42 protein-coding genes and 1 tRNA gene (1 of these 43 running past the window's edge) are annotated in these 52,751 nt (G+C 46.3%); 13 read left to right on the top strand and 30 right to left on the bottom strand.

Features of this window, described 5'->3' with window-relative positions; translation table 11 throughout:
* Positions 1-541, top strand: partial view of a hypothetical protein gene (locus JK130_RS03710; RefSeq protein ID WP_218352869.1) — the 3' portion only. Its footprint begins 47 nt before the window's first position; only the last 541 of its 588 coding nucleotides appear in the window; the start codon falls outside the window, past its left edge; its stop codon occupies positions 539-541.
* Here JK130_RS03710 and JK130_RS03715 read toward each other — a convergent pair.
* Positions 538-1,863: a spinster family MFS transporter gene (locus JK130_RS03715; protein WP_218352870.1), complete on the bottom strand. Its 1,326-nt coding sequence runs from the start codon at positions 1,861-1,863 to the stop codon at positions 538-540. The genes JK130_RS03710 and JK130_RS03715 overlap by 4 nt on opposite strands.
* Before the next feature lie 175 nt (positions 1,864-2,038).
* On the bottom strand, positions 2,039-2,923 hold the full coding sequence (gene rluF, locus JK130_RS03720; protein WP_218352871.1) for a 23S rRNA pseudouridine(2604) synthase RluF: 885 nt from the start codon (positions 2,921-2,923) through the stop codon (positions 2,039-2,041).
* 591 nt (positions 2,924-3,514) lie between these two features.
* On the opposite strand from rluF, the gene JK130_RS03725 reads away from it, so the two are divergent.
* Positions 3,515-4,054: a DsrE family protein gene (locus JK130_RS03725; protein ID WP_218352872.1), complete on the top strand. Its 540-nt coding sequence runs from the start codon at positions 3,515-3,517 to the stop codon at positions 4,052-4,054.
* A 492-nt stretch (positions 4,055-4,546) separates the two neighbouring features.
* Positions 4,547-6,031, top strand: a complete 1,485-nt coding sequence (locus JK130_RS03730; protein WP_218352873.1) for a bifunctional 2-methylcitrate dehydratase/aconitate hydratase — start codon at positions 4,547-4,549, stop codon at positions 6,029-6,031.
* A gap of 277 nt (positions 6,032-6,308) precedes the next feature.
* Here JK130_RS03730 and JK130_RS03735 read toward each other — a convergent pair whose 3' ends face one another.
* From JK130_RS03735 to JK130_RS03770, 8 genes are all read right to left on the bottom strand, one after another.
* Positions 6,309-7,526, bottom strand: a complete 1,218-nt coding sequence (locus JK130_RS03735) for an alginate export family protein (protein WP_218352874.1) — start codon at positions 7,524-7,526, stop codon at positions 6,309-6,311.
* Positions 7,527-7,906: 380 nt separating this feature from the next.
* Complete coding sequence (cobA, locus tag JK130_RS03740) at positions 7,907-8,821, bottom strand: uroporphyrinogen-III C-methyltransferase (protein WP_218352875.1); 915 nt, start codon at positions 8,819-8,821, stop codon at positions 7,907-7,909.
* The gene (locus tag JK130_RS03745; protein ID WP_218352876.1) at positions 8,784-9,167 is read right to left on the bottom strand and encodes a hypothetical protein; all 384 of its coding nucleotides are present in this window, start codon (positions 9,165-9,167) and stop codon (positions 8,784-8,786) included. The genes cobA and JK130_RS03745 overlap by 38 nt, the downstream gene beginning before the upstream one ends.
* 45 nt (positions 9,168-9,212) lie before the next feature.
* Positions 9,213-9,566, bottom strand: coding sequence for a nitrite reductase small subunit NirD (gene nirD, locus JK130_RS03750; protein WP_218352877.1), 354 nt, complete (start codon positions 9,564-9,566; stop codon positions 9,213-9,215).
* Between the two features lie 11 nt (positions 9,567-9,577).
* Entirely contained in the window at positions 9,578-12,121 is a 2,544-nt protein-coding gene (gene nirB, locus JK130_RS03755; RefSeq protein ID WP_218352878.1) for a nitrite reductase large subunit NirB, read from the bottom strand.
* 370 nt (positions 12,122-12,491) lie between these two features.
* Positions 12,492-12,941, bottom strand: a complete 450-nt coding sequence (cynS, locus tag JK130_RS03760; RefSeq protein WP_218352879.1) for a cyanase — start codon at positions 12,939-12,941, stop codon at positions 12,492-12,494.
* A 33-nt stretch (positions 12,942-12,974) separates the two neighbouring features.
* Positions 12,975-14,696 carry a bifunctional protein-serine/threonine kinase/phosphatase gene (locus tag JK130_RS03765; RefSeq protein WP_218352880.1) on the bottom strand — a complete coding sequence of 574 codons (1,722 nt, stop codon included), beginning with the start codon at positions 14,694-14,696 and terminating at the stop codon, positions 12,975-12,977.
* Positions 14,697-14,743: 47 nt separating this feature from the next.
* Complete coding sequence (locus tag JK130_RS03770) at positions 14,744-15,607, bottom strand: formate/nitrite transporter family protein (RefSeq protein ID WP_218352881.1); 864 nt, start codon at positions 15,605-15,607, stop codon at positions 14,744-14,746.
* A 440-nt stretch (positions 15,608-16,047) separates the two neighbouring features.
* On the opposite strand from JK130_RS03770, the gene JK130_RS03775 reads away from it, so the two are divergent.
* The gene (locus tag JK130_RS03775; RefSeq protein WP_218352882.1) at positions 16,048-17,337 is read left to right on the top strand and encodes a nitrate regulatory protein; all 1,290 of its coding nucleotides are present in this window, start codon (positions 16,048-16,050) and stop codon (positions 17,335-17,337) included.
* A 1,319-nt stretch (positions 17,338-18,656) separates the two neighbouring features.
* Here JK130_RS03775 and JK130_RS03780 read toward each other — a convergent pair.
* The 5 genes from JK130_RS03780 to apbC form a co-directional block, all read right to left on the bottom strand.
* Positions 18,657-18,733, bottom strand: a tRNA-Pro gene (locus JK130_RS03780).
* A gap of 105 nt (positions 18,734-18,838) precedes the next feature.
* Positions 18,839-19,435 (bottom strand): dCTP deaminase, encoded by a 597-nt coding sequence (dcd, locus tag JK130_RS03785; RefSeq protein WP_218352883.1) that lies wholly within the window; start codon positions 19,433-19,435, stop codon positions 18,839-18,841.
* A 78-nt stretch (positions 19,436-19,513) separates the two neighbouring features.
* The gene (locus JK130_RS03790) at positions 19,514-19,729 is read right to left on the bottom strand and encodes a hypothetical protein (protein ID WP_218352884.1); all 216 of its coding nucleotides are present in this window, start codon (positions 19,727-19,729) and stop codon (positions 19,514-19,516) included.
* 87 nt (positions 19,730-19,816) lie between these two features.
* Complete coding sequence (locus tag JK130_RS03795; protein WP_218352885.1) at positions 19,817-19,990, bottom strand: hypothetical protein; 174 nt, start codon at positions 19,988-19,990, stop codon at positions 19,817-19,819.
* Positions 19,991-20,132: 142 nt separating this feature from the next.
* Positions 20,133-21,221 carry an iron-sulfur cluster carrier protein ApbC gene (apbC, locus tag JK130_RS03800; protein WP_218352886.1) on the bottom strand — a complete coding sequence of 363 codons (1,089 nt, stop codon included), beginning with the start codon at positions 21,219-21,221 and terminating at the stop codon, positions 20,133-20,135.
* Positions 21,222-21,329: 108 nt separating this feature from the next.
* On the opposite strand from apbC, the gene metG reads away from it, so the two are divergent.
* Entirely contained in the window at positions 21,330-23,393 is a 2,064-nt protein-coding gene (gene metG, locus JK130_RS03805) for a methionine--tRNA ligase (RefSeq protein WP_218352887.1), read from the top strand.
* A gap of 79 nt (positions 23,394-23,472) precedes the next feature.
* Here metG and JK130_RS03810 read toward each other — a convergent pair whose 3' ends face one another.
* From JK130_RS03810 to JK130_RS03825, 4 genes are all read right to left on the bottom strand, one after another.
* On the bottom strand, positions 23,473-24,894 hold the full coding sequence (locus tag JK130_RS03810) for a PepSY-associated TM helix domain-containing protein (RefSeq protein WP_218352888.1): 1,422 nt from the start codon (positions 24,892-24,894) through the stop codon (positions 23,473-23,475).
* Between the two features lie 15 nt (positions 24,895-24,909).
* Complete coding sequence (locus JK130_RS03815) at positions 24,910-25,461, bottom strand: hypothetical protein (RefSeq protein ID WP_218352889.1); 552 nt, start codon at positions 25,459-25,461, stop codon at positions 24,910-24,912.
* A 12-nt stretch (positions 25,462-25,473) separates the two neighbouring features.
* On the bottom strand, positions 25,474-27,663 hold the full coding sequence (locus JK130_RS03820; protein ID WP_218352890.1) for a TonB-dependent receptor: 2,190 nt from the start codon (positions 27,661-27,663) through the stop codon (positions 25,474-25,476).
* Positions 27,664-27,931: 268 nt separating this feature from the next.
* Entirely contained in the window at positions 27,932-28,675 is a 744-nt protein-coding gene (locus JK130_RS03825; RefSeq protein WP_218352891.1) for a methyltransferase domain-containing protein, read from the bottom strand.
* An 87-nt stretch (positions 28,676-28,762) separates the two neighbouring features.
* Between JK130_RS03825 and gloB the strand changes: the two genes are divergently transcribed.
* The 4 genes from gloB to JK130_RS03845 all read left to right on the top strand — a co-directional run bounded on the left by gloB (position 28,763) and on the right by JK130_RS03845 (position 32,896).
* Positions 28,763-29,560: a hydroxyacylglutathione hydrolase gene (gloB, locus tag JK130_RS03830; RefSeq protein ID WP_218352892.1), complete on the top strand. Its 798-nt coding sequence runs from the start codon at positions 28,763-28,765 to the stop codon at positions 29,558-29,560.
* Between the two features lie 85 nt (positions 29,561-29,645).
* Positions 29,646-31,349, top strand: a complete 1,704-nt coding sequence (locus JK130_RS03835; RefSeq protein ID WP_218352893.1) for a LysM peptidoglycan-binding domain-containing protein — start codon at positions 29,646-29,648, stop codon at positions 31,347-31,349.
* Between the two features lie 6 nt (positions 31,350-31,355).
* The gene (locus tag JK130_RS03840; protein WP_218352894.1) at positions 31,356-32,414 is read left to right on the top strand and encodes an ion transporter; all 1,059 of its coding nucleotides are present in this window, start codon (positions 31,356-31,358) and stop codon (positions 32,412-32,414) included.
* Positions 32,411-32,896, top strand: coding sequence for a methyltransferase family protein (locus JK130_RS03845; protein ID WP_218352895.1), 486 nt, complete (start codon positions 32,411-32,413; stop codon positions 32,894-32,896). The genes JK130_RS03840 and JK130_RS03845 overlap by 4 nt, the downstream gene beginning before the upstream one ends.
* Here JK130_RS03845 and cysS read toward each other — a convergent pair.
* Entirely contained in the window at positions 32,877-34,247 is a 1,371-nt protein-coding gene (cysS, locus tag JK130_RS03850) for a cysteine--tRNA ligase (RefSeq protein ID WP_218352896.1), read from the bottom strand. The genes JK130_RS03845 and cysS overlap by 20 nt on opposite strands.
* A 182-nt stretch (positions 34,248-34,429) precedes the next feature.
* Here cysS and JK130_RS03855 point away from each other — a divergent pair, with 182 nt between their 5' ends.
* On the top strand, positions 34,430-34,921 hold the full coding sequence (locus tag JK130_RS03855) for a peptidylprolyl isomerase (RefSeq protein ID WP_218352897.1): 492 nt from the start codon (positions 34,430-34,432) through the stop codon (positions 34,919-34,921).
* 60 nt (positions 34,922-34,981) lie between these two features.
* Entirely contained in the window at positions 34,982-35,710 is a 729-nt protein-coding gene (lpxH, locus tag JK130_RS03860; protein WP_218352898.1) for a UDP-2,3-diacylglucosamine diphosphatase, read from the top strand.
* On the opposite strand, the gene JK130_RS03865 is transcribed toward lpxH, so the two are convergent.
* Entirely contained in the window at positions 35,711-36,271 is a 561-nt protein-coding gene (locus JK130_RS03865) for a hypothetical protein (protein WP_218352899.1), read from the bottom strand.
* 326 nt (positions 36,272-36,597) lie between these two features.
* Entirely contained in the window at positions 36,598-37,395 is a 798-nt protein-coding gene (miaE, locus tag JK130_RS03870; RefSeq protein ID WP_218352900.1) for a tRNA isopentenyl-2-thiomethyl-A-37 hydroxylase MiaE, read from the bottom strand.
* A 176-nt stretch (positions 37,396-37,571) separates the two neighbouring features.
* On the opposite strand from miaE, the gene JK130_RS03875 reads away from it, so the two are divergent.
* Positions 37,572-38,171 (top strand): Yip1 family protein, encoded by a 600-nt coding sequence (locus tag JK130_RS03875; protein WP_218352901.1) that lies wholly within the window; start codon positions 37,572-37,574, stop codon positions 38,169-38,171.
* A gap of 40 nt (positions 38,172-38,211) precedes the next feature.
* Here the strand turns inward: JK130_RS03875 and purF are convergent, their stop codons facing one another.
* The 7 genes from purF to JK130_RS03910 form a co-directional block, all read right to left on the bottom strand.
* Positions 38,212-39,729, bottom strand: a complete 1,518-nt coding sequence (gene purF / locus JK130_RS03880; protein WP_218352902.1) for an amidophosphoribosyltransferase — start codon at positions 39,727-39,729, stop codon at positions 38,212-38,214.
* A gap of 14 nt (positions 39,730-39,743) precedes the next feature.
* The gene (locus JK130_RS03885; protein ID WP_218352915.1) at positions 39,744-40,232 is read right to left on the bottom strand and encodes a CvpA family protein; all 489 of its coding nucleotides are present in this window, start codon (positions 40,230-40,232) and stop codon (positions 39,744-39,746) included.
* A 144-nt stretch (positions 40,233-40,376) separates the two neighbouring features.
* Complete coding sequence (locus JK130_RS03890) at positions 40,377-40,964, bottom strand: SPOR domain-containing protein (protein ID WP_218352903.1); 588 nt, start codon at positions 40,962-40,964, stop codon at positions 40,377-40,379.
* Positions 40,965-40,979: 15 nt separating this feature from the next.
* Positions 40,980-42,254, bottom strand: a complete 1,275-nt coding sequence (gene folC, locus JK130_RS03895) for a bifunctional tetrahydrofolate synthase/dihydrofolate synthase (RefSeq protein ID WP_218352904.1) — start codon at positions 42,252-42,254, stop codon at positions 40,980-40,982.
* Positions 42,255-43,100 (bottom strand): acetyl-CoA carboxylase, carboxyltransferase subunit beta, encoded by an 846-nt coding sequence (accD, locus tag JK130_RS03900; protein ID WP_218352905.1) that lies wholly within the window; start codon positions 43,098-43,100, stop codon positions 42,255-42,257.
* A gap of 151 nt (positions 43,101-43,251) precedes the next feature.
* Positions 43,252-44,043, bottom strand: coding sequence for a tRNA pseudouridine(38-40) synthase TruA (truA, locus tag JK130_RS03905; protein WP_218352906.1), 792 nt, complete (start codon positions 44,041-44,043; stop codon positions 43,252-43,254).
* An 86-nt stretch (positions 44,044-44,129) separates the two neighbouring features.
* On the bottom strand, positions 44,130-49,853 hold the full coding sequence (locus JK130_RS03910; protein WP_218352907.1) for an outer membrane protein assembly factor BamB family protein: 5,724 nt from the start codon (positions 49,851-49,853) through the stop codon (positions 44,130-44,132).
* A gap of 205 nt (positions 49,854-50,058) precedes the next feature.
* On the opposite strand from JK130_RS03910, the gene JK130_RS03915 reads away from it, so the two are divergent.
* Positions 50,059-50,946, top strand: a complete 888-nt coding sequence (locus tag JK130_RS03915; protein WP_218352908.1) for a patatin-like phospholipase family protein — start codon at positions 50,059-50,061, stop codon at positions 50,944-50,946.
* 12 nt (positions 50,947-50,958) lie between these two features.
* Here JK130_RS03915 and JK130_RS03920 read toward each other — a convergent pair.
* A partial coding sequence (locus tag JK130_RS03920; protein WP_281420596.1) for a FimV/HubP family polar landmark protein occupies positions 50,959-52,751 on the bottom strand: 1,793 nt, incomplete at its 5' end.

Consider the following 52,751-nt stretch of genomic DNA (forward strand, 5'->3'; position numbering starts at 1 on the left):
TTGGGTAAAAATCTGGTTTTTTCCTAACCCAGCTCCCCCGTTTGAATTTGAAATGATGCATAACGCTTCACCTGAAGTGCATGACAACATAGCAGAAAAAACAACATCACGACGGTGGCGGTTTTTGATCACCAGTGGCCAGCGTTTACTGGAGCTTGTGTTTTGCGCGTTGTGGCCGGCTTGGGGATTGTTTTTTATTATTACTGTGCTGTTAAATTTTGTTTTTAATCGCGCCCACCCACGCGCCGAATCTTCCTATCAGCGTATAGGAGAGCCACAAACCATTGCTGCTATCGAACAGAGCCATTACTATTTCGATCCTTTAGAAGGCAGTCCAGCCGAGCCTTTTGGTCATCTGCATACTGCCTGGCTTAACTTTGTTGGCAGTGATAAAACTGCACAACTATGCCCGTATGAAAACATTACCGTAAAGGCCTCGCGCAAAACCACGTATTTTGGCTATGTCCGGGTCGATGCAGACCAACAGGTAAGTGATGTTTTTTATTACGAATACGCCAGCGACGATATAAACGATATTTAACCGGTGCTAAGCTCCCAGTCTTTCACAATTTTGGTACTGGTCCACAAAAAGAACGCGATAGACAAGGCGTACGGCACCACCAGATACATCATTGCCTGACGCAATGCCTCGGTTTCGCCTAAACTGGGTACCAGCGCCTGACTAATAATACCGGTTAATGTCGGTCCGCCACCTAGTGCAATAATATTCAGCACAAAAAAGAACAGCGCCGTAGACATGGCTCTGACATTTGCCGGGGCCAGCGTTTGTGCCATGGCAAAACAGGGCCCCAGATACGAACCACTGGTAAACAATAAAAAGGTCAGTAAACCCACTGACAGCCACAAGCTTTGTACCTGTAATGAAAAATAAAACGCAGGTGTACCTATCATCAAGGCGAACGCTGGCAGCAAAGCATACGCCCGCCTGTTGTGCTGTCCCCACTTATCGGCAATTACCCCGCCTAGCCATACGCCTAATGCATAAGCAGTACCGTTGATTACGCCAAAAACAATCAGAAGCTGGGTAATATCCAGTCCGGCGAAGGCACGTACATAGTAATCGATGATCCAGGTTGAGATGGCATAATTTCCAAAAGAGCCAAACGAAATTCCCAGCGCCATCCCCCACCAGGTAGGAATTTTCAGCAACGCTTTTATCGAGGTCAATACTGAGGGTTGCGGCTGATCCACAGCTATGTTTTTTGTATCAGTGCGTCGGGCAGGCTCTTTTACAGTAAACTTTAACAGTAGCGCAAGAATAACACCGGGCAGCCCCACGCTTATCATTACGGTACGCCAGTCTGCTTTCCCTCCTTGTAAGAAAAATGCCGAGGCGAAAAAAGCGAGCATAATGCCAAATGGGATCCCCAGTGAATAAATAGCCAACGCGCCCGCCCGCTTTTCTTTGGGAAACAAGTCAGAAATAATACTGTGAGAGGGTGGGCTCCCCCCCGCCTCACCTATGCCTACCCCAATTCTGGCCAGCGCCAGTTGTACATAATTTGTAGCCAGCCCAGAAGCTGCGGTAAATCCACTCCACAGGGTTAGCGACACTGCAATAATATTAACCCGGTGATAGCGATCGGCAAGCCAGGCAATAGGAATACCCACCAATGTATATAAAAGCGCAAAATAAATGCCTTTTAACCAGCCTAACTGAGCATCATCAAGGCCTAGATCAGCTTTAATAAAGGGCGACAAAATACCTACAATTTGCCGGTCGATAAAATTAAACGCATAAACCAGAGTTAACACAAACAAAACATAATTACGATAATAGCTGGGGGTGGCAGATGTCTGTTCCGCCACTGCTGATTCTGCCTGAGAGTGTGAATGTGCCATAGCACCGCCTGAGCAAATGAACATCGGATTGCTCAGTTTATGCACGAATTGTTGCCAGCGGCCACTCAATGTTATTTATTTGTTAAAATAACATTGAGTGTTGAACACTAAAAACAGGTATCTGCAGATAGAAACGTTTTTGCTAGCCTAAGCTTGAGGGTTAGCGGCTTAAAGGTTAGCCGCCATGTTTTGTTCGGCCCAACTTAAGCGTACTGCGGGTTTTGTTGCCTGACTTTGCTTTATTATTCGAAGATTTTAAATCAATTCTTTTTTTAGGCTGTTTACTGGGCTGTTTATCAGACTGAGCCCGCATGCTTTGTTGATCGCCAGGGGCTTCTTTAGATGAGTGTTCAACCGACTTTAACAATGTAGCGAGTTCATCTTTTGTCAGTTCGCGCCATGCGCCAGTTTTCAGGCCGCGCAAATTCACATTCATTATACGCACCCTTTCCAGCCTTATTACTTCGTAATCAAAGTGCTGACACATCCGACGAATTTGCCTGTTTAAGCCCTGAACCAGTGTAATACGAAATTCTAAACGGCTTTCTTTTACAACCTTACACTTTTTGGTGACGGTGCCTAAAATCGGCACGCCTGAACGCATTTTGCGAATAAAATCGTCGGTCACCGGCTTGTCGACTTTAACCACATATTCTTTTTCATGATTATTGCCTGCCCGCAGTACTTTATTAACCAAATCGCCATTGTTGGTCAAAAAAATAAGTCCCTGAGAGTCTTTATCCAACCGCCCTATCGGAAAAATACGTTCTTTGTAGCGCACGTGATTTACAATATTAGCGCGTTCTGCACTGTCGGTTGTGCTTACTACCCCTACCGGTTTATTCAACGCTAAAACCACAAACGCCTCTTTATCGGCGGGCTTAATCAGCTTTCCGTTAACTTTAACAATGTCGCCAGTGATCACTTTTGTTCCAACTTCTGCACGCTGGCCGTTTAGCTGAACACACCCTTGCTCGATAAATTTGTCGGCGTCCCGGCGTGAGCAAAAACCACTTTCGCTGATGAATTTATTTAAACGTGTTGAGTTGGAAGGCTGCATAGCATCTCATTTTATTAAAAGCGCGAGCTTAGGTGTGAGTTTTCGCACAACCCGTTCACCGTTTTTGACGTAGAGGTTAATTATCTCTGGCTGTTACACAAATCTCAAGCTGGCTTTTGAATTGAGACTCAATATTGCTTATTAAAATTGCTTATTAATGACCGCAGCTCACAAATACCATTCCCGAACAGCTTATTGGGAAAAGTTTAAAACAACATTACTTACCCAGGTATTAAAAAGCCGCCCACCCGGTTGTGCAACGTCACAGATACCCAACATCACAGGTATAAGTAACCCATGTTCCATTTTCGCACGGTACCAATATCATGCGATAGTTTTTCAGTTCCTAAGCAGCACGATTATCGTAGTTTAACTAACTCAAACGCTATGCTTTACAGTTTGTGGAAGTCACTCTTTTAGTTTTGCACATCATTCAATTTTTGTTCTAACTGTAGGTGTACTAAGTAGAAACAGTATGGCAGTTAAGATAGCCGGCTTACATTCAGGCTTAGTAACCGCTACACGCATTTCTGCGGCGATTTACTGATACAACACCAACAAGACAAATCCACTCTAGTAAAAGGAGAAAACATGAACCGTTTAACATCTGTTTTAGCGATTCTAGGTGCCGCCACTACCCTGTACGCCACGGCACAGGACGCAGCATTTAAAGCGGGCCCGGTATTTGAACAGTATGGCAAACATGCGCAAGTTTCTGGTGTAGAAATTTCACCTGAGCAAACCTTCAAAGTTGCTTTTGATGTTGAAAAAGGAGCTAAAGACGGTGAACTAAATCAAAGCTTTAATAAGCTTGCGCGGTTTATCAATATGCATGTAGCAAATGGCGCTAAACTTGAAAATATTGATCTTGCGCTGGTTGTACATGGCACGGCAACATTAGATGTCATGAACAATAACAGTTATAAAGAACGTACGGGCGAATCTAGCGCGAACGTAAAGCTGCTTGAAGCTTTACAAAAAAACGGAGTGCGGGTAATCGTATGCGGTCAGTCTTCAGCTAAACATAATGTAACAAAAGACATGCTGGTTGAAGGTGTGGAAATGGATTTATCGGCAATGACGGCACATGCCCGGCTGAGCCAGCAAGGCTATAGTGTAAATCCTTTCTAAACGCGCTTTAACGGGCATCTTTGAATGTATTTTTGATTATATTCGAGGTAAAGCGCATTCGTCAGCTTAAGATTATAACAAAGCGATTAACGCCGTTCTTTTTGTTACCCTGGTCAATACGCCTTTGTTACTGTAGGCCAAGCCTGGTCAGGCTTGGCCTAAACTACGGCTGCCGTCATTAGCTGCAAAAGACACAGCGCTGCGCACTTTGTCTTTTCGCTAATTTTCACGACCCGATTTTATTTTAAAAGCCCTCTTTCCCAAAATTACCTTATAAAAGCGTTTCTTTTAGGTAGCCCGCCAGTTTGCCAAACCGATATAAAACACCTGCAAATTTGGCAGCTTAGTGGTCACCGTATACTGTCAAAGTTTACGATGCGCATTTACCTGTTTGCGTTAATCGGCTCATCCAAACCCGCTTAGCGGCGTACACATAATAAGCATCGTTTTTACTCAAACATACTGTGGTTTTCACCTTTAAAAGGAGAAAAAATGACCTCTCACGCTGAAATGAATGAACGCCCTGATTACGACCAGGTAATTCAGGATATTACCGATTATGTTATGCGCGACGATATTGCTTCATCAGAAGCAATAGAAACGGCGCGTTACTGCCTGATGGACTCTCTGGGGTGCGGATTGCTGGCACTGCGCTTTCCTGAATGTACGAAGCATCTTGGCCCGTTAGCCGCAGGAACGGTTGTTCCAAACGGGGCGCGCGTGCCTGGTACTCAGCTTTGTCTGGACCCGGTAAAAGCAGCGTGGGACATAGGCTGCATTATTCGCTGGCTAGATTTCAACGATACCTGGCTAGCCGCCGAGTGGGGGCATCCGTCTGATAATCTGGGTGGAATTCTCGCCATGGCCGACTATTTATCACAGGTGCGCCGCGCTAAAGGCAAGCCGCCATTAACAATGTCACAAGTATTGCTGGCTATGGTAAAAGCTCATGAAATTCAGGGCGTACTTGCCTTGGAAAACAGCTTCAATCGTGTGGGGTTGTGTCATGTATTGTTGGTCAGAGTCGCAACTACCGCCGTAGTTGCGCATATGATGGGCGGTACCCGCGAGCAAATAATGGCCGCGGTATCCCATGCCTGGGTAGACGGTTCGGCGCTGCGAACTTATCGACACGCACCTAATGCAGGCTCACGAAAATCGTGGGCCGCCGGCGATGCCACCTCGCGAGGCGTTCGGCTTGCCGATATAGCGTTGCGTGGTGAAATGGGAATTCCCGCGGTGCTAACTACCCCTCAGTGGGGCTTTTACGATGTGTCTTTTAGTCATACCAACAAAGATTTACAGCAAAAACCGGACGAGAAAAGACAATTTTCTCAACCCAGAGATTACGGTTGCTATGTGATGGAAAATATTTTGTTTAAACTGAATTTTCCGGCAGAATTTCATGCCCAGACTGCCTGCGAGGCGGCAGTAACATTGCATGAGGTAGTGCGCGATCGTATAGATGATATTTCAAAAATAGAGCTCACTACTCATGAGTCTGCTATTCGAATTATATCAAAGCAGGGAACCCTGTCTAACCCAGCCGACCGAGACCATTGTTTGCAATATATGACTGCCGTGCCATTACTTTTTGGTGAACTGAATGCAGAGCACTACGAAGATGATTTTCATGCAGCAAACCCGGCCATTGATAAACTGCGTGAAAAGATGCAGGTAACTGAAGACCCGGCTTACACTGCCGACTATCATGATCCTGATAAGCGCGCTATTGCCAATGCAGTTCAGGTCTTTTTTAACGACGGCACCAGTACCGGCAAAATTGAAGTACTCTATCCTATTGGCCACCGGCGCAGACGAGAAGAAGGTATCGCAGTCTTAAAAATGAAGTTTGAACAGAATCTGGCGACCCGCTTCCCGCAACAGCGCTGCTCACAAATAACAGAGTTGTGCCAACATCCTTCGCGGTTAGAAGCCATCGAAGTTGATGAATTCATGAGTATGTTGGTTATTTGATCAGTCTGTTTTAATAAAACTCGGCTTATTCGCCTGGCTGGGCAATCAGTACCAATAAAGTACATGCATCAGCCAGGCTTTTTATAATCACAAAAGCAACGTATTTGTTTTATGAGTAAGCTGACAGGACCCGATGTGACTCTGTCTTCCTGCAGTTACTTTATAGCGGTTTACCTCATTGCGACCTTTATTATACTTGCGTTGCTTCCAATGTTAAGAGCAAGCTATCACTAGGCGAATACCACGATAAATTTCATCTATCAGTTACTTGTAACCTTTAAAACCGCGCCCCTACCCACACCCATAGTTTGTTAGTGTCCGCTGATATATCGGCACCTTTATAGCTGGCGTACTTTAGTCCAAAATTCAGCAAGTCGCTCACTTTGATGTTATATTGCAAATCAAGCTCATTCCCTAAATCATCAGCCTCGGTGCCTGATTCATTGGCGCTAAAGTCATGATAGGTTATCAGCCAGCTGCCTCCAGCGATTTTACCGGCAACCAAAAAGGAAAGATCTTCCAGACCTTCATCTGGCGTCGTTAAAAACTGATCTGCCCAGCCATTAAACTTATGCAGAGTTGCAAGTGGTGTTGCAAATCCGTAGTTTTTATCGTCTGAGCCTAATACCTCCCAGTTCACTTTGGCGGTAATACCCGCCACTTCCGCCCCCGCGTTCAGCATAACGTAACTGGCATCAAATTCAGTGTTCTCGTAAGTGCTGGTTTGACGGGCAAATTCGAGCCCGTACAACCATTTGATCGTATCGGTCTGGGTTTGTCCTGAATAGCTCATACCATATGTATCTAGCGAGTTTCGAACATCATTGTCGATCTCCAATAAGTAGGCATAGGCGTTTATTTTTCCCCATGAGTTTTGGTAGCTCGCATTTAGCAAATGATCATCGCTGTCCATATCTGCGGCACCGGCAAATATTCGGTTGCGCTGGGTTACATAGCCGTAAAAAATTTGCAGATGTTCGTTTTGATAGTTGGCACTCAGGGCATCAAAAGTTTGCCAGTTCTGACGCCACCCCACATGGCCGATAAAGCGCTGACTATCCAGGGCAATCACCTGTCGGCCCGCTTTTATTGTTAAAGTTTGCGTTTTATACTGAATAAATCCCTGATGCAACTCGCTTGTCTCAGGATCAGCAATCACTGAATAAATCCCGGTATTAAATCCGGTAGGAGGCACAGCATAGTCATCGATACCTGCTACCACTCGAACATCTTCTAATTCTGCGGTAAATGACCACCCGTTATGCTCGCCACTGGAATACCCTACCAATGAGCGTAAAGTCAGGGCTTCAGCGTCTTCCAACGCGTTGTCCTGATCAACCGCTTCATAGCGTAGTCTAAAATCAGCAAATCCACTCCCCTGCTTTACCGCATTATACCACTCATTTGCATGAGCCAGGTTTGGCGTTAACACCGCTGTGCTGGCCAGCAACCACCCGGATAAGGTCCGTAAACCAGAAATATTGCTTGATGTCATAATGTATTCCTTTTGGTCACAAAAAAGCCCACCCCACCTGCCTGATTGCCTCAGATTGGTGGGGTGGGCTTCGTTGCCCCGTTGCAAAGCTAAGTGATTGCAACAGCTTTATTATTAATGTCGGCAGTATGTTACTGACGGGTAAAAGTGTTTCGATATCCTATCGACTAAGTTTATTTTTAAATCTTCATTTTTCAGCATCACAACCAGTGAATTTCTTAATATTCACCTATTCTGTTTAAACAATAAGAAATTTTATCATGGTGCCAAATCGTGTAACTGCAAACCGTTATTGCTCAACTATATCTGTATTGCTTAAGCACTCCCGCTTTAGCCCCTGTTAAGCCCGAATCTCATGGGAAAAATGCTTATCCAAAGCACTACAATGCCTGCTGACAAAGGCTAGGTGCCAGTAATGCAGGCGTCACCTGTTGTCGGTAGTTCACTACCTGTCCAAAGATGAGCAATGCCGGTCCACGAATGGTTTTTGGTGTTACCAAATCAGCTATTGTCGCAAGGGTGCCTTCAATGACCTGTTGATTGTTACAGCAAGCATTTTCAATAACAGCCACAGGTAAGTTAGTCACAATACCTTGCTTCTGCAGCTGTTGTGTTATGGTCGCCAGACGTTTTAGACCCATGTACATCACCACGGTTTCGTTGGTCAGGCTATTCGCAATACTCTGATAGTCCGGCATAGCGTCAGGGTCTTGTAAATGGGCAGTCATTAACCTAACAGACTGAGCACAGCGGCGGTCGGTTAAGGGGATGCCGGTATAAGCCGATGCGCCAGATGCAGCGGTAATACCGGGAACTATAGCAAATGGAATGTCTGCCAAATCCAGCGCAGTGGTTTCTTCACAGGTTCTGGCAAACACCGCCGGGGCGCCGCCCTTCAGTCTGACAATTGTTTTACCCGCAGTTGCAAGTTCGACCAGGCGCTGACAAATTCCAACTTGCGACGTACTATGGCGCCCGCTGCGCTTGCCAACAAACTCTTGTTTAACGTGCCGGGGGATAAGGGCAAGCACCGATTTATCTACCAACCAGTCAAACATTACTACGTCTGCACTTTGTAATAGCCGAACCGCTTTTACTGTAAGCAATTCGGCATCGCCAGGTCCTGCACCCACAATATATACCTTGCCCGGGGCTTTAGGCCCTGCATCCTTACGGTTAAAACGGGTACCAAAGCGCGGCTGATGTACTTGCAGTTCACCTGGTGAAAAAACGACAGACAAACGAGCTAAAAGCGAACTAAACCAGGGCGCTGCGAAAGGGGATAAATAATTCATTCGGGTACTCCTGAAAGTCTGAATTTTTGCCGATACGTTGATACGTCTGCGTGCATTTCTTTTGTTGATGAATAAGCCAGGCTGATTTATCTTTACACAGGTTGTAGTAGGCACTAAACCCTAGTGTACTGTTTAGTGAAAATGCTTCATTACAGCCAGATTCGATGCCACGAACAGTACCCTTTTTATGCACATAAAAGCCTGAATATGAAGCCTCACCTATACCATGAAACAACACAGCAACTCCGAAAGGATCACGTGGCATTTGAGTTTTGGTTAAAAAATGGAAAGCTGCAGAAAGCCGGGTCACCTCTGGTGCTAGCGTTACCTGGAAAAAAAGTTTCATTATTACGTTTCCTTCACTAATAAGCGCCCAGCATCTGCGTGCGCATTAAAGGGCAACACGTACTTTGCCTGCGTTAAGCTCAACGGCAAATACCTGAAGTGCCAGGTCCTCGTTTTCCAGGCATTGACCTGTAGCCAGGCAGTAATGCTCTTTGTACAGCGGCGAGGCGACTACCGGCTTAGCATCAACAGACCCAATAATACCGCGGTACATCACATTGGCCTTACCTACAGGGTCGCCATTACTCAGTGCGTAAAGCTGCCGACGTTCCTGCCAGTCGACAGTGAAAATAGCGATTTGCTGTTCCCCTATTAGCGCACATACTCCGCTATTGCTAACCAGGTCATGTTCATCACAAATGTCATACCAGTCACAAAGTTGTTGAGCTTTTGTCTGCACGAGTATTCTCCTTAAACCAGTTCAACGGGGATCCGGGCTTGACCAAGGGCTTTTTCCAGCTCGGTCGCTGGACGAATCTGCCCTCTTTCATCGACAAACTGAATGTTAGTGTCTGCCCGCTTGCTGTTTACAAACTGACGAAAACGTTTTTTTGCATCTTGCGATGCCAGGGTCGTTTTCCACTCGCATTGATAGGCACCAACGATGCGTTGCATTTGCACTTCCAGCTCACTATTAATACCCAGCGTATCTTCTATAACCACGCTCTGCAGGTACGCCAGCCCTCCTTCAAGATTGTCCATCCATACCGAGGTGCGCTGCAGCCGGTCTGCGGTCTTAATATAAAACATTAATATTCTGTCGATGTACTTCACCAGCGTATCGGTACTTAAGTCAGTGGCGAACAAATCCCCATGCCGGGGTTTCATGCCTCCATTACCACACACGTATAGGTTCCAGCCATTTTCAGTAGCAATAATGCCAATGTCTTTACTTTGTGCTTCAGCGCACTCTCGGGTACAGCCAGATACAGCAAATTTTATTTTGTGCGGCGCGCGCAGCCCTTTGTAGCGGTGCTCCAGTGCAATCGCCTGACCAACCGAGTCCTGCACACCATAGCGGCACCAGGTACTACCAACGCACGACTTTACCGTACGCAAAGCTTTTGCGTAGGCGTGTCCGGTTTCAAAACCGGCCGACACTAATATTTGCCAGATATCCAGAAGTTGATCGACACGAGCCCCGAAAAGGTCAATGCGCTGACCGCCCGTTATTTTAGTATAAAGGTTGAATTTTTGAGCCACCTCGCCAATTACAATAAGCCCGGCCGGAGTAATTTCGCCTCCCGGAACACGCGGAACAATTGAGTAAGTGCCGTCTTTTTGCATATTGCCTAAATAGGTATCATTCGTATCCTGTAGCGAGACATTGCGGGTGTTTAATACATAGTCGTTCCATACCGAAGCTAGTATAGAGCCCACCGTAGGTCTGCAAATATCACATCCCAGTCCAGTACCATGGCGGGCTATAAGAGCATCGAAGGAGCGAATCTTTTCAACTTTCACCAGATGAAACAATTCTTGCCTTGTGTGGTCAAAATGCTCACACAAAGCTTTAGAAACCGCTACACCACGATGCTCTAATTCGCTATCAACAACATTTTTAAGCAGTGCAGAACAGCCGCCGCAACCAGAACTGGCCTTAGTGCAGGTTTTTATCTCATCAAGACTGGCACAGCCATTATCAATAGCTTCAACAATGTCGCTTTTGGCCACGTTATGACACGAACAAATTGTGGCGGTGGTAGGCAGGGCCTCTGCCCCTAATGCAGGTTTTTCATCACTTGAGGGAAGAATCAATGTTTCCGGCTTTTTAGGTAACGGCATGTCGTTCAGACAATACTGCAACAGCGTATCATAGTCGCTGGTATCTCCGACCAGTACTGCTCCCAAAACTTTACTATGGGCTGCATCAACAATGAGTTTCTTATACACGCCCTGAGGTTGACTTTGATAAGTATAACACTGCGCGCCAGCCGTTTTCGCGTGTGCATCGCCGATAGAGCCCACCTCGACACCCATCAGTTTTAATTTAGTGCTCATGTCCGCGCCGACAAAATCCAGTACTTTATTTGAAATACTGGCTACCGCTGTACGGGCCATTGTGTAACCGGGTGCCACTAAACCATAGGTACGGTTTTCCCATAGCGCACATTCGCCAATCGCATAAATGTCAGGATCATTTGTCTGGCACTGGTTATTAATTATAATACCGCCACGTTCACCGACGGCAAGGCCGGCTTCACGCCCTAATTGATCACATGGTCTGATCCCCGCAGAAAACAAAATCATGTCGGTTTCTAGAAAGCTGTCATCAGCAAAAACCATGCGATAGCGGCATTGTTGTCCCGACTCAATAACCTGAGTTGCTTTTTGAGTGTGGACAGTCACTCCCAGCGCTTCAATTTTTTCGCGTAGCAGTGTTCCTGCGCCTTCATCCAGCTGCACTGCCATTAGCTGTGCAGCAAACTCTACTACGTGGGTTTTTAAGCCCGCTTGTTTGAGGGCATTAGCCGCTTCAAGTCCGAGTAAGCCCCCCCCCACCACAACCCCTACCTTGCTCTGTGTGGCGCTATGTTCAATTGTCTGTAAGTCTTCTATTGTGCGATAGACCAGACAATGCGGCTGGTAGCTACCAGCAATAGGCGGCACATAAGCATAGGATCCGGTCGCCAGAACCAATACATCATAATCGTAGGTATATTGATGCGTGCTTACCGACTTTCGCGCCCGGTCTATGTTCTCGACCTTTGCATTGAGAACGTAGTTTATGCCCCATTGCTCATAAGTTAGCTCGTCAGTCAGTGCCAAATCTTCGGCACGGCTACCAGTAAACCATGATGATAAATGCACCCGATCGTACGCCAGGCGTGGTTCACCACTAAGCACCGTAATATGCACCGGTTGGCCGCTTTTAATCAGGTTTTCAACAAAGTGGTGTCCTACCATGCCATTGCCTACTACCACTACCCTGATGGCTGAATTATTTGTTGTCATGATGCACTCCTTTTTTGGGCATAAAAAAACCCATGGTCACCGGTGAAAGTGAGCATGGGCTTCGTTGCCCTGACTGCCCCTGTGTATTTGGCCGTCAGCTAATATAATGTAGAATATAAAGTTCAGTATTGGCGATTGACACAAAATTATGTGGACCGGTCAAAAGCACTAGCGCTGAATTGATATAATGGGTTTTGCTAATCTTGTACAATGTCTGCATCAAGTTTAATGCCATCATTGTTATTGTTTTATATCAACAACTTAACTAACCCTCTTATTATCCAGAAGCCTTAAGCTGCACTTTTTTGGTGTAACTGCGCCAATCTTGTGCAGCATCAGTTTATGGCCAGTCACTAACTTTTGAACCTCATCAATAGGTTTTGTACGGTAAAAATTTTCCAGACATTACTACCTTAACCCGGTCACCTTTCGGGTCGGCTTCGCGATTAAGATCCATCGAAAAATCGATCGCGCTCATAATTCCGTCGCCAAACTCTTCATGAATCAGCTCTTTAAGGGTCGTACCATAAACACTAATAAGTTCATACCAGCGATAAATTAATGGATCGGTAGGCACCGCCGTAGGTAACGTGCCCTTGTATGGTGCTATTTGCAACCAGGCAATGGCTTCATCGGGAAGTTCAAACAAAGAGCCTACCGCCTCTGCCTGCTGCTTATTCATTACCATTTGTCCTAGGCAGGCTGCGGTACTCCATTCTTTTGACTGCCCGACTACCTGAGCTACTTCAGCCCATTTAATCGCTTTGGTCACTTTTTTACTTATAATCAGGTTAGTTACCTGTGTTCTATCGGTGATCATAGTGAGTTCCTTTTGTAATATAATAGATATAAGTCATGCATTTTGGAGGTTTAGCAATATAACGACCAGACAAAACAACAATGCACTTACCCCTTGCCAAAACCGCACAGGATGCCGTTGAATAAGGGGCGGGCGCCTGGCATGTAAATAGGCAGAATTAGGATGACGCAGATCATACAAAAACGCGGAAATTACCGAGTAACGTTTGGCCGGGTTTGGATGCAGCGCTTTTTTAAGTGTGTCATCTAACCAGCCTGGAATGTGACGTTGCGCATCCAGTACGCTGCGATAACACAACTTATGCTGCGCGGCCACTGTGGTGGCTCTGGGTACAGCAGCGCCATAGGGGTAACGCTGACTTAACAGGTAGTAGGTGAGTACCGCAAGCGAGTACAGGTCAGACTGAACACTGCCTGGCTCACCTAAAAAACACTCTGGTGCACAGTACATCATTGCCCCTGTCAGCTGCACATCGGGTTGATAGAATTCGTTCAAACCGGCAATGCTGGCACTACCAAGATCAATTAAACATAATGTTCCCTGCGAATTGATCATTATATTTTCAGGTCGTAAATCCTGATGAACGATATCTGCACGGTGCAAGGCTAAAAGCCCTGAGGCTATTTGTTCGATCCAACCTCGAATGGTTTCAATATCCGGATCCGGGTTATCTCGTAACCACTGCGCCAGTGTCTGACCCGGTACATAATCGAGCACCGTATATAGCGCAGTGCGATTGCGGGGGCTAGCCGGTGCCCCTATTATATGAACACTACTGATACGACGAGCCACCCACTCTTCTGTTAATAGGCTATCCAGATACTCGCGTTGGTTAGCCAGCTCCTGACTGGGAGCCTTAATCACATATTGCACAGGGTTTTCTGTGTAGTCGCTTTGCTGTTTAGCCAGATAAATATGGCTACGAGCACTACTGTATAAAACTCGGGTTATCAGGTAGTCATCAATTGTTTCTCCTGCGTTGAACACTGGAGGAACCGGTAGCTTCACCTCATCGGCGTTAAACAATTGTACTGGTTCAGGCAGGGAATCAATTTTAAGCAGCTGCACTGTGAGATTGTCATTGCTACCGTTATCAAACGCTTGCTGTACCATCTGTTTAGCGCAAACATTCAAATCATGACTGCTCTGGTTCAGACAGCTAATAATCTGCTGAACGGATAAATATTCGTGTAGTCCGTCGGTAGCGAGAATAAAAATATCCTCTTCTTCTAACGCCACTTCACTGGTATCTATCGCTACTGATTCGTGTAATCCCAGTGCGTTGCTTAAAAAAAACCGCTCCTCATGCCATTGCCTATGATCACGGGTAAGCTGTTCTAGCTGATACTGCCGCCAGCGGTAAATACGACTATCGCCGACATGAAACAAATATCCTTGCCGATGTTTTGCCACCAGCGCGCTAAATGTACACACATAGCCATGGTCAGTGTTTTCCCAATACTTACTCGTTTTAGTGCTATTTAACAAACTACGGTTAATCGTTTGAATAACCTGCTCGCCCGCATGCGTTACTGACCAACTGTCACTGGTACAATAATAATCGTGTAAAAATTGGCTGATGGCGGTTTGACTGGCTTTATCGCTTACCGGGCTACTACTTATGCCATCTGCCAGTGCTACCACGGCTCCTTTAAATTGCAGTGACGATCCCAACGGAAGGTGAGCGCCGTGACTGTCCTGGTTCAGCGTCTTTTCACCCGCGCTTGAATGTTGTCCTAAAGAAACTTTCAACATAAGATAATTCCTGGCACCTGCCCAATTGCTGCCGGTGCCATTCTTTTTTATACCGTTGCTGGCTTCGCGTCGGAGCGGGTACTTACTGGTGCGCTTTGAGCAGCAAGTTTACGCTTTGGCGCTGTACGATAATGGGTGCTATACAGGGTTAGTCCGGTGAAGGCGAGCCCGCCTACCAGGTTACCCAAAGCCGTAGGAATTTCGTTCCATACAAGGTAATCCATTACCGAGAACTCACCGCCCATTATCAAACCAAACGGGAACAAAAACATGTTAACCACAGAGTGTTCAAAACCCATGAAGAAGAACAGCATAATAGGCATCCACATTGCGAATATTTTGCCACTGACATGAGTTGATATCATGGCTCCGACTACACCCATAGACACCATCCAGTTGCACAACATGCCGCGGATAAAGATAGTCATCCAACCTTCACTACCGTATTGAGCATAGCCCAGCGTTCGTGCTTCGCCGATGGTAGCAACCTTACTGGCAATTGCTCCACCATCGGTGTTAAATCCGTAGGTAAAAACAAAAGACATCATAAACGCTACCGATAATGCACCTGCAAAATTACCGCAAAACACTAAACCCCAATTACGGAATATCTGTGGCCATGTAACTCCGGGACGTTTTGCTAGCCAGGCTAGCGGCGTGAGTACAAACACACCTGTCAGTAGGTCAAACCCCATTAGATAAAGCATGCAAAAACCAACCGGGAACAGCACAGCCCCGAGTAGAAACACGCCGGTCTGAACCGCAATAGTTATGGCAAAAACTGCTGCTAAAGCAAGAATTGCTCCGGCCATATACCCCCGAATAAGGGTATCGCGGGTAGACATATAAATTTTAGATTCGCCCGCATCGACCATTTTGGTCACGAATTCGTTAGGTAATAAGTAAGCCATGGTGTTCACCTGAAGTTGAGTGTTAAGTTGTCATCTACAAGCTGGCCATGCCGGTAACAATTAAATGCGGGCACAAAAAAGCGCCCGCACCTTATCAGCAATGCTGAAAAGGCTATGGACGCCATTATCCAAATCTCGACATTATTACGGCACAGAGGCCAGTTGTACAAAGCTTACTTCAAAATTGAGGCCAGTTTCACTTATTTCAGCAATATCAATATCTTGGAATTAATAAACAAACTATAGGCTTATTATATCCTGCGCGATTGCACTTCAATCGTGCAGCCTTCGCACCTAAAGAGGGCTAATATTCAGATCAGACACCCAGTAAAAAAACTGATGGCCGCTTTTACAAGGGCTGAACAAGCGTCAAGGTTATGGAATGGGCATTGCTTATGTAGGATTACTTTATATCTTTCGCCACACAAACGGTCTGCTGCATGCCCCACTATACCGACGCCACCAAGCGCTTTTTATTAACTGCCAAACACGCAGAAATAGCAGCTTTAAAACAACTTTCGGGAAACTGTCGCCTGGTTATTAGTTTGACCAATGTTATCCACCAGCTACAACGAGAGCGCGGTGCAAGTAATGTTTATTTATGCTCTCAGGGTAACCGCTTTGCCAGCCAATTACAGGCTCAGCACACCCAAAGTATACAGTCTGAAACTACGCTCAAAAGTCACCTGAACTCTATGTACCTGAACGAGGCTGAACAAGCCGGCAACATGCGCTTACTTGGAAGCATTGCGCTGGCATTACAGGGCATAGACAACGTAAGCTTTTTGCGAGACCAGATAACAAAAACGAACATTAGCGCAATGGACGCTACTCAGGCGTATTGCCGGCTCATTAATAGTTTACTAGCGGTTATTTTTGAAGCGGCAGATGTGGCGAGCGAGCCTGCTATTACCCGACGCCTGGTCGCGTTGTTCAACTTTATACAGAGCAAGGAATTTGCAGGCCAGGAACGCGCCTGGGGTGCAATTGGTTTCGCTAAGACACATTTCAACACTGCGTTATGCGACCGTCTTGAGCATTTGCAGCAGCAACAGCAGTTTCACGTAGATATTTTTCTCGAATTTTGCGATGACCATGCACGCGATCTGTGGCGACAAACTGAACAAAGTGAGGCCACGCGACAACAAATTAGATTACGCACTATGATTAAGCAATTGGCAGACGGCAGCCCTATAGACGGGCAGCTTAGCGAAATTTGGTACGAGGTAGCCAGCAGCCGTATTGATGAAATGCAAACGGTAGAAGAATGGGTGACTAACGCCCTCATTACATTAACTGCAAAACGACTTCAACACGCTAACCAAAGCCTCAAAAATCACAAAATACGGTTGCGTAAACTGTCCGCTCAGCCTACAAATTTGGAACAGCCTCCTACAGTGTTATTCGATCCTGCCGCCCCCGGATTACAAGACGCCGAGACTGCCCCAGTAAACACAGCGACTAACAATAATTTCACGGTACAGCGTTCGTTTTATGACTTGCTGCGCGAACAGTCAGAACATATCCGAGAAATGTCCAGCGAACTTGATGCGGCCCGCCAAGCACTGATTGATCAAAAAGCGATAGACCGTGCTAAACTTCTACTCATGCAGCAGTGGCAATTAACAGAAAGTCAGGCCTACCGCCGTTTGCAAAAACATGCGATGGAGCAGAATATGCGCATTGCCGATATCGCTGGGCGGGTTGTTAACAGCGCTGCAGGCCGCTAAAAGAAAGGCCCCGGCATCCTATTTTCATAGTGCTATCGACTATATGGCCAAATTTGTCATAAAGAACAGATACTCACTGTTGCTGTCAGCAGTTTAATACTGTCGTAACGAAGGTCTTATTGTGCTTCGCATTCAGGGATAGGGAAGCATGACGAATTTATTTCTACTGCCGATTGATATTCCTTTTCAAAACATAAACTATACCGTACTGCCATTCGCTCTGAGTATATGCCCACCCATACACCGTCGGGTCCAAGCAAAAACGCTACTACACATGCAATATCCTCAGGCGCTCTTTAGGGCTCATGTCGGCCACCTTACTCAATTAATGCATCTGACTTACCCGATAAAAATAACTTGGTTTTGGCAGGACATGGCGCCACCGCATTAACATTGATATTTTTGCCTCGGATTTCTTTCGCGTTATGGCCGTGGTAGTTTCGATAGCAGCTTTAGTGGCAGTATAAACACTGTCCTCTTCCAACTTTAACCCCATCACCGACATCGATAAATTCGCAATAAGTCAATTTTCAGACAGTCGGTTAGCAGTCTCGCTAAATGGTATAGAGCGGACCTTTCAAATTTATGTCTATGTGTTTATCTATCTGGCTATCGCTTCCCGACACAGCACTGCACACAAATAACTGAGTTGGACTAAAACGTATTCCAAATAAAAGCCATTGAACACGTTGAGATTGTGAGCATTTGGATAATTCAGTGTATTTTATGATTTTTCGCTACCATTCAGGTGTCCTAGAGATTAAAAGATAGAAAGTGAACGCGAATTTTAGTCAGGTGGCATTATTTATAGCAGCCAGTTTTATTAGAATTTAAGTATCATCAGCTAATAATTTACTTCACGATTTGTTATCAAAGCATTGCCTGATGAATACTTTAAGCTCGTCAAAAGTATACTCTGTTAAAGACTCTGGATGCTCTACCATCCGCTTTACTCTCTCTTGAATCGTCGAGTTCGCCTCATCGTCATAATGTTCATTAGTTTCTGGATGATGACTCATGTTGAATTCGCGAAGCTAGTTTTGTTGGGTTTAGTATGACACTACAAATTCAAGAACTCGGGTAAATGAAATTAAATCGTTCGAAATAGACGGGTTTGTAGATACTTTTTGTGCGCTTATGAGAAAAGCGTATTAAAGAGTAAAAAACTTTGCAGACTAATGCTGTTCTTCAGTGACGTTTAGATAAAACGCTGCCTGAGAATTGAAGCAACCTGCTATGGCGAATCAGACTATTGAAGAATGAAAATATTTAAAGGGATTTAGCTTAAAAATAAAGCTATATGCGGGGAAGAGATAAGTTGGTCGGTGTGAGAGGATTTGAACCTCCGACCCCTGACACCCCATGACAGTGCGCTACCAAGCTGCGCCACACACCGACCGAAAGAGCGAACAAGTGTACCCATATTTTTATTGATTGCAACGATAAAATACACTTGTTGGTTTAACTGCTGTTTATATGCACAAAGGCTTCATTTAACAGGCTATTTTTCGTTCTTTTCATCGGCGCTGATACGGCTGGCATCGGCTCCTATCTGCCCTTTGTATTTTGCGTCGAGTCGGGCGTTATAGGGTTTTTCCGCTGACTGTGATAACAATTCAAAACTTAATGCGCCAATTTTCATCATAGGTTTTAGCGCCAACGGCAGCTTACCACTGTTGAAAAACTCCAGTACTATATTTCCTGACCAGCCGGGATCAATGCGATGAGCGGTTACATGCACCATCAACCCTAAACGCGCCAGCGACGAACGCCCGTCCAGCCAACCGACAATATTGTCCGGCAGTGTTACCGACTCATGAGTCATTGCCAGCGCCAGCTCGCCGGGATGCAGAAAAAACGCTTTATCTTCGGGCAAAACTATTTCATCGCTCATGACCGAGTTCAGTGCTTCCTGAACTTTTGCTTTGGGTCCACTTAAGTCAATATACGGCGCCTGATGCTCTTCAAAAACCCGAAACTTGTTTCCTAACCGAATATCAACCGTAACACCACTTATCTGGTCATAGTCGGGCATAGGGTTAATGTTTATCTTGCCAGACTGCAAGTGTTCAAAGATATCACGATCGCACAAACGCATGGTTTTGTCCTGACTACTGGAATTAGCGGCTATTATGCTTGGAAGCCGTACCCTGCACAACCGGTCATAACGCTTATGTTAAGGTTCTTTAACGGTAGCTGTGATGCCTTCAATTTTTTGCGCTAAGGCGTCTAGCTTATTGATAATGGTGTGCAACATGACGCTAAACAGCGATAGTGCCCCAAAAAGTAGATAAGTTGCGTACAGCTGCATGTTATCGCCGGCAGCAAACATTATTACAATCAGTATCACAAAAAGAATATAGGCAATTTTAAAGGCGTTGAGTATTTTCATCTTTAAACTCTTCGATAAGCTAATTACTGCAATTTATAATTATTTGAGAAAGTCGCTCGCAGCATTACCAGCGACTAACATTATTGCTTATGGGAGAGCGTAATACCCAATGCCAAGCATAGAGCCACCGATAGCAAGACCGAACAACGCTGTCGCCGGTCCGCCCGCAAAGCCAAGACCGATGACAGCGAGTCCGCCACTGTCCCAGTCTAAGCGCCCACCGTTTACCGCATCTACTTCACAATCTATCAACGGTTGCATTAAAAAATTCCTTTTTTGATTGTTCATGATTTATTTCTGAACACGCTAACTATTACAATTTATGATGCTAATTTCGCCGCGCTAAAGTACAGTTTTGACTCCTCATTGGGTGCTTATAGTTATTGGAGAATTCTGGTTTTGTTCAGACTGACTTAAATCCGATAGGATCGCCTTTAATGTGCTGGTCTTTTTCAGCAACCGGAATACTCAAAGCAAGGTTTATTGACAAAGCGCGCGCAATTTCACGATAGGTTTGCGACATGGCATCATCAGGCTCGGTTACCACCAGTGGCGTACCTGCATCACTGTGCTCCCGTAAGCGGGTGTTAAGCGGTAACTGACCTAACAAGGGCAGATGGTATTTTTCGGCCAGGGCTTCACCACCGTATTGGGCAAAAACAGGGTCGATATGGCCGCATTGCGTACACTGGTAATAACTCATATTTTCAACAAGACCCAGCACCGGCACATTAACCTTATTAAACATGGTGATGCCTTTTTGAGCATCGGCCAGTGCCATGTCTTGCGGTGTCGTAACAATAACCGCCCCGGTTACCGGCACCTGCTGTGCCATGGTAAGCTGAATATCGCCGGTGCCTGGTGGCATATCCACAATAAGATAATCAAGCACTGGCCACAGGGTTTCATCAAGTATTTGTTTTAACGCTTTGCTGGCCATTGGCCCTCGCCATACGGCAGCATCTTCAGCAGGTACCAGATAACCAATAGAGTTAGCCACCAATCCCCACGCCTGGGGCGGCTCCATGTGTTTTTCATCCTGGCTTTGTGGGCGAGTTTCAGGGTTGCCCAGCATAATAGGAATAGAGGGACCGTAGATATCAGCATCTAAAATACCTACTTTGGCGCCTTCCTGCATTAAAGCATAAGCCAGATTTACTGCAGTGGTAGACTTGCCCACCCCGCCTTTTCCTGATGCAACTGCCACGATGTTTTTAACGTTGTTAACCGGGGCCACGGCTGTTTTAGCACTTTTAATCTTTGTTTTTAAGATAATTTGTGAGGCGACTAAGCCTTCATGCTGTAATGCATCGTTAAGGTAGTTTGTTAGCGCCGAATGCTGCGACATAATACAAAATGGCAGAGTAATCGTCAGTTCAGCGTTATGCGCTTTTACCCAGGCGCTGGTGGTATCTTCGGTGATGCTAAAATAATGGGCTAGTGCGCGTGCTGCGAACCGGGGCAGCTTGTTACTTTTACGTTTGAAAATCATGTACAGCCTTTGTTATGAAGGATTGACGTAATTACGTAATGCAAAATTGAGCAATATCAGCTAGTATTTGCAGCCATTTTGTAACGCTTGAGAACAGTAAAAGTCATTATGTCAGAAAACACCACGTCTTCTGCTGCGCCAGCTACCGCGGCCGCCCGCCGTATACTGGTTACCAGTGCTTTGCCCTACGCTAACGGGTCTATTCATTTAGGTCATTTGCTGGAACATATCCAGACCGACATCTGGACCCGCTTTCAGCGCTTGCGTGGCCACGAATGCTACAGCGTTTGCGCCGATGATGCACATGGCACGCCGGTAATGCTGAAAGCGCAGGAACAGGGTATCACACCTGAAGAAATGGTCGCTAAAACCCGCGATGAACATCATCAGGATCTGCAAGACTTTCATGTCAACTATGACAACTATTATGTAACTCACTCGCCTGAAAACAAAGCGTTATGTGAAGACATTTACACTCGGCTAGACAACGCCGGATATATTTCTAAGCGCACAATTAATCAGCTTTACGATCCCCAAAAAGAAATGTTTTTGCCCGACCGGTTTGTCAAAGGCACCTGTCCTAGCTGCGGTGCTGAAGATCAAAACGGCGACAGCTGTGATGTGTGCGGAGCAACGTATAGCCCGGTTGAAGTTAAAAACCCGCGCAGTGTGGTTTCAGGGGCTACCCCGGTATTAAAAGAGTCTGAGCACTTTTTCTTTGACCTGCCTAAATTTGAAGAGATGCTAAAGGGCTGGATTCGCTCGGGTGCCATTCAAAATGAAATGGCCAATAAGCTTCAGGAGTGGTTTGAAGAAGGTTTGCAGCAGTGGGATATCAGCCGCGACGCACCTTACTTTGGATTTGAAATTCCTGGTGCGCCCAACAAGTTCTTTTATGTGTGGGTAGATGCCCCCGTTGGCTACATGGCCAGCTTTAAAAACTACTGCGATAAGAACAATCTGCAATTTGACGATTTTTGGAAAGCCGACTCTGAGGCCGAGCTGTACCACTTTATTGGTAAAGACATTACTTATTTTCACTGTTTGTTCTGGCCTGCAATGCTTGAAGGCGCAGGTTACCGCAAACCTACGGGTGTGAATATTCATGGCTTTGTTACCGTAAATGGTAAAAAGATGTCGAAATCGCGCGGTACCTTTATTAAGGGTCGCACGTACCTTGAGCACCTGAACCCGGAATACCTGCGCTATTATTTTGCCGCCAAACTGGGCGACAGCGTAGCCGATATCGATCTGAACTTTCAGGATTTTGCGCATAAGGTTAATTCTGATTTGGTCGGCAAGGTGGTCAATATTGCCAGTCGTTGCGCCAGCTTTATTACCAAGCGCTTTGAGGGTAAATTGTCTGACACGGTCATTGACCAGAGCTTATTAAACGAGTTTCATGAGGCCGCCGACAGCATTGCGCAGTTGTATGAAAACCGCAAATACCATCAGGCAGTGCGCGAAATTATGGCGTTGGCCGACAAAGCCAATCAGTTTATTGATGCTAATGCCCCTTGGGTAACAATTAAAGAAGAAGGTAAACAGCAGTTTACCCATGATGTTTGTTCGCTGGGTATCAACATGTTCCGTATTCTGGTTACCTACCTGAAGCCCGTACTGCCGGTACTGGCTGAAAAAGCGGAAGCCTTTTTAAATGACACATTAAGCTGGGAAAGTACCCAACAGGTACTAACTGGTCATGCTATCAATAAATTTAAACCCATGATGCAAAGGGTAGAAATGGAGAAAATAGACGCTATGGTTGATGCTTCTAAAGAAAATTTGCAGGCCACTGCGCCTGTGGCAAATCCAGACAGTGAGTTAGCTAAAGATCCGGTAAGCGAAACCATAAGCTTTGACGAATTTGCTAAAGTTGATCTTCGAATAGCGCGTATTGCCAATGCCGAGCATGTAGAAGGCGCCGATAAATTATTACGCCTGGAACTGGATTTGGGAGATGAAACCCGTCAGGTGTTTGCCGGCATTAAATCAGCGTACGATCCGCAAACTCTGATTGGTAAGCACACCATGATGGTAGCCAATCTGGCCCCGCGTAAAATGCGCTTTGGCATGTCTGAAGGTATGGTATTGGCCGCGGGTCCCGGTGGTAAAGACCTGTACATCATGGAGCCTCATGACGGTGCCAAACCCGGAATGCGGGTAAAATAATACCTGTAAGATAAAATATCGATATACAAAAAAGCAGCCTTCTGGCTGCTTTTTTTTAGCGTAGGGGGTTGCTCAACACTCATGCCTTGCGTAAGCGATGCCAGTAACAGGCTAAAGCCACAGCTACGGCAACCCAGCCAGCGCTAAGATAAACGGCCATAGGATCGGTGTAAATGCCTTCAAAGCGTATCAGATGCACTGTCACCATAATGAATACCGCCAGAGCACTGAGCCCTACCAACTGTTGTTTTACACGCGCGGGCTGCTGCACGAAACTGCTATATGTAAATGTTAGTACTAACAATCCCCAGAAAGCCGGAGTCATGCTCACAAGACCGGCCCAGTGAACAAGCATAGCCCCGACAAATGCCACCGGCGTTCCCCAGACTACGGCAACCCAGCAGTCATTAATAATATCGGTGTGCTTGCGTTTAGCCAGCCATAATTTGATGCCACTGACGGTAATAACAGTCAGCGCCAGCCCCAACCCGATATAAAGCATAAGCACCAGCGGGCCACCAAAATGTCCAAAGTGCAGTCGGTAGACTGAAAATATGGCTTCCTGCCCGGCCTGTCCATCGGCAAATCCCACCTTATCCAAAAAATTTCCCATGGCATCAAAACGATACTGTTCTGAATAGATAAATTTATCCATATGGCGAGCACCCACCAGCAAATATTGGTCAGACTGACCGGCGTTTTCGAAGGTAATAAATAAGGGCTGAGCTTTCGGGTCAAGCTGCTGTAATTGCCTGAAGGCAGCAGTTAAATCCAACTCACCATTATAGGCTGTGGCTTCGGGGACCCCTCCGTATACATCTGCAAACAATGCCATTTGATCACCTTCGTAAAATGCGTCGGCATACAGTGAATTTAGCGGCCCCGCTAATCCAAAGTATGCCCCGGTCAGGGCAATCATCAGGTAAAAAGGTAAACCCCATATACTCAGCCGGTTATGTAAATCGCCATTACTTTGCACCGGATTGCCTTTACGACGAAGCCGGAAGGCGTCTTTTAAAATTCGGCGATGAGCAAATAACCCCGATAATATGAGCCCGGCCAGCATCGCCCCCAGCACACTGACCACCAGCTCCCCTATGCTATGCGGCAAATGCAGCTCGGCGTGTAATTCGGCAACAAAGTCGGTCACAGGATGAGATTTTGGCGTTCCCAGTGTTCCGTTTTCGGTAATGTACCAGCTCTGGCCATTAGCACTAAGGTAAGGACGCGGCATATCCGGGGTCGGCAGGCGCATGGTTACCAGCCCGGTAAATTCGCGCTGTTCTTGCACCAACTGTTCATAGGCTTGCTGAAGCATGGCGGGATCGTAGTCAGAAACCGGGGCTAACCCAGGCTGCTCCCAGCGGGTAAGGTCTGGCGCCAACACTGCCAGCGTACCGGATAAACATACCCAGTACATAAAAACTGCCACCAACAAACCCAGCCAGCTATGACTGGACAGGGCCTGTTTACTGAACGCTTTTGAAACAGAAAATTTCATTACTACGCCGATAAGTCATGCATACAAAAGAAGATAGGCCAGAGCGCCTAGGGTCAACAGGGCCACCGGCGGCCGCCATGTTCGGCGGTCAGCTAACGACCAGTAAGCCAGCCCACCCCACACAAAAGGCATCGTATATACCCCAAGAGCGATAATATTCACGCTGCTCCAGGGTAGGTAACGGGTAACGGCCACCGTCAAGAGCATGCTGGTAATACCGGCCAGGGGTAAGGCTATACCTGCCCGCCACAATTGCCATAATGCGCCGGGCACCGCCAGCTTCAGCTTAACCGGCTGGCGTGCTGATGGCTTGATAGCAGCAGGCGGCCTTACCTCACGCTGCCAGTAAATAACCAGCAGGGCAATACTCATCACCGTTAACACTGCAAAGGCGATAGCAAAGCGCCACCCATAAGTGAAATGCCACAACCAGGGGGTTGCAGCAATACACGCCCACCCCACAGGTTTGTAGCTATGATGAAAGCGCGGCAACCGGCCCTGCCAGCCCGCCAGTAACAGGCCAATGCCCATACAGGCCACCAGCGGCGCAATAAGATACCCTGCCATAGAATTGCCGGTTTAGAAACGAACTGAGGCAGACAATTTCAGGGTGCGGGGGTCGCTCAGTACCAGATAATTGGAGCCCGGAAAACCGCCCACTGAGGCCCAGTAGTTATTATCAAATACATTTTCGACCCGCACGCGCACGTCCACTTCAGTCTCATCAAACATAAAGCTATAGCGTGCACCTAAATCCAGTCGGTGAGAAGAGGCGACCTTATAGGTGTTGGCCACGTCAGCGTATTGTGAATCGGTGTAGATTCCCCGTGCCTCAAGCGTTAACCCGGGTATCGCAGTCACATTCCATTCTGCGTTAATATTCAGCTGCAGATCCGGTACTCCCACCACATCCAGTCCATCGAAAATCCCGTCCTGGGTGCGACTTTGCTGTGCATCAACATAGGTGATACCGCCCAGCAACCGAAGGTTCTCTGTCACCAGACCAAACACCGACAATTCAATACCACGATTTTGCTGTTCGCCATCGCTGGTGAAGCGCTCTTCTACGACCAATGAGGTTGGTTTGCTGGTCGAATAAGCGCTCAGAGTCCCGCCTATCTTGCCCCCATCATATTTGATTCCGGCTTCTACCTGGCGGCTGCGATAAGGTTCAAATACCTCTCCAGCATTGACTAAAGCCACCCCGCCAGATTGAGCCGGCGCTACATCTCCGGCTACCAGACCTTCAATATAGTTGGCATACAGGGACCATTGCTCAACTGGGCGATAAACCACTCCAACCACAGGGGTCAGCCGCGACTCATCATAACCAGATAACAAGGCCTGGGTAGTGTAGTCATAACTGTGGGTTTGAATAGTCTGAAGGCGAGCCCCCAGAGTGACCAGTAAACGGTCAGACCACAGTGACATGCTATCAGCCACTGCCACACTCTTGTTTTTATTCGACAGCGTGACGGTAGGATTTGCTAACTCACCGCCGACAAAAAAGTCTGCATCAGGTTTAGCCGCCGTCACGGGATCGTACAAATTGCCGCTAAAACCAGAGAAAGACGAAAAGGCATAGGCATTTTTCGAGTCAGCTGAAAACAAGGATGCTGACACCGCCAGCGTGTGGCGAACCGGTCCTGTAGTCAGACGAGTACTGACTCCTGCTTCATAAGAGCGCACATTGTCTTCGCGGGTATTGTCAAAACGATACGCGGTGAACGCCCCACCTTCAAAAGCGGTTGGATTCGCCAGCACATTGGCTTCTTCACCACTTCGAAAACCCATTGCCAGCCAGGCAGAAGTTGAAGAGGTAAAGTCGTACTCGGCCCGCACTGCCCCGAATAGCTGTTCTTCGTCGGTATAGGTCCAGTCCTGGGCGAAGTTTGTTGATGCTTCAGGCGCCGCCGGTATGGCGCCCAGGGGCGTCACACTTGGCCGAGGAGCCTCAATATGATGGTCCTGATAGCCCAAATCAGCCGATACCCGCAACGCATCTGCCTTATAATCCACACCTAACGACATGACCGAAACGCTGCGATCCTGGTTGTTCACCGCGGTTTCGCCATCTCGCTCGACCAGATTGACCCGAACGCCCGTGCTTTCTTTTTCATCACCAAACCGGCGCGATACATCGGCCGCAATATAACCGTGACCCTGGCTTTCAAAACCCGCACTGAGCCGGTTCAGCGGTGCTTCTCCAGCCCGCTTGGGGACCACATTTATTGATCCGCCCAAGCCGCTGCCACCGGGGGCTGCGCCATTTAAAAATGTGTTTGCACCTCGAAATACTTCCACCCGCTCCAGGAGTTCGGCTGCGACATACTGACGCGGCAAAATGCCATACAAACCATTGTAGGTCATGTCATCTGAATAAACCGGAAAACCACGTACCACATAGACTTCCTGAAAGTTACCAAAGCCTCTGGCAACACGCACAACCGGGTCGTTTTGTAGCACGTCAGCGATACTTTTTGATTGCTGCTGCCGAACTAAATCTTCAGTAAAGTTGGTGGCGGTAAAGGGCGAGGCCATAAAATCTAAATTACCGAGGATCCCGGCGCGCCCGCCTCTGGCTACCTGCCCGCCAGCAAACTCATCGTTCAGCGTCACCTGCGAGCCAGTGACCTCTACCCGTTCGATATTATCGCCCGGGCCAGTAGTTGGCTGGGTGGCCTGTGGCGGCGATTGCTCTGCATAGGCATGCACAGTGAATAAGGCGCTGGCAATAGCAACAGCTGAAGCGCGGAAGCGGTAAGACATGGAAACTCCGTAAAAAACGGCTTTATAGAATGGTGCGCATGATAATCATTCTTATTTGCAAAGGCAAGGCTAACTTACGCTTATGTATCGTCAGAAAAAACTGTGTTTAGCGGATGAGTCAGATGTAAGGCAGCCGGGGCCAGCAAGCTATGGAGGCACCGTATTGCAAACGAGACTTCGGCTGGCAGCACGGCGAAGATGCATGCGAGAAATACGATAAAGTATAGCGAATGCCCAAACTTGACAGGGTTTGTGGCAGCTATGGCTGCTATTTATCAGAAAACGGCAGGCGCATACTGGCCCCAACAGTAGAGAACCGTGGGTTTAGTTTCCACTTGGGACGCACCGTCGTCATCGGCCACACCCGCTTACGGGCCAAAATAACATAGACCGATGAACACCAGGGGAGATACCGACTTATCTGATCATGCCACTGGGCAGGCAGGCGTTTACGCTGATTAAAAAACAGCATCGAAAATAAAATATTACGTTGTTCGATAATGTCGTAGCCCAAAAGCCCCAACCAGTCTTTCACCCGATGGGCAGAAAAGTACCTGGCCTCATGCAGTGCATTATCGCGTTTAATGGGCAAAAAACGGCCTAGCCCGGTCAAACTGTATGGATTAAAGCCGCTAATAATGACATAGCCACTTTGCGTAATACAGCGGTCTACCTCACGCAGTATTTGATGAGGGTCCTGAGCAAAATCAAGCTCATTAGCCAGTAAAAAACCATCAATGCTGTTTTCAACATAGGGCAATTCTGTTGGCTTAGCCACAACATTGCCAAATGGACTTAATGCCGGCGTTTGCCCGAACTGATGGGTGACCGAACAATGCGGCAGGTCTATCTGACTGCTTAAATTCCCCAGCTTAACCATGTGGTAGCCAAAAATACGCTGACTCAGTTCACTGCTTACCGAGGCCACCGCACGTTTAACTGTATCGCCCCCGGCCAGTTCTGACCAGTCACTCGGGTATCGTGGCACCTTGTTGTGTACCGCCGTTCTCATAATAGGCACATCTGATCTATCTGGTTGCAGTAGGCATATGAACTTTCTATAGTATCTTAAATCAATCAATTCTCAAGCAGGTACGCTATGTCTGACGCGAAAGATAACTTGCCCGCGGGTATTAAGATTTCACCTATCCGGGCATTTACCGATAATTATATCTGGTGCATACACAATAACCGCGAGGCAGTCATCGTTGACCCGGGCGAGGCCGAGCCGGTGCTCGACTTTTTAAAAGCTAATAATCTCACCTTAACCAGTATATTAATCACCCATCATCATCATGATCATACCGGGGGCATTGCGAAGCTGGTATCTATGGCCCCGGATATTCCGGTTATTGGTCCTCGTGGCGGGCACATTCTAGGCATTACCCGTTCGGTAAGCCAGGGCGATACTTTTACCCTTGATACCCTTGAGTTGGCGTTTGCGGTAATGGAAGTGCCGGGTCATACGTTAGATCATATTGCGTTTTATGGGCAGGGTGTTCTGTTTTGCGGAGACACGTTATTTAATGGCGGTTGCGGACGGCTGTTTGAAGGTGAACCAGCCCAAATGCTGCACTCGTTAAACAAGCTAACCCAGTTACCTGCCGATACGCTGGTGTATTGTGCCCACGAATATACCGCCGCAAACTTGGCATTTGCGGTAGCCGTAGAGCCAACCAATAGCGAACTGGCAGATTACCAACAGGAAGTCGAATCTATACGACAGCAAGACCGCCCTACTGTACCCACTAAGCTTTCCAAACAAATGGCAATTAACCCCTTTTTACGGGCACATGTACCTGGTGTTCAGCAAGCTGCAGCGCAAAAAAGTGATGAACCCCTTACCGATGAGGTTGCCGTTTTCAAGGTGGTCCGTGAGTGGAAAGATGGGTTTTAATGCAATTTAGCGCAACTAGCATTACAATACGTCGTTCGGGATATTTGCGTATCGGTAGTTTGTAATTATAAAAGGTTCGATTTGTATGCATCGACAGTGGTTTGTCTTTTCCTCGATAGCGTTGGCACTTTCATTAAGCGGGTGTCAGTCTCCCTCTTCTGAGCAACATGCCGATACTGTAAAGTCAGTTCAACATCAGCAGCCTGAATCCTCTGAAACCACAGAAGCGTCTGACTCATGTGAAGTAGGTAATGTTTCTGTTGAGGGTCATGACGATTGTGAAGTTGCCAAAGAAGGCGTTATTGATGTTGTGCATCCTATCGAAGATATTGATGTAGAGCTAAAAACCGATGAACCGCAGGCCGCCGAACCTGCCCCTATCGTTATTACGGACGTTTGGGACCGGATAGGCAATCAGCTTCGTTTTGAGATTCCAGATGACAGACGCGTAACGGTGCAGCGCAACTGGTATTTGAAGCACCCGGAGTATATGGCCCGTGTAGTAGAACGAGCGCGTCCTTTTTTGTTTCATATTACCGAACAAATTGAACAGCATAATATGCCCCTTGAGCTAACCCTGCTGCCTATTGTTGAAAGCGCTTTTGACCCTTTTGCCTACTCACACGGCCGAGCTGCAGGCATGTGGCAGTTTATTCCCGGCACCGCCAAGCGCTTCGGCATTCGCCAGTCGTGGTGGTACGACGGACGCCGTGATGTTATAGCCTCAACCCAGGGAGCCCTGGACTATTTAACTTACCTGAATAAATACTTTGATGGCAACTGGTTACATGCGCTTGCCGCGTATAATAGTGGTGAGGGGCGGGTACGTCGGGCTATCCGAAAAAACAAGAAATTAGGCAAGCCCACCGATTTCTGGGCGCTGGATTTACCCCGCGAAACCCGCGCTTATGTTCCCAAACTACTGGCGCTGGCCGATATTCTTCGTAATAAGCAGACCTATGACTTTGCCTGGCCAAAAATCGATAATGTTCCTGTAGTTGAAGTGATAGATATTGCTTCGCAGGTAGATTTAGCCTTTGCCGCCGATTTGGCCGACATGGATTTAAAATCGCTGCAGGCACTAAACCCGGGCTTTAACCGGTGGGCCACCGACCCCGATGGGCCCCATCACTTAGTGCTTCCTATTGAAAAGGCCCAGGCATTCAGTCGAGATTTGGCCAGTATTGATCGCCAGGAACGTCTGAATTGGGTACGCCACAAAGTAACCCAGGGTGACAGTTTGCTTAGGCTGGCCAATAAGTATCATACCACTGCCGATATCATTAAGAGGGTGAACAACCTTGATACTAACGTAATTCGAATTGGACAGGCGATAATGGTGCCCGTTGCACTAAAAGAACTAAATGCCTATTCACTGTCACAAGACCAGCGTCTGGCCTCGCTACAAAATATTGAGCGTGCCGACCATAAACTCGTACACAAAGTGGTGCCCGGCGATACCTTCTGGGACTTAGGCCGGAAATACAAAGTCTCGACCCGCGATCTGGCAAAGTGGAATGCGATGGCGCCTAAAGATCCACTTTTGCCCGGCAGAGAGTTGGTTATCTGGACCGATAAAATCAGCAGTACACAACGAAAAGATGCCATTATAAAAACATTAACTTATACCGTCAGACGAGGGGATTCGTTATCACGTATTGCCAATAAGTTTAACGTGAAAATAAACGACATTAGAAAGTGGAACGAAATTCAGAAACAGCGGTACTTGCAACCGGGACAAAAACTGAAATTGTTTGTGGATGTCACCCGGCTTAAAAACATAGGGTAAATAAATATGTTCAGAATTAACCGGGAGCAACTTCGACAAAGCAATGAAACACCCTGGTTAATTCTTGACCTGGTGATGCTGGCGTTGCTGCTGGTTAATCTGACGTGGCTGATTTTCGATGCGCTTTACGCAACCGCCTCTATGCAAAAACTTTTGGCTGAGCATGCACCGGGCGTATTTAACGCGTATATGCCGATACACAAAAACTTTTTACTTATTGATTTAGTGTTTATCGCTATATTTTTTACCGAGTTTTGTTTTCGTTGGGTAGTTTCAGTCACTAAAAAAGAACATCCACGCTGGTATTTTTTTCCATTTTTGCACTGGTACGATATTGTCGGCCTTATCCCCCTACCCGCAACCCGTTTATTCCGTTTTCTGCGTATATTCTCGATATTACATCGATTACAAAAGCAAAATATTATTAGCTTAAAACACACACGCTTGTATCGTTTTTTCTCATTCTACTATAATGTATTTATGGAAGAGCTAAGTGATCGTATTGTCATTAAGGTGCTTGGCGATATGCAAAAAGATCTTCGCCGGGGCGCGCCACTGGTCGATGAAATCAGCCAGCAGGTATTGACCCCACGCCAGCCTGTTATCTCGCGTTGGCTGGCCGGGGCAATGCAGCATATGGGCGAAACTCTGTCTCAACAAGACCAAAACTCAGTGATACGTCAGCATGTACAACAAAGCGTGGCTAAAGCGGTAAAGAACAACCCGCAGATGGCTAATCTTCAGTTTTTGCCAGTGGTGGGTAAATCCATCGAAAGCACTCTTGAGCAAACGATTACTGATATTGTGACCTCGTCAATGGTGCATTTGCTGGCTGACATCAATGAGTCGCGAATTAATCAGTTTATCGATACAAATATAAAAGGTTACACCAGCACGCTGGATGACATGGATAAAGAATTAATGCAGGTAATAGATGAGTGTTTCGAGCTGATTAAACGTCATATTGCCACCCAGCGCTGGAAAACCCAGTTAAACGAACATGACAATACACCGGCGAAAACGTCACCGCCGCCCTCCCCTTCAAAAGCATCGACACGCCTATGACACATTCTCTAGAGCTAAAAATTCCGCCCGCAATTGTGTTTATTGTCGCGTTGATCGCTATTTGGTTGATATCACAATTAGACTATCCCAGTATTTGGTGGGTATTGCAGTTGGCTGGGTTACTGGTTATTGCTGCGGGGGTATTGGTTATTATCGCCGCATCGCTCCAGTTTCGGCGGCATCGCACTACGTTAGACCCTCGAGTTCCCGACAAAGCAACCGCTCTGCTTACCCGCGGGATATTTGCATACAGCCGAAACCCCATTTACCTCGCATTTGTTTTAATTGCGCTAGGTTTTGCGCTTAGCCTGCAAAGTGTGGCTGCACTTATTGTGCCCCCCATACTTATATTGTATCTGCAAAGATTTCAGATACGTCCCGAAGAAAAGCATTTAGCGCATAAGTTTAAAGAGCAATACAAAAGTTACTGCCAGCGCACCCGGCGCTGGCTGGGACACAAATTTACTGACGACGCCAGGTAGTGCCTTGCGCGCTGTCTTCAAGTACCACACCTAAAGCATTCAGAGCATCCCGCGCCTCGTCCGCGGCTGGCCAGTCTTTTGCGGCTCGCGCATCATTACGCTGTTTAATCAGTGCTTCGATATGCGCAGCGTCATCGTCTTCACCCTGTAAAAAACTTTGTGGGTTATTTTGCAATAGCCCTAAAATGCCACCCAGTTGCTTAAGTACTCCGGCCAGGCGCGCAGCTTCGGCGGTATCATCGCATTTGTTTAAATCACGAGCCAAATCAAACAACACCGAGTAGGCCTCAGGCACATTTAAATCATCGTTCATGGCAGTTTCAAAACGTTGTAAATAACCACCATGCGCTATATCGACGTTAGTATCGGCTTCGGCCTTACGTAGTGCAGTGTAAAGACGCTCTAAGGCGGCCCGGGCCTGGGTAATGTTATCTTTTGAATAACTCAGCTGACTACGATAATGGGCTGACATTAAAAAGAATCGCAATGTTTCTGCATCGTGTTGTTGCAGTACATCACGTAGGGTAAAGAAGTTGCCTAACGATTTTGACATTTTTTCGTTGTCTACCTGCACCATACCGGTGTGCATCCAGATATTCACGTAAGGCGTATTATAGGCGCAACAAGACTGAGCGACTTCATTTTCGTGGTGCGGAAAGGTTAAATCTGAACCGCCCCCATGAATATCAAAGTGCGCGCCCAAATGCTTATAATTCATGGCCGAACATTCAATATGCCACCCTGGTCTTCCATCGCCCCACGGCGATGACCAGAAAGGTTCATCCGGTTTCGCTGATTTCCACAGAACAAAGTCCAGAGGATCATCTTTGCCGGCAGCAACATCGACCCGCGCGCCGGCATAAAGTTGTTCCAGATTTTGTTTGCTAAGTTTACCGTAATCGTCGTACTTACTTACATCAAACAAAACATCGCCACTGCTGGCCTGATAAGCATAGCCCTTTTCAATCAACGTAGAAATAATGCTAATAATCTCTTGCATATGTTCGGTCACACGGGGCTCTATGTCCGGGGTCAACAGATTAATAGCAGCAAAGTCTTCGTGCATCATGTTAATGGTACGCTGAGTGAGCGAGTCCATGCTTTCACTGTTTTGCTGAGCCCGGGCAATTATTTTGTCATCAACATCGGTGATGTTACGCACATAGTTGACGTCAAATTGCAGGTGCCGCAAGTAACGCACTAATACATCAAACGACAGGTACGTGCGAGCGTGGCCCATATGACTTAAGTCGTACACAGTAATTCCGCATACGTACAACCCTACTTTACCTTTTTCGAGCGGTTCAAAGCGCGCTTTTTCACGGGTGCGGGTATTGTAAAGGTGTAGCATTGCAGTTGTTTCCTGTGGTGTTTAAAGGTTGCAAAGTTTAGCATCGACCAACGCGTTGTCACAGTTTTAGTTGTCGTCTAAGCGCCTAAAGGCGAGTTCTGCTGCAATTTGGTTAATTTAACTTAGCGGGTAAATAGGCTATGATTGGGCTTTTGAAAATAGCCCAATGAAAGGTGATACACATGGTAACTTTGAAAACGAATTATGGTGAGATTAAACTTGAGCTTTTTGAAGATAAAGCTCCTAAAACAGTAGAGAATTTCATTAGCTACGTAAAAGATGGCTTTTTTGATAATACTATTTTTCACCGTGTTATTGATGGCTTCATGGTTCAGGGCGGTGGTTTTACCGAAGATATGGAACAAAAAGAAACAAAAGCTGCAATTGAAAACGAAGCCAATAATGGTGTAGCAAATGAGATTGGCACTGTGGCTATGGCGCGTACCCAAGACCCACATTCAGCGACGGCTCAGTTTTTTATCAATGTAGGTAACAACGACTTTTTAAACCATACCAGCGAGTCAGTAAACGGTTGGGGCTATTGTGCATTTGGTAAAGTTACTGAAGGCATGGACGTTGTTGATAAAATCAAAGCTGTGAAAACCGGCAATCATGGTTTTCATCAGGACGTACCGGTAGAACCTGTTGTTATTGAGTCTGCAACAGTAAGTTAGTTTGAGATAAACCAGACGGACGCGTACAATGCGTTCGTCTTCTATTGCCGTCGAGACTGCATGCCCTTCACGTATTTTATTGCCGATCTTCATCTAAGTGCCGAGCGCACCGATATCACTCAGTGTCTTATTGATTTTTTACAACATGAAGCGCCTCAAGCCGATGCGTTATACGTATTGGGCGATCTGTTCGAAGTCTGGATAGGCGATGATAATGTCACGCCGTTTAATACTTATATTGCGCAGGCATTTAAATCTTTAAGTCATCAGATACCAATATACTTTATTCACGGTAACCGCGACTTTGCGATTCGCCAGCAATGGGCTGATAAAGCGGGTATGCAGTTATTGCCTGAACAAGCCGTTATCGACTTGTATGGCACACCTACTTTAATTAGCCACGGGGACGAGCTGTGTACCTGCGATGTGGCTTATCAGAAGTTTCGTAAAAAGTCGCGAGGCTGGTGGTGGCCAAAGTTGATGCTTGCATTACCTTTGTGGTATCGACGTCGGGTTGCTGAAAACGGTCGACGTAAAAGCAAACAAAATCAAAAAGGGTTACGCCCTGAAATTATGGATGTTACCCCTGCCGAGGTAGTTAGTGCTATGGAGAAGTTTGGCGTGCAGCGTTTAATTCACGGGCATACCCACAGACCCAACGTGCACAGCCTGATTGCTAACGGTCAGTGCGCTATTCGTATTGTATTGGGCGATTGGTACGACCAAGGGTCAGTATTGAAGGTTTGTCAGGATAACTTTGAGCTGCAAACCCGCCGATTTACCGGCTAATCAGTTTTTCTCTTCCGCTTTTTCAGCTGCTGCTTCCTGAGCTTCTTCAACCGCTCTTTGGTGTTTGAAAAATTGCTTTGAGCGTAAATTGTCATGCAGTTCTGAGTTGATGTAAGTATATAAAAACAGCCCTAAAATAAGAGGTGTAAAAATCACAACTGCTATCCATTCTAATGAATTGTAACCTTTGTGGCGCTCTGCCACGGCCTCATTGTGACAGCGTTTCCTTAGTTTATTGATACGACGGTGCATTAGCATAAAGTTGAAGATAGATAAAACCGAGACAATCATCTTGGTAAGGGTTTCGATTTCAACCACGCTTCCTGCGACAAAAAAAACGCTGCAGCCAAAAAATATGATCATCCATAAGTATTCAAATAGTACGGGCCATCGCCGCAGGCGTAATTGTTTTTCGGCACGTCGTAAATATTTACAAAACCTTATAAGGGCATAGGGTTGCACAATAAAAATTAGCGGAACTAGCGTCCAGGATAGCGGCGACAGCTCATCATCAGTAATTCTGCGAATATCGCGTACTGTCAGGAAAAACCATACAGGCAAATACAGTCCTGCGGTACAAAATACCAGCAGACCTTCAAGTATACTTATTCGCGGGGGCGCCGTTATAAAACGGGCTTTAGCGCTATGCTGCATACCAATGTGTCCCCCTGGCAACGTGATCTGGTTTGATGTGATTTAGTTTATATAGTCAAAGTGAGAATGAGCGCAAAGCCAGAACTCAAATATTGATTCACTAACAGTAACCGCTAACACCTTATAAACGCAACAGCGTTAATATTAAAAACGGCTTATGGTTCAGTAGTATAGCAGTTCAAATGACATACACGTAGCGTCAAGATACGCACAATCTTTGCCTGCCACCACTGTTAACCCACCTGTTGCTTGTCGAGCTGCGTAACAGGAAGGCCGCTATGAAACTTAAAGTCGTTATCGGGCGAAGCAATAAGCTGTGCTTCAACACGACCGAAGTGCTCAATTCTGTCCTGAATGTCTTCACCAGCAACCTGACGGGCTAAGGCCAGGTAGTCCTGAAAATGTCGTGCTTCACTGCGCAACAACGACACATAAAAACGCGCCAGCTCATCATCAAGGTGAGGCGCTATCATGGCAAAACGTTCACAGCTGCGCGCTTCAATATAAGCACCGCAGATAAGTTTATCGACCAGGGTTTGCGGCTCATAGGTACGTACATGACGCATCATCCCTTTTGCGTAACGACCGGCGCCTACATTATGATAATCAATGCCTCTGGCGCGCATAATATCGAGTACCTGCACAAAATGGTGTAATTCTTCTTTGATCAACAACACCATTTTATTGACCAGCTCATCGGCAAATTCGTTTTGGCCGTGCGACCGGATGATTTTCTTTAAACCCGCATGGGCATTGGCAAAATTGCCATCACCGCGTTGCCGGTATACAAAATCCTCATAAGGCTTTAGCCAGCCAAGCAAAATTTCTGCATTCGCTTTATCTACCGCATAGCGTCTTATCAACAACATAGCGGTTTGAGCGGCTTTTAGCTCACAATTACAATGATCTATTAAAAGTGCAGTTTGGTGTTCAGGCTTTACGGCCTCGGTTATCCACTGCTCTGGTGTTTTGCAGTGTAAAAAATGGTGGATAGGGTTGAGTAATGCCGGATCGTATAATTGTTGTGTCATAGCCAGAGTATTGTTATCGCAAGGTAAGCTCAATCGCACGCAGTTTACCACCGCACTAGCAGGTTGTCATATACCGCCCGGTCTCACTGGTTATTTTTTGAACTTTTTATTGACTCGCCTATTTACATATAAGATAGTAAGCATGTTAAAATAATGTAAATAACCTAAGGAATATCATGATTCTTAATCATTTGCTGGGTATCTACACCCATCCCCGTGAAGAATGGGAATGCATTGATAAAAAACACGAAAACTACGTGTACGCTTTAAGTCACATATTGTTTATTGCGCTTATTCCCTCTTTAGTTACTTATTATTCCGGCACCCAGTTAGGTTGGAGCTTCGGCGCCGGTGAACTGATTCGGTTAACGCCGCAGAGCGCGGTGTTTGTGGCAACTGGTCTGTATTTTGGACTGGTGGTCGGCGCTATTTGCCTGGCGGTGATGATTCATGAACTGGCCAACATTTTTGATGCCAAACCAACTTATACGCAGTCATTAGAGTTAGCCGCCTACACCGCTACCCCCCTGTTTATGGTGGGTTTTGCCGGGCTTTACCCTGAGCTTTGGTTTGTTATGAGCGTAGGACTGGTGGCCTTAGCGTATTCTGTTTACCTGTTGTATTCAGGCACCCCAATTATTATGCATATTCCTGAGGAAAAAGGCTTTATTTACGCAAGTTCAGTGGTCACCTGTGGACTGGTTTTACTTAGTGTATTAATGGCAGCCACGGTTATTGCCTGGGGTTCAGGATTAGGACCTGAATTTCTTCACTAATAAAAAATGCAGCGTAAACGCTGCATTTTTTGTATCGCTACTAATCAGAGTCCATGTTGTGCATATCCAGATTCGAAAGCTCGGCCTGTAATACCGGCGTCCTGCTCGACTCGCCTCTGGCCAAATCTATGCGTTCAAGATAGTCCTGATCGATATCGCCGGTAATATAGTTGCCATCAAACACTGAAGTCTCAAAGCGTTGAATATCGGGATTTTCTTCACGAACTGCATCAACCAAATCTGAAATATCCTGAAATATCAGACCATCGGCCTGGATCAGATCAGCAATTTGTTCTATTTCTCGCCCATAGGCAATAAGCTCGTTAGCCGAAGGCATATCTATACCATAAACATTCGGAAAACGAATTTCAGGCGCAGCTGACGCAAAATACACTTTTTTAGCACCCGACTCGCGAGCCATCTCGATTATTTGCCCCGAGGTAGTTCCACGTACAATAGAGTCGTCGACCAATAATACGCTTTTATCCTTAAACTCAGACGAAATAGCATTAAGTTTACGACGCACCGATTGTTTACGCATCGTCTGGCCCGGCATAATAAATGTGCGTCCAATATAACGATTTTTTACAAAACCCTGCCGGTAAGGCAGCTCAAGTGTATTGGCAATTTGTAGCGCCACATCCATCGATGTTTCAGGAATAGGAATAACTACATCAATGTCTAAATCTGCCCACTCACGGGCAATTTTTTCGCCCAGCTTGCGGCCCATATTTACACGTGAGGCATACACTGAAACTCCATCGATAAAAGTATCGGGACGCGCAAAGTATACAAATTCAAAAATACAGGGCGTGGTGGCCGGATTTTCTGCACATTGCTGGGTGTGAAGCTCACCAGCCTCGGTGATAAAGACCGCTTCACCCGGCGCGACATCGCGAATAAAGGTAAAGCCTACGGCATCCAGTGCAACCGACTCAGACGCAACCATATATTCTTCGCCCATAGCAGTAACCCGCTTTCCTAACGCTAAAGGTCGAATTCCATTTGGGTCGCGAAAGGCAACAACGCCCTGACCTATGATGGCAGCGACAACCGCGTAAGCTCCACGAATTTTCTTGTGAACGGTGGTTACCACTTTAAATACATCTTCAGGACTAACGCTTAAATCGGTGCAATTTTGCAGCTCATGAGCAAAGATATTAAGCAAAATTTCAGAATCTGACGATGTATTGATATGCCGACGGGCTATCTTGAACACTTCTTCCTGAAGATCATGAGAGTTAGTAAGATTACCATTATGAGCAAAGGCAATACCAAACGGAGAATTTACATAAAAAGGTTGTGCTTCTGCCGAGCTCGATGTACCCGCAGTAGGATAACGAACATGGCCTATGCCCATATGGCCAGACAAACGTTTCATATGCCGGGTGTGAAAAGCATCGCGAACCAGCCCGTTTGCTTTGCGTAAATTGAATCGATTTTGCTCTATGGTTATTATTCCAGCAGCGTCCTGGCCCCTATGCTGCAGCACGGTCAAGCCATCATAAAGCGACTGCGCTACCGGGTTTTTACCAACTATTCCGACAATACCACACATCTGATTTACCTATTTCAAGCGGGGGTTAAAAAACTGGAGCTGCCTTTTACAAAGGTAAAAAACCACTCAATAATGATTCCAAATTCGGGAACAAGTATCGACTGCTGCCACCATAACGCGGTAGCTGCGGCGGTAAATGTGTCTAAGAAAAACAACAGTGCACTGACAATTAGTAGTCCGCGTAAGCCACCAAATACAGCTCCAAGGATACGATCGGCGCCTGACAGGCCCGAGGCCTGAACCGCCCTGCCCACTACATGATTTACCATGCCACCCACAATCAGTGCCATCACAAATAGCGTGGCTATAGCGGCGCCGTTGCGCAATACGGGATCTTCAATAAGGGTATAATGGACAGCGAGATCGGCAAAAAATTGACTGGCAATAAACAACGCGCCAAACCAAACTACCAATGAAATAGCTTCTTTAACAAAGCCTCTGACCAGGCTTATGAGGGTAGATATCGCAATGATACCCAAAATGGTAAAGTCTACCCAGTTCAACACGTTATATCGGCCTTTAATACTTGTTGAGCAGATTGTAGCAAAATGCATCGTGACAGATGGCGCGCATTCTATCAGAAGCCATACTTATAACCAATCTCAAATAGTCTAATGAATAGACAATTTGGTTATCTATAAATGGGGTTAATTGACTTTGAACTGTGTTATACGCCCCGATAGACCGGTGACTTCCTTAAGATGAGGTAAGGCAGAATTCAGCTTTTGCTTATTTAAGTCAGGTCCTACAAATACTTTAGTCAACGAGCCTGAGTTGGTTTTGACAGGTCGGCTAAATGCTCTGTACCCAGCCCTTTCCAGCTTAGCTAATAGCTGTTTAACATTTTTTTGGTGACGAAAGCTGCCCAATTGCACTACCCAACCAGAATTATCGTCGTCTGCCGCCTGTGCTACTATGGTCTGACTCGCCAAATCATCCGGCTTGGCATTAGCAGAGGAAGAGGCCTCAGGTGATGAAGTTTCAGTGTCTTCAGGAATATCGTCTAAGGCAGGTTCATTTACCACTTCTAATGGTCTTTTAGCCGCCTGAGCTACGCGCTCGGCTGGAAACGTGTCTGGTTCTACTATAGGTTTTTTGGCCGGAGTATCAGGAATACTGGCAAAGGTTGCTTCCTGGGTTTCTTTTTTGCCTTCTAAAAAATCAGGCAAAAATATCACTGCTAATGCAACAACAATGACTGTACCTACTACGCGATTTTGCAAAGCCGAACTCACATCATACTCCTGCTATCATTGGGTATCAGACTCATGACGTAATACTGCTGCTACCGTCAAAAATGAACCAAACACCAAAATAAGGTCGTCTTTGTTCGCGCTATCGAGCGCTTTTTGATAGGCCAGATTTAGCGCACTGAAACATTTTGCCTGTGACTTTAACGGCTCATCAATATTTTGCAATAGTATTTGCGATGAAGCACCGCGCGGCCCTTCGGTATCACCCAAATACCAATAACCCGGTACGCCCGATAATTCAGCTAGCGTAGCGGCAATAGACTTATCTTTAAGCATACCCACAACAACATGCAGCTGGTTGAACTTTTGGGTATTAAGCCAGCTTAACATAGCTCTGACTGCCTGTGGGTTGTGGCCTACATCCACCACCACTCTGGGGGTATTTTTGACGGTTTGTAAGCGGCCCGCCATTGTGGTCGAGTCAATCAGCTGCGCTACCTGCCGGCCATCAGGCAGCCAGTCAAGATGCTGCAATACGGCCAGCGCAGTAGCCACATTTTGCTTAGGAATATTCGGTTCGGGAAGGTGAGTAAACTGATTATCTGCGCTTTGCCAGCTCCACGATTGGGTGCTGGTAAACTGATAGTCCTGCTGCGCCCATCGCGCATCCACATTCAGGCGCTTTACTTCTTCAAGTAGCGATGACGGCGGAGACAGGTCACCAATGACTGCTTTTTTATGCGCGCGCATAATGCCCGCTTTTTCACGGGCAATGGCCTCGCGGGTGTCACCCAACCAGTCTTGATGGTCTAAATCGATGGTGGTTATAACAGCTAAATCTGCACTGATAATATTGGTGGCATCTAATCTGCCGCCTAAACCTACTTCAAGAATCAGTACATCAACGTTGTGCTGTTGCATCAGCAAAAGCGCAGCCAGAGTACTGAATTCAAAATAGGTAAGTGAAATGTCTTCGCGAATTTGCTCAATACGTCTGAAAGCCTGACAAAAGTCGTCTTCAGAGGCCATATCGCCGTTAATTCTGACTCGTTCGGCATAACTGAGCAGATGCGGCGAGCTATACACCCCGGTTGTTTTATGTTGCTGCAAACAAGCAAGCTCAAGAAAACGACAAGTGGTGCCCTTTCCATTTGTTCCTGCCACGGTAATAACGGTTTTGTCGCTGAATGACAAACCCAGATTATTCGCCACGGCCTGAACCCGGTTCAGGCCCAGGTCTATCGTGGTAGGATGAATAGATTCTAGATAAGTAAGCCAGTGCGCCAAATTGCCCTGAAGGCCTGGCGCACTATGATGGATGCGAGTATTCACTTAGTCTGTTCGGTGTAACTTAACTAATAGACCGTATAACTTGTCGCGCATGTTACGACGATCAACAATCATATCAATAGCGCCTTTTTCTATTAAAAATTCGCTGCGTTGAAAGCCCTCCGGAAGCGTTTCACGTACGGTTTGCTCTATAACCCTCGGACCGGCGAAACCAATCAATGCTTTAGGTTCGGCAACGTTAATGTCACCCAACATAGCCAAACTGGCTGACACGCCGCCCATGGTCGGATCGGTTAATACCGAAATGTACGGAAGATGCTTTTCTCGCATTTTTGCCAGGGCCGCGGAGGTTTTCGCCATTTGCATTAAAGACATCAGTGCCTCTTGCATCCGCGCGCCACCACTGGCAGAAAAACATACCAACGGCAGGTTATGTTCAAGACAAACATTTACCGCAGCAACAAACCGGGCACCTACTACCGATGCCATTGAACCGCCCATAAAAGCAAATTCAAAACTTACCGCGACAATCGGCTTGCCTTTTAGCTTGCCTTTCATGGCAATAAGGGCGTCTTTTTCATTTGTGCTTTTTTGCGCAGCTGAAATACGGTCTTTGTAACGTTTGGAGTCTTTAAACTTCAGTATATCCTGAGGTTCAAACTGACTACCAATCTCTTCCCGGTCATTTTTATCCAGAAAAGTTTCTAAACGGCGGCGTCCACTGATTCGCATGTGGTGATCGCACTTTGGACAAACCTCTAGCTGCTTTTCTAAATCGCTTTTATACAATACAGCCTGACAATTGCCACATTTTGTCCAGATTCCTTCTGGTACATTGCCTTTGGTTGAGGTTTGTGTGCGCGGAAGAATTTTTTGAATCCAGCTCATTAAAGAGAATCCTTTTGCTCGTTGTTGTGCGGAGGCTTAATTTGTGTTTATTGGTGCACCGCAAAGTTTCAATACAGCCCGCTATTAGACCACAATACAGTTTGAACGGAAAAACAAAACTGGTCTTAGAAGTTCACCCTACCACGACTGCTTAGTTTTCTGGTAAAAATAATGGCCCTAACGGACGTGTAGGCAACGCAAATTTGTCAGGGTAGATAACATCGACCAAATACAGACCATGAGGCTTAGCCGTTGCGGCGGCCTGAGTTCTGTCTTTTGAATCCAGTAACGTGCCGATCCAGCTTACCGGTTTTTCCTGGGCACCAATTGTAATCAATGAGCCTACGATATTTCTGACCATATGGTGCAAAAATGCATTCGCCTGAATATCCAAAATAACATACCGGCCCTGTCGGCTTACCTTCACGTGGGTCACATTACGGCAGGCTGAATGAGACTGGCAATGCGCGGCCCGAAAGGCGCTAAAATCGTGAATACCAACCAAAGCCTGGGCAGCTTCGTGCATTCGAGATTCGTCCAGCGGTTTATAAACGTGCGTAATGCCCTTGCCCAGTATGGCCGGGCGCAATGCTGCATTATACATAATGTAGCGATAACGCCGATGCGTAGCTGAAAAGCGAGCATGAAACTCGTCAGGTACTTCAGTCGCCCAATTTACCGCCACCGAGTCGGGAAGAGTTGTATTGGCACCCATTTCCCATGCTTTCAAAGGTCGGGCGTTAGGCGAGTCAAAGTGTACCACCTGGCCTGTGGCATGCACGCCGGCGTCGGTACGCCCTGCACATTGCACATGAATATTCGTATCAGCTATTTTTGAAAGCGCATTTTCAAGATGTTCCTGCACAGTTTTAACACCTAGCTGGCGCTGCCAGCCGCATAACGTTGTGCCATCGTACTCTATTCCTAAGGCATATCGCCTCATGTTGCATTACCCATTGCGTGAAAAAAACGGGCTAAGTGTAGACTCACAGCAATACAGATGCAACGAGTCTACACCGAGTCGCCAGGCTATGGCTCAGCGGTGAACACCACATCATCAATCCAGGCCGAGTCTTCACCGGTATTTACCGATCCGTCTTTTCGGTATTCCCATCGAATAGTATGCTGACCTTGAAGCAGATTAATTTCTATATTTTGCCACTGCGACGCCCTGAATCTATCAAAATAAACGTCATCAACAAATACCGCGACATCGTCACAGCACGCTTCAGAGTCAACTTTCAGGTTGAATGACAAGCTACCCGCTGAAGTCAACAAGGTGATTTCTGTAGTGCTACTCTGATTGTGAAAAATCTGTCCTGATTTAAACGACGCGTTTCCAGAAACCGAGGCAGTATCGCTTATTCGCCAGCTGGCATCCGAGTCCACTGTTTTAGAGAACTTTTTCGCGTCAATGCTGTTTTCAAAATCAATTTCAAGAAACAGTAAAGGTTCGGGAATAGCGGTATCTGAGTTAGGATCGGTGTCGTAAATAAACAGTTCCGCGTTATCAGAAAAGCCGTCCTGATCAGAATCAGCATCGACAGGGCTGGTCAGGTAGATTGAAATCTCCTCACTGTCACTCAGATGGTCGTTGTCAGTATCTACTGATAAAGGATCGGTGCTATGGATATGAAATTCATCACCGTCACTTAACGTATCGCCGTCAGTATCCACAACATCGGGGCGGGTCTTTTGGGCAAACTCATCAACGTTAATAAGACCGTCTGAATCTGAATCATCCTGAGCATCAGCGGCATTGGTCGCATCTAATCCGTAACGGTTTTCCCACCAGTCGTCTATTGTATCGCCATCGGTGTCCTTACCCAGGCTGTATCCGGTTAGCGTGGAATTGTTAAAATGTAATAGCATGTCATCGGCGGTGAGTATGATCTTACTTGTACTACCAATTTCAACATCAATTTCAAATATCGCTTCAGAGGTTAGCAAATCATAAGCAATTATTTTATCGGAAAAATTAAGTACGATAGTATCCTGAGTCACAATAAGATCGCCGCTCCAACTCCACACGTCGGTGTCTGGGACCTGTATTACTAACTCACCGTTTACCTCGTTATAGATATTTAACTCATTTTGAACGAAGGTATAAACCAGACCGTGGCTGGCAAACAGAGAGTAATAGCCATCATTGCCAAACAAATCAGTGATTTTTGCACTGCGAAGATCTAACGACTTTACGCTACCGCCGGCTTGAATAAGCAGATTATCGTATGAGCCAGAATCGATTATATAGCTACTTTCAGGTAGGGTAAGGTCTGAGACTTCTGCGCCTGTCTGCCGGTCGAGTACTTTATAACCATCCCTAAGTTTCAGCACCACAAATGTATTGGTTAGCTTTAAGGGGCCCCAATGGCTGACGCTGAGCGTATATTGCCATAGTTTTTCACCTGCCAGAGAAAATGCAGCCAGTTTTGCGCTGGATTTAAGATAAATAACACTGTTATCTATCCTAAGTTGATACGACGTACCTACCACTAAATCTATTGTTTCAAGTAAAGTACCATCGGTAGTATCAAAGATGAAATACTCGCCCCCCCCGATAACCCCTACCCGTCCTTCAAAAGCAAAGATAGAGTGCTGGTTGTAGCTATCGGTAGATAGCGCTTTTGACCAGACCAACTCTCCTGTTGCAGTATCAAAAGCACTCACATAGTCATTGTCTGTGGAAAGGGCATATATCTGGCGTTCGTCGCCTGTTTGCTGAGGGCCTATCAACGTATTGTAATTAACCATAAACCGCTGCACAGGCATTTTGGTTCGCGAAACCTCAGTCAAACTAAACGCCCTTACGGTTTGAAAATCATATCGCCAAAAAGGGGCAACCGGTCGTTGTGTTATATCGTTTATAAGCGTATTGGTAAAATACTCGGTCACATTGTAAAACCCATCATTATCAAGGTCTGACGTACTGTCCGGTGTAAGCGGGTCGGTTGTAGCATTTACTTCAATGCCATCAGGAATTCGGTCAGCATCGGTATCAAAGTTCAGTGGGTCGGTTGCCAGAGCAAGTTCATCGCTATCACTTAGCTGATCAAAATCGGTGTCGGCTTGTAACGGATGCGTTCCAGCGGCAAATTCCTGTTCATTAGACAGCCCATCATTGTCGGAATCAGCGGTATTGTCAGCAACATTTATCTGAAGTCCTACTGCGACTTCGTAACTATCTGGCAGAGTATCGCCGTCGGTATCTTCGGTTAACGGATTAGATTGGTACAGTATGACTTCATCATAGTCAGACAACGAATCATTGTCGGTATCAACAAATAATGGTGAAGTAAACGTGACAAAAATTTCTTCGCTATCGGACAGACCGTCACCATCGGTATCAGGCAGCAACGGCGAGGTTTGATAAAGCGAAATTTCATCGTTGTCGGCAACCCCGTCTGCATCGGTATCTGCGTCAATTGGGTTAGTGCCCGCTGCGTACTCCTGAAGGTTATTTAAGCCATCTGAATCTGTATCTAGCTGAGCATTGAGGGCATCGCTATCATCCAGACCATACAGGCTTTCCCACCAACCGGGCAGGCTATCGTTGTCGGAGTCTGAAACCTCAATAGGGACAAATTCAGGTTCGTTTTCTCTAAACAAAACCACAACAGCATCGTCCTGCATTTTTACCAGGCCAATCGCCGAGTCATATTCGCGGCTATACACAACCTCAATGCTATTGTTGTCAATGTACATTAGCTGTGAGGTCGTAGTTTCCAGCGTTACGACGGTGTTGCTAAACCCTAATGCTATATCGTGCGCGGGCACGGCTTTATCGTTAAAACTGTTGGTATCTAACGAGATGAGCGCCCCGTCAGACAGCCAGAATGAATCGTTAACCAGCGTGTTTGAAACATCCGCTGCACGATAATGATGATACTGTTCCGGTAGAACCACATTTTCGCTATCTAACAACAGGCCTGCCTGCTGGTCTAGTAACTGTCTGTTTAGTTTAAGTTCATAATTGTCCCACAATAAAGTTACGAGCATAGAGGAAGCGTCTAGATACCCTACTTTGGCATTGCCGTGTTCAGTATGTAAACGGTCCCGAATTATGCCGTCTTTGCCAATGCTATAACTCACCGATGTATTGTATTTATTATCAATACCAACAAGGTAATTTTCAGCCGGCAACAGCGTGTCTATACCAGCCTCCAGTACCGTAAGCACAGTGCTTATTTGCTCGCCCGGAGCTACTGAAACGATAGCACCAGAGCTATACCCAATATAAACTTTATCATGCTCAGTATGATAAATACCGGTAATAGCATTTGTGCCAGGACGAGCCAAATTAACCGGATTTAAATAGGTTTGCTCAGTAATATTGTAGCGATACAGCTTCTGACGGGTTTGACTTAGAATATAAATAATGTCGGAGTAGTCTGAAAAGACTATAGCGTTTGACACCTCATAGGCATCGGGTGATAAGCGACATTCCTGGCCCGTTATTGCACAGGCTGCATTGTCAGGGTATGAATCAACCATCAATAGGTTATTAGCACCGCTCCCAACATTCAAACGCTCGTCGGGATAACCATCGGCGTCTGAGTCTGTCGCTGCACTCGAATTATTTGGAAATGCATCTTGGGTATCAGGTACACCATCACCGTCGCTATCGTTGGTAATTGCCACCTCATGAAACACATAAGCTGATGCATCACGTGTCACCGCGACAATATTGTCACCTCTTTTAAACAGCGCCTGCGGACTATTCGGCAAAGGTACAGTTTGCTGCAAGGCAAGATTGGGGTCCAAACGAACAAATACCACATTGCCCGATTGTTCAGTCAATAAGTTCCAGCTCCCATCTGAGGTCGCTAGCGCATCGATAACAACATATTCTGAAGCCGCCAGCCAGGCGAGTGATTCAGCATTTAACAACGTACCGGACTCGGTAAGTAAACGGCTGTTTTTGGCATCTATCCAAAGTTTTTCGCTCTGACTTCCATCGATTTTGATGTTTTGGGGTGACAATTCAATAGTGAGCGCGGATTCATCCACCTGGTACTTAACAATACCGTCCAGTCTGAAATAATCAGAGATGTACAAACTCTTTAACTCAGAGTTGTAAGCCACAGTACCGGACCGTGAATGGTTTGCCAGCGAGTACGTTTCTCCCATATCTCCGTTACCGCGTAGTATGAAACCCCCTGCATAATTCAGATGTACCAATACGCTGTCGGTAAGACCTATCAACGAGTCTGCTCGCCCGTTTTCATCGCTGTAGACACGTTTAAAGGTATTTTTTTCTAGTATGCCTATATCGTCGTTATCATTAATAACCCAAATTTCGCCGTTCGCGGTTACCGTAATATCTTTAAAGTCGACACCCGCGAAACTTTGTACGATAAAGCCGGTTGCTTTATCTTGCACAACCACAATAGATGCCCCGGGCTCATAGTGATAATTACCTGCAAGATTTGCATAAACGATCCACGACTCAGTTTGTAATACCTCAACGGTGTGTTGGTTTGCTAATATGTTTACCCAGCAATTTACGCCATTACCGTCACTAAGCCGATGACACTGTGCGCTGCCCGGGTAGGCATCGGCGTTATCTCCAACACCGTCGCTATCAATATCATTAGATTCCGAATCGTCTAACGGAAAGACATCGTTAACGTCTGTAACTCCATCATTGTCATCATCATCGTCGGTACTATCGGGAATACCATCTTTGTCAAAGTCGACCCCTAATGGTGCAGGGATAAATACAAATTCGTCGGTGGTTAATAAAGACAAATCGATGCCGGAATCAAGACGCTGCTGCTCCTGCTGCAAAAGCTCTGCAGTTTGGCTAACCACAAAAGGATCGTCGGTATTAAGGTCACCATCTTGATCTGTGTTCGGAATAACTAAAGCAGGTACGGCCGCGCCCATCAGGTCATCTATTGAAAATCCGTTCACCTGTTCTGTTGCAGCCTGGTTGTTTAAAACCCCATCCGATAAATCTCTGGCGATAAGCTCTGATAACGTTTGTACCGATATTCCAGCTGATTGTGCTACTTCAAACAACAGTGCCGTAATGCCTTCGATAATCGTTCTGTGTTCAAGCAAAAGGGTTTTATCAATTTCATTGCTGGCTAACGCCCCCGTACTAAATGGGTCGTTCATATTAGTGGCGCCAAATGAAAAATACTGTAAAACGCTCTGAGCCAGAATATCGCGCATTACAATCGCATCTTCGATACGTGTTGCTCTGTGAGCCGTAGCCTGAGTTATGAGGTGGGTTAAAGGCGTAATCAAAACAGGTGTATTGACTTGTATCGCAGAACCAGAAACCAATGATTGTAGTGTAGAAAATACGGGAGCCTGACCGGTCGTAATATCGATGGTCTGTGGGGTGGCCGTTACCTCAATAAGATAAGCCAGTGCCGGTTCTTCTACGTTTAATGAAATATCAGAAAAGCGGCCATCGATATGCGTAGTAGTCGTTGCCAGCAATTCACCTTTCATCGAGGCAGATTCAAAGTTTACTGCATATATTGCTACCTCAGCATAGGCCAGTGGCCCTTTTACGGCCTCACCCGTTAAGGTATAAGTAGTTAAAGAAGGACCCTCAGGCGGGGTTTCTTTAGGCGGTGTCTCTTTTGGAGGCGTTTCTTTTGGGGGAGCCTCCGGGGGCGGAACTTCAGGCGTGGGCGAAACAGTCGGCGTGCTGTCGTCACCGCCGCCGCCACCACCACAGGCACTAAGAATTACAACGACACAAAATATTACCGGCCACAAAACATACGGCTTCATCTTCAAGTCCTTTTGGTACTACTTTTATTATTATCGTTCAGATAATAGCCGCACTTTATGCTTATAGAAAGATAATAATTTTCTAATTTGTTAATTTTTGTTACTGGCTTTACCTAAAACTTTGTGCTGTTTTACAAGGCTACATTTATGCGCAAAGTCCCTGGTTTTACGCTAGGCTGTTAATAAGCTGTAAAAGAGAAATACAATGGAAAAATCGACCTACCCTAAAACTATAGTACCTATTTTGTCAGGCGGCGGAACGCGGTTGCCCGCCCATATCGGCATATTACAGGCTCTGAACGACTTAAATATTTCATATTCGACTATTGTCGGAGTGTCAGGGGGATCGATTATCGCGGCGCTGGTCGCCAAAGGACACTGCCTGGCTTACCTCAAAGAATTAGCGCTAACCACTAACTTTCGTCAATTTACTGACTTTTCGTTATGGCGTTTGCTGAAACAGGGGGGCTTGTCGTCCGGAGATCGGCTTGAGCAATGGTTAGATGAGCAGCTTGAAGGACTGACTTTCGAAGAGTTAGCGTATAACCTGCATATTGTTGCGACCGACGTTAATGGCGGCGGACCAGTGATATTTAACCGGCAAAACACCCCTCAAGTCAAAGTGTCTCAGGCAGTACGTTCTTCTATGTCCATCCCATTAATTTTTGCCTTTAAAGAGTTTGGCGATCAACTTTTGGTAGATGGGGCTATTTTGTCAGAAGATGCGTTGTTCAGAGACTGGCAGGAAGATGGCACACCTTCAGTTTGTTTTCGGCTGCGCAGCGAACAAAAGAAAGAATCGCTTAAACACAAAGGTCGGTTTCCTCTTCCGCTGTATTTAACCATGCTGACCCGCACGTTTATGTCTGCGTTGTCTCGAGAATATGTCGCTTCACGGTTTTGGCATCGTACAATTATTATTAATACAGAGCACATATCAGCGGTAGATTTTAAAGCGTCTCAAAGTATAAAACTTAAACTTTACCAACTTGGCTACGACACAACCCTGGCGTTTATTCCCAAAAAGTTGGATACAGAAGACCCGTCTTTAATACCCGTGACCAAAGATAAAGTCGCTGGTAGCACTGGCTAAGCATGAAGCTAACTACGCTAAACCAGCAAGCAATTCGCCAGCTTCTTTTTGCTGTTCTTCACTGCCTTTTTTCGCTACCTCTTCTAATAATTCCTTCGCGGTAGGCATATCGTCCATTTCCATATATACACGGGCAAGATCAAGATTAGCGCTCTGGCCTGCGTCCTTATCTATGTCGATAATATCTGCATCGTCACTTATCCCACTATAATCTGAAAGGCTTACATCTAAATCTAAAGGCACTTCTTCAAAGTGCTTGCCATCGTCTTGTAAGCTATCGTCTAACAACGACTCTACGGTTAAAAAGTCGGCTTCAGTTGTTTTTTCATGCGTTTGTACCGGATCATTTAACAGCGCAGATAAATCCAGATCGGGGTGTTCCTGTTTAAAGCGTTGTTCAGCCTCATCACTGACTAGCGACGCCCCGGGCACTGCTGCGGGCTCTGAGCTGTCTTCGCCCATATTACCCAGTAAATCATCAAAGTCAGCACCTTCAAGTTCATCAAAAATATCTTTATCAGAACCTTTTGTATCAGATAACCAGTCATCAAGGCCGGGGACGTCTTCAAGCTCGTTAATATCGCCACGCCCTGGCCCAACAGAAGGCATTGCCCCATCCAGCTCTTGTTCTAACGCAAACTCAGGAGCATCATTAACGTCGTTAAGAATGCTGTCATCAAACTTGCTGTGATCGCTTTGATCGCTGTCGGTAAACGAAGGAATATTGTCCATCAACTGACGATCAAACTCAGTTAACGCCGAGTCCAGCGGATCTATCTGTACATCTGGTATTTTTTCTCGTTCTGATTCTGGTTCTGGTTCTGGTTCTGGTTCTGGAACAGGCTGTGGGCTCTGTGAAGACTCGTCATCCTGAGCATTGGATAATTCAGTGCTATCCTCCTCAAATTCTAATGACGGCTCACCTTCAAAATCTGTGTCGTTTTCATCTTCTAAGTCTAACTCGTCAAAAAGCTCATCAGCTGCATTTTCAGCCGATTCCAAGTCAGAGCTCAGGTCTGTCTCTGACATTTCAGACGGAGTAATTTCATCCTCGCGTTCAGGTTCGAAATTGTCAGACGGTAATGAAGGCTCAGGCGGCTCAACAATAGGACGCTCTGAGTCGGCTTCAAGTGAGAGTGCGTCATCATCTGACGATAATTCTTCGTCTGAATCAGTATTTTCCTGCCGTTCTGACTCCTCTGCCGTGTCTTCTTTTTGATCTGAATCATCATGCTCAGAAATTTCTTCAGCGGTTGATTCATGATCGGTAAACTCAGAACCTACTGACTCTTCAGAGGTATAGGCTTCAGGGTCAGTTGCTTCATCGCGATCAAACTCATTAAGACCATCTAACAGTGCTTCAACTTCTTCATCAGGCATTGCAGACAAATCTGAGGGCGGCGTATCCTCTTTACCTTCTGAGCTGACGTCCTCAGAGGGTGATGACGTCTCATTATTGGCTGACTCTGGCAATTCCGGCTCGACAGGCTTGTCACCGCTATCGGTATTCTCGACCTTCTCAACATCGCTCTCTGCATCAGCGTTCGAGGGCTCGACATCAGGAGCTAAATCGCTATCGCTTTGTGGTTCCGACTTGTCTTCGTCGTCATTTGCTTCGGGTACGCTGTCCAGCAAAGCATCAATGTCGTCAATATCAACATTGGCATCGCTATCAGCATCTTTCTCATTATTTTCGACATCGCTATCGGCATTCTCGACATCGCTATCGGCATTATCAACATCGCTCTGTGCATCAGCGTTCGAGGGTTCGACCTCAGAGGCTAAATCGTTATCGCTTGGTGATT

The sequence above is a fragment of the Alteromonas lipotrueiana genome (assembly GCF_019249245.1).
Classification (GTDB): domain Bacteria; phylum Pseudomonadota; class Gammaproteobacteria; order Enterobacterales; family Alteromonadaceae; genus Alteromonas; species Alteromonas lipotrueiana.

Coding starts and splice junctions, on each gene's coding strand:
- JK130_RS03715 (WP_218352870.1), bottom strand. CDS start 1,863: ATGGCACATTCACACTCTCAGGCAGAATCAGCAGTGGCGGAACAGACA.
- rluF (WP_218352871.1), bottom strand. CDS start 2,923: ATGCAGCCTTCCAACTCAACACGTTTAAATAAATTCATCAGCGAAAGT.
- JK130_RS03725 (WP_218352872.1), top strand. CDS start 3,515: ATGAACCGTTTAACATCTGTTTTAGCGATTCTAGGTGCCGCCACTACC.
- JK130_RS03730 (WP_218352873.1), top strand. CDS start 4,547: ATGACCTCTCACGCTGAAATGAATGAACGCCCTGATTACGACCAGGTA.
- JK130_RS03735 (WP_218352874.1), bottom strand. CDS start 7,526: ATGACATCAAGCAATATTTCTGGTTTACGGACCTTATCCGGGTGGTTG.
- cobA (WP_218352875.1), bottom strand. CDS start 8,821: ATGAATTATTTATCCCCTTTCGCAGCGCCCTGGTTTAGTTCGCTTTTA.
- JK130_RS03745 (WP_218352876.1), bottom strand. CDS start 9,167: ATGAAACTTTTTTTCCAGGTAACGCTAGCACCAGAGGTGACCCGGCTT.
- nirB (WP_218352878.1), bottom strand. CDS start 12,121: ATGACAACAAATAATTCAGCCATCAGGGTAGTGGTAGTAGGCAATGGC.
- cynS (WP_218352879.1), bottom strand. CDS start 12,941: ATGATCACCGATAGAACACAGGTAACTAACCTGATTATAAGTAAAAAA.
- JK130_RS03765 (WP_218352880.1), bottom strand. CDS start 14,696: ATGTTGAAAGTTTCTTTAGGACAACATTCAAGCGCGGGTGAAAAGACG.
- JK130_RS03770 (WP_218352881.1), bottom strand. CDS start 15,607: ATGGCTTACTTATTACCTAACGAATTCGTGACCAAAATGGTCGATGCG.
- JK130_RS03775 (WP_218352882.1), top strand. CDS start 16,048: ATGCCCCACTATACCGACGCCACCAAGCGCTTTTTATTAACTGCCAAA.
- dcd (WP_218352883.1), bottom strand. CDS start 19,435: ATGCGTTTGTGCGATCGTGATATCTTTGAACACTTGCAGTCTGGCAAG.
- JK130_RS03790 (WP_218352884.1), bottom strand. CDS start 19,729: ATGAAAATACTCAACGCCTTTAAAATTGCCTATATTCTTTTTGTGATA.
- JK130_RS03795 (WP_218352885.1), bottom strand. CDS start 19,990: ATGCAACCGTTGATAGATTGTGAAGTAGATGCGGTAAACGGTGGGCGC.
- apbC (WP_218352886.1), bottom strand. CDS start 21,221: ATGATTTTCAAACGTAAAAGTAACAAGCTGCCCCGGTTCGCAGCACGC.
- metG (WP_218352887.1), top strand. CDS start 21,330: ATGTCAGAAAACACCACGTCTTCTGCTGCGCCAGCTACCGCGGCCGCC.
- JK130_RS03810 (WP_218352888.1), bottom strand. CDS start 24,894: ATGAAATTTTCTGTTTCAAAAGCGTTCAGTAAACAGGCCCTGTCCAGT.
- JK130_RS03815 (WP_218352889.1), bottom strand. CDS start 25,461: ATGGCAGGGTATCTTATTGCGCCGCTGGTGGCCTGTATGGGCATTGGC.
- JK130_RS03820 (WP_218352890.1), bottom strand. CDS start 27,663: ATGTCTTACCGCTTCCGCGCTTCAGCTGTTGCTATTGCCAGCGCCTTA.
- JK130_RS03825 (WP_218352891.1), bottom strand. CDS start 28,675: ATGAGAACGGCGGTACACAACAAGGTGCCACGATACCCGAGTGACTGG.
- gloB (WP_218352892.1), top strand. CDS start 28,763: ATGTCTGACGCGAAAGATAACTTGCCCGCGGGTATTAAGATTTCACCT.
- JK130_RS03835 (WP_218352893.1), top strand. CDS start 29,646: ATGCATCGACAGTGGTTTGTCTTTTCCTCGATAGCGTTGGCACTTTCA.
- JK130_RS03840 (WP_218352894.1), top strand. CDS start 31,356: ATGTTCAGAATTAACCGGGAGCAACTTCGACAAAGCAATGAAACACCC.
- JK130_RS03845 (WP_218352895.1), top strand. CDS start 32,411: ATGACACATTCTCTAGAGCTAAAAATTCCGCCCGCAATTGTGTTTATT.
- cysS (WP_218352896.1), bottom strand. CDS start 34,247: ATGCTACACCTTTACAATACCCGCACCCGTGAAAAAGCGCGCTTTGAA.
- JK130_RS03855 (WP_218352897.1), top strand. CDS start 34,430: ATGGTAACTTTGAAAACGAATTATGGTGAGATTAAACTTGAGCTTTTT.
- lpxH (WP_218352898.1), top strand. CDS start 34,982: ATGCCCTTCACGTATTTTATTGCCGATCTTCATCTAAGTGCCGAGCGC.
- miaE (WP_218352900.1), bottom strand. CDS start 37,395: ATGACACAACAATTATACGATCCGGCATTACTCAACCCTATCCACCAT.
- JK130_RS03875 (WP_218352901.1), top strand. CDS start 37,572: ATGATTCTTAATCATTTGCTGGGTATCTACACCCATCCCCGTGAAGAA.
- purF (WP_218352902.1), bottom strand. CDS start 39,729: ATGTGTGGTATTGTCGGAATAGTTGGTAAAAACCCGGTAGCGCAGTCG.
- accD (WP_218352905.1), bottom strand. CDS start 43,100: ATGAGCTGGATTCAAAAAATTCTTCCGCGCACACAAACCTCAACCAAA.
- truA (WP_218352906.1), bottom strand. CDS start 44,043: ATGAGGCGATATGCCTTAGGAATAGAGTACGATGGCACAACGTTATGC.
- JK130_RS03910 (WP_218352907.1), bottom strand. CDS start 49,853: ATGAAGCCGTATGTTTTGTGGCCGGTAATATTTTGTGTCGTTGTAATT.
- JK130_RS03915 (WP_218352908.1), top strand. CDS start 50,059: ATGGAAAAATCGACCTACCCTAAAACTATAGTACCTATTTTGTCAGGC.